At 60.4% G+C, this 57,671-nt stretch carries 47 protein-coding genes and 1 pseudogene (2 of these 48 only partly in view); 24 read left to right on the top strand and 24 right to left on the bottom strand.

The features are described 5' to 3' along the window. Positions 1 to 479: the beginning of an NCS2 family permease gene (locus LSG25_RS15495; protein ID WP_232741803.1), read on the bottom strand. It extends 907 nt beyond the left edge of the window; only the first 479 of its 1,386 coding nucleotides appear in the window; the start codon lies at positions 477 to 479; its stop codon lies off the left edge, out of view. 300 nt (positions 480 to 779) lie between these two features. Beyond that, positions 780 to 1,718 carry a LysR family transcriptional regulator gene (locus LSG25_RS15490; RefSeq protein ID WP_232741802.1) on the bottom strand — a complete coding sequence of 313 codons (939 nt, stop codon included), beginning with the start codon at positions 1,716 to 1,718 and terminating at the stop codon, positions 780 to 782. Between the two features lie 145 nt (positions 1,719 to 1,863). On the opposite strand from LSG25_RS15490, the gene xdhA reads away from it, so the two are divergent. Genes xdhA through guaD form a run of 4 tightly spaced genes read left to right on the top strand, consistent with a single transcriptional unit; the run spans position 1,864 to position 8,123 of the window. Continuing rightward, a complete protein-coding gene (gene xdhA, locus LSG25_RS15485) occupies positions 1,864 to 3,345 on the top strand; it encodes a xanthine dehydrogenase small subunit (RefSeq protein ID WP_232741801.1) in 1,482 nt (493 codons plus the stop codon). 8 nt (positions 3,346 to 3,353) lie between these two features. Beyond that, positions 3,354 to 5,699: a xanthine dehydrogenase molybdopterin binding subunit gene (gene xdhB, locus LSG25_RS15480; RefSeq protein ID WP_232741800.1), complete on the top strand. Its 2,346-nt coding sequence runs from the start codon at positions 3,354 to 3,356 to the stop codon at positions 5,697 to 5,699. After that, positions 5,699 to 6,757 (top strand): xanthine dehydrogenase accessory protein XdhC, encoded by a 1,059-nt coding sequence (gene xdhC, locus LSG25_RS15475; protein WP_232741799.1) that lies wholly within the window; start codon positions 5,699 to 5,701, stop codon positions 6,755 to 6,757. Before xdhB ends, xdhC begins: the two co-directional genes overlap by 1 nt. Before the next feature lie 4 nt (positions 6,758 to 6,761). Beyond that, positions 6,762 to 8,123: a guanine deaminase gene (gene guaD / locus LSG25_RS15470; RefSeq protein WP_232741798.1), complete on the top strand. Its 1,362-nt coding sequence runs from the start codon at positions 6,762 to 6,764 to the stop codon at positions 8,121 to 8,123. A gap of 24 nt (positions 8,124 to 8,147) precedes the next feature. Here the strand turns inward: guaD and alc are convergent, their stop codons facing one another. The 3 genes from alc to LSG25_RS15455 form a co-directional block, all read right to left on the bottom strand. Next, positions 8,148 to 9,161, bottom strand: coding sequence for an allantoicase (alc, locus tag LSG25_RS15465; RefSeq protein WP_232744719.1), 1,014 nt, complete (start codon positions 9,159 to 9,161; stop codon positions 8,148 to 8,150). Positions 9,162 to 9,265: 104 nt separating this feature from the next. Then, the gene (gene puuE / locus LSG25_RS15460; RefSeq protein ID WP_232741797.1) at positions 9,266 to 10,204 is read right to left on the bottom strand and encodes an allantoinase PuuE; all 939 of its coding nucleotides are present in this window, start codon (positions 10,202 to 10,204) and stop codon (positions 9,266 to 9,268) included. Positions 10,205 to 10,221: 17 nt separating this feature from the next. Continuing rightward, on the bottom strand, positions 10,222 to 10,980 hold the full coding sequence (locus tag LSG25_RS15455; RefSeq protein WP_232741796.1) for a GntR family transcriptional regulator: 759 nt from the start codon (positions 10,978 to 10,980) through the stop codon (positions 10,222 to 10,224). 190 nt (positions 10,981 to 11,170) lie between these two features. Between LSG25_RS15455 and uraH the strand changes: the two genes are divergently transcribed. The 6 genes from uraH (at position 11,171) to LSG25_RS15425 (ending at position 15,181) form a co-directional block, all read left to right on the top strand. Continuing rightward, positions 11,171 to 11,521, top strand: a complete 351-nt coding sequence (gene uraH, locus LSG25_RS15450) for a hydroxyisourate hydrolase (protein ID WP_232741795.1) — start codon at positions 11,171 to 11,173, stop codon at positions 11,519 to 11,521. A gap of 48 nt (positions 11,522 to 11,569) precedes the next feature. Then, positions 11,570 to 12,805 (top strand): urate hydroxylase PuuD, encoded by a 1,236-nt coding sequence (locus LSG25_RS15445; protein WP_232741794.1) that lies wholly within the window; start codon positions 11,570 to 11,572, stop codon positions 12,803 to 12,805. Between the two features lie 126 nt (positions 12,806 to 12,931). Beyond that, entirely contained in the window at positions 12,932 to 13,219 is a 288-nt protein-coding gene (locus LSG25_RS15440) for a 4a-hydroxytetrahydrobiopterin dehydratase (RefSeq protein WP_232741793.1), read from the top strand. A gap of 91 nt (positions 13,220 to 13,310) precedes the next feature. Further along, the gene (locus tag LSG25_RS15435) at positions 13,311 to 13,859 is read left to right on the top strand and encodes a fasciclin domain-containing protein (RefSeq protein ID WP_232744718.1); all 549 of its coding nucleotides are present in this window, start codon (positions 13,311 to 13,313) and stop codon (positions 13,857 to 13,859) included. Between the two features lie 69 nt (positions 13,860 to 13,928). Further along, positions 13,929 to 14,483 carry a sigma-70 family RNA polymerase sigma factor gene (locus LSG25_RS15430; protein WP_232741792.1) on the top strand — a complete coding sequence of 185 codons (555 nt, stop codon included), beginning with the start codon at positions 13,929 to 13,931 and terminating at the stop codon, positions 14,481 to 14,483. Beyond that, on the top strand, positions 14,480 to 15,181 hold the full coding sequence (locus LSG25_RS15425) for an anti-sigma factor domain-containing protein (protein WP_232741791.1): 702 nt from the start codon (positions 14,480 to 14,482) through the stop codon (positions 15,179 to 15,181). The genes LSG25_RS15430 and LSG25_RS15425 overlap by 4 nt, the downstream gene beginning before the upstream one ends. Before the next feature lie 42 nt (positions 15,182 to 15,223). Here LSG25_RS15425 and LSG25_RS15420 read toward each other — a convergent pair whose 3' ends face one another. Further along, on the bottom strand, positions 15,224 to 15,559 hold the full coding sequence (locus LSG25_RS15420; protein WP_232741790.1) for a YegP family protein: 336 nt from the start codon (positions 15,557 to 15,559) through the stop codon (positions 15,224 to 15,226). Positions 15,560 to 15,739: 180 nt separating this feature from the next. Continuing rightward, the gene (locus LSG25_RS15415; protein WP_232741789.1) at positions 15,740 to 16,678 is read right to left on the bottom strand and encodes an AEC family transporter; all 939 of its coding nucleotides are present in this window, start codon (positions 16,676 to 16,678) and stop codon (positions 15,740 to 15,742) included. A gap of 246 nt (positions 16,679 to 16,924) precedes the next feature. Between LSG25_RS15415 and LSG25_RS15410 the strand changes: the two genes are divergently transcribed. Continuing rightward, positions 16,925 to 18,424: an AMP nucleosidase gene (locus tag LSG25_RS15410; protein ID WP_232741788.1), complete on the top strand. Its 1,500-nt coding sequence runs from the start codon at positions 16,925 to 16,927 to the stop codon at positions 18,422 to 18,424. 674 nt (positions 18,425 to 19,098) lie between these two features. Here the strand turns inward: LSG25_RS15410 and LSG25_RS15405 are convergent. The 3 genes from LSG25_RS15405 to LSG25_RS15395 form a co-directional block, all read right to left on the bottom strand. Then, positions 19,099 to 19,896, bottom strand: coding sequence for an SDR family NAD(P)-dependent oxidoreductase (locus tag LSG25_RS15405; protein WP_232741787.1), 798 nt, complete (start codon positions 19,894 to 19,896; stop codon positions 19,099 to 19,101). A 71-nt stretch (positions 19,897 to 19,967) separates the two neighbouring features. Further along, positions 19,968 to 21,848, bottom strand: coding sequence for a TRAP transporter large permease subunit (locus LSG25_RS15400; RefSeq protein WP_232741786.1), 1,881 nt, complete (start codon positions 21,846 to 21,848; stop codon positions 19,968 to 19,970). A 9-nt stretch (positions 21,849 to 21,857) separates the two neighbouring features. Next, positions 21,858 to 22,874 carry a TRAP transporter substrate-binding protein gene (locus LSG25_RS15395; RefSeq protein ID WP_232741785.1) on the bottom strand — a complete coding sequence of 339 codons (1,017 nt, stop codon included), beginning with the start codon at positions 22,872 to 22,874 and terminating at the stop codon, positions 21,858 to 21,860. Between the two features lie 247 nt (positions 22,875 to 23,121). Here LSG25_RS15395 and LSG25_RS15390 point away from each other — a divergent pair, with 247 nt between their 5' ends. From LSG25_RS15390 to LSG25_RS20515, 5 genes and pseudogenes are all read left to right on the top strand, one after another. After that, positions 23,122 to 23,934, top strand: a complete 813-nt coding sequence (locus tag LSG25_RS15390; protein ID WP_232741784.1) for an IclR family transcriptional regulator — start codon at positions 23,122 to 23,124, stop codon at positions 23,932 to 23,934. Positions 23,935 to 23,987: 53 nt separating this feature from the next. Next, positions 23,988 to 25,160, top strand: coding sequence for an acetyl-CoA acetyltransferase (locus LSG25_RS15385; protein ID WP_232741783.1), 1,173 nt, complete (start codon positions 23,988 to 23,990; stop codon positions 25,158 to 25,160). Then, positions 25,157 to 26,779, top strand: a complete 1,623-nt coding sequence (locus LSG25_RS15380; RefSeq protein WP_232741782.1) for an acyl-CoA synthetase — start codon at positions 25,157 to 25,159, stop codon at positions 26,777 to 26,779. Before LSG25_RS15385 ends, LSG25_RS15380 begins: the two co-directional genes overlap by 4 nt. A gap of 123 nt (positions 26,780 to 26,902) precedes the next feature. Continuing rightward, positions 26,903 to 26,998, top strand: a pseudogene (locus tag LSG25_RS20520) (3-oxoacyl-ACP reductase); the annotation flags it as partial. 28 nt (positions 26,999 to 27,026) lie between these two features. Further along, entirely contained in the window at positions 27,027 to 27,242 is a 216-nt protein-coding gene (locus LSG25_RS20515; RefSeq protein ID WP_370635885.1) for an SDR family oxidoreductase, read from the top strand. 81 nt (positions 27,243 to 27,323) lie between these two features. Here LSG25_RS20515 and LSG25_RS15370 read toward each other — a convergent pair whose 3' ends face one another. After that, the gene (locus LSG25_RS15370) at positions 27,324 to 27,803 is read right to left on the bottom strand and encodes an SET domain-containing protein (RefSeq protein ID WP_232741780.1); all 480 of its coding nucleotides are present in this window, start codon (positions 27,801 to 27,803) and stop codon (positions 27,324 to 27,326) included. Between the two features lie 75 nt (positions 27,804 to 27,878). Here LSG25_RS15370 and ilvB point away from each other — a divergent pair, with 75 nt between their 5' ends. The 4 genes from ilvB (at position 27,879) to LSG25_RS15350 (ending at position 32,656) form a co-directional block, all read left to right on the top strand. Continuing rightward, on the top strand, positions 27,879 to 29,624 hold the full coding sequence (gene ilvB / locus LSG25_RS15365; RefSeq protein ID WP_232741779.1) for a biosynthetic-type acetolactate synthase large subunit: 1,746 nt from the start codon (positions 27,879 to 27,881) through the stop codon (positions 29,622 to 29,624). A 128-nt stretch (positions 29,625 to 29,752) separates the two neighbouring features. Then, positions 29,753 to 30,736, top strand: coding sequence for a TRAP transporter substrate-binding protein (locus tag LSG25_RS15360; protein ID WP_232741778.1), 984 nt, complete (start codon positions 29,753 to 29,755; stop codon positions 30,734 to 30,736). Positions 30,737 to 30,841: 105 nt separating this feature from the next. Beyond that, positions 30,842 to 31,336 (top strand): TRAP transporter small permease, encoded by a 495-nt coding sequence (locus LSG25_RS15355; protein WP_232741777.1) that lies wholly within the window; start codon positions 30,842 to 30,844, stop codon positions 31,334 to 31,336. 39 nt (positions 31,337 to 31,375) lie between these two features. Next, positions 31,376 to 32,656, top strand: a complete 1,281-nt coding sequence (locus LSG25_RS15350) for a TRAP transporter large permease (RefSeq protein ID WP_232741776.1) — start codon at positions 31,376 to 31,378, stop codon at positions 32,654 to 32,656. Between the two features lie 550 nt (positions 32,657 to 33,206). Here LSG25_RS15350 and LSG25_RS15345 read toward each other — a convergent pair. Next, entirely contained in the window at positions 33,207 to 35,906 is a 2,700-nt protein-coding gene (locus LSG25_RS15345; RefSeq protein ID WP_232741775.1) for a DNA topoisomerase III, read from the bottom strand. Between the two features lie 62 nt (positions 35,907 to 35,968). Here LSG25_RS15345 and LSG25_RS15340 point away from each other — a divergent pair, with 62 nt between their 5' ends. After that, on the top strand, positions 35,969 to 38,266 hold the full coding sequence (locus LSG25_RS15340) for a GDYXXLXY domain-containing protein (RefSeq protein ID WP_232741774.1): 2,298 nt from the start codon (positions 35,969 to 35,971) through the stop codon (positions 38,264 to 38,266). A gap of 107 nt (positions 38,267 to 38,373) precedes the next feature. Here the strand turns inward: LSG25_RS15340 and gluQRS are convergent, their stop codons facing one another. Together gluQRS and LSG25_RS15330 are read right to left on the bottom strand one after the other, a co-directional pair. Further along, positions 38,374 to 39,330, bottom strand: a complete 957-nt coding sequence (gluQRS, locus tag LSG25_RS15335) for a tRNA glutamyl-Q(34) synthetase GluQRS (protein ID WP_232741773.1) — start codon at positions 39,328 to 39,330, stop codon at positions 38,374 to 38,376. Between the two features lie 15 nt (positions 39,331 to 39,345). Beyond that, a complete protein-coding gene (locus tag LSG25_RS15330) occupies positions 39,346 to 39,807 on the bottom strand; it encodes a DUF494 family protein (RefSeq protein ID WP_232741772.1) in 462 nt (153 codons plus the stop codon). A 347-nt stretch (positions 39,808 to 40,154) separates the two neighbouring features. Here LSG25_RS15330 and LSG25_RS15325 point away from each other — a divergent pair, with 347 nt between their 5' ends. Further along, the gene (locus tag LSG25_RS15325; RefSeq protein WP_232741771.1) at positions 40,155 to 41,297 is read left to right on the top strand and encodes a DSD1 family PLP-dependent enzyme; all 1,143 of its coding nucleotides are present in this window, start codon (positions 40,155 to 40,157) and stop codon (positions 41,295 to 41,297) included. Here LSG25_RS15325 and LSG25_RS15320 read toward each other — a convergent pair. The 9 genes from LSG25_RS15320 to LSG25_RS15280 form a co-directional block, all read right to left on the bottom strand. Next, positions 41,272 to 42,813 (bottom strand): PepSY domain-containing protein, encoded by a 1,542-nt coding sequence (locus tag LSG25_RS15320; RefSeq protein ID WP_232741770.1) that lies wholly within the window; start codon positions 42,811 to 42,813, stop codon positions 41,272 to 41,274. The two genes, LSG25_RS15325 and LSG25_RS15320, sit on opposite strands and share 26 nt — an antisense overlap. A 50-nt stretch (positions 42,814 to 42,863) precedes the next feature. Beyond that, complete coding sequence (locus tag LSG25_RS15315) at positions 42,864 to 45,146, bottom strand: TonB-dependent receptor (protein WP_232741769.1); 2,283 nt, start codon at positions 45,144 to 45,146, stop codon at positions 42,864 to 42,866. Positions 45,147 to 45,354: 208 nt separating this feature from the next. Then, positions 45,355 to 45,741, bottom strand: a complete 387-nt coding sequence (locus LSG25_RS15310; protein ID WP_232741768.1) for a DUF2946 domain-containing protein — start codon at positions 45,739 to 45,741, stop codon at positions 45,355 to 45,357. Between the two features lie 975 nt (positions 45,742 to 46,716). Next, positions 46,717 to 48,738: an acetyl/propionyl/methylcrotonyl-CoA carboxylase subunit alpha gene (locus LSG25_RS15305; protein ID WP_232741767.1), complete on the bottom strand. Its 2,022-nt coding sequence runs from the start codon at positions 48,736 to 48,738 to the stop codon at positions 46,717 to 46,719. A gap of 15 nt (positions 48,739 to 48,753) precedes the next feature. Continuing rightward, the gene (locus LSG25_RS15300; RefSeq protein ID WP_232741766.1) at positions 48,754 to 50,361 is read right to left on the bottom strand and encodes a carboxyl transferase domain-containing protein; all 1,608 of its coding nucleotides are present in this window, start codon (positions 50,359 to 50,361) and stop codon (positions 48,754 to 48,756) included. A gap of 53 nt (positions 50,362 to 50,414) precedes the next feature. Then, positions 50,415 to 51,596 carry an acetyl-CoA C-acyltransferase gene (locus LSG25_RS15295; protein ID WP_232741765.1) on the bottom strand — a complete coding sequence of 394 codons (1,182 nt, stop codon included), beginning with the start codon at positions 51,594 to 51,596 and terminating at the stop codon, positions 50,415 to 50,417. Next, complete coding sequence (aceK, locus tag LSG25_RS15290) at positions 51,589 to 53,472, bottom strand: bifunctional isocitrate dehydrogenase kinase/phosphatase (RefSeq protein WP_232741764.1); 1,884 nt, start codon at positions 53,470 to 53,472, stop codon at positions 51,589 to 51,591. The genes LSG25_RS15295 and aceK overlap by 8 nt, the downstream gene beginning before the upstream one ends. A gap of 85 nt (positions 53,473 to 53,557) precedes the next feature. Further along, positions 53,558 to 54,736: an isovaleryl-CoA dehydrogenase gene (locus LSG25_RS15285; RefSeq protein ID WP_232741763.1), complete on the bottom strand. Its 1,179-nt coding sequence runs from the start codon at positions 54,734 to 54,736 to the stop codon at positions 53,558 to 53,560. A 119-nt stretch (positions 54,737 to 54,855) separates the two neighbouring features. Continuing rightward, a complete protein-coding gene (locus LSG25_RS15280) occupies positions 54,856 to 55,266 on the bottom strand; it encodes a MerR family DNA-binding transcriptional regulator (protein WP_232741762.1) in 411 nt (136 codons plus the stop codon). 87 nt (positions 55,267 to 55,353) lie between these two features. Between LSG25_RS15280 and LSG25_RS15275 the strand changes: the two genes are divergently transcribed. After that, positions 55,354 to 56,424 carry an MBL fold metallo-hydrolase gene (locus tag LSG25_RS15275; RefSeq protein WP_232741761.1) on the top strand — a complete coding sequence of 357 codons (1,071 nt, stop codon included), beginning with the start codon at positions 55,354 to 55,356 and terminating at the stop codon, positions 56,422 to 56,424. 89 nt (positions 56,425 to 56,513) lie between these two features. On the opposite strand, the gene LSG25_RS15270 is transcribed toward LSG25_RS15275, so the two are convergent. Beyond that, positions 56,514 to 57,140: a LysE family translocator gene (locus LSG25_RS15270; protein ID WP_232741760.1), complete on the bottom strand. Its 627-nt coding sequence runs from the start codon at positions 57,138 to 57,140 to the stop codon at positions 56,514 to 56,516. Between the two features lie 115 nt (positions 57,141 to 57,255). On the opposite strand from LSG25_RS15270, the gene metC reads away from it, so the two are divergent. Beyond that, positions 57,256 to 57,671: the beginning of a cystathionine beta-lyase gene (metC, locus tag LSG25_RS15265; RefSeq protein WP_232741759.1), read on the top strand. 784 nt of this gene lie beyond the right edge of the window; 416 of the gene's 1,200 nt are visible here — the first part of the coding sequence; the start codon lies at positions 57,256 to 57,258; its stop codon lies beyond the right edge, outside the window.

Below are 57,671 nucleotides of genomic sequence, written 5' to 3'. Positions count from 1 at the left end.
CCCACTCCCGTGCCGTGCGCGACCCCGGCCGGCAAGTTGCGCAGAATCCAGGAACGCACTCCCGTGACTGAAATGGTGGTGAATACGACCCCCATCAGGAATATGGCGCCCAATGCCACCGATGGCGACAGACCTTTGCCGAGCACGAGATCGAAGGCGGTGAAGGCAGTCAGCGAGATGGCGCAGCCGATCGCTATCGGCAGATTGGCCCACAGGCCCATCAAAAGCGAGCCGAAAGCGCTGGTGAGGCATACCGCGACGAATACGGCGCTGGTATCGAAGCCGGCCTTGCCAAACATGCCGGGCACGACAAACACCGAATAAGCCATGGTTAGAAAAGTGGTCAGGCCCGCCAATGTTTCCTGGCGCAGCGAGCTGCCGCGTTCGATAACTCCGAAATAGGCTTCCAGCCTGTCTGTGAGGCTGGGCGCGGCCTGCGCGCGTTCTCCGGGGGTCAGTACATATTCCTGGTCCGTCATGAATCGAGCTCCTTTATCAACCGGTTGAAACGGGCTGTCCGCGCCGTCGTCAGGTGTGCTTTTGCTTATGCGTTCCGGGAACAAAGGAAAAAACCGCGATGTGTCTCCTCACGTTTTCTGGCAGCTGCTTCATGGGCCGCTGCATCTTCCTGTACAAAGGACGCGTTTGGGTCGAGCTTATTTTAGGAGCGGGAATCGCCGTGAAATTTTCATGGGCGTGATGATGATTATCAAAAGTTTCTGATAATCGTCACCGCCCGCGGGCGTGTGTTCCACGCCATGCGCGCGCCGCGCCCGGACTCAAGGCTTGTCCGCAGCGCTGGAGAATCCGGCGGCCACCTGGGCGATGAGCCGCCTGAGCCAGGTGACTTCCGCCGCGGTGTTCGCCCGCTTGTGCCAGAGCTGGTAGAAACGCATGGTTGGGAACTTGAATGGCGAAGGCAGGACCTTGACAGGCAGGTAGCGGGCGTAGTTCTGGGCAAACTGGCGCCCGGTGGTGAATACAAGGTCGGTGGACATCAAGATATAGGGAACCAGCCCGAAATACGGCACGGTCATGTGGATTTTGCGCCGCAAGCCATGTTCGGCAAGGCAGCCGTCGATGAAGCTGGTGCGTTCCGACACATAGGGCGTGGGCGCCAGGTGCCGCAATTCAAGGTAGTGCTGCAACGAAATTCCCCTGGACGCCAAGGGGTGCTGGTTGCCCAGCATGCATATCACTTCGTCGTCGAAGAGGCGCGACATATGCAGTTGCGGAGGCGGTTCCAGCCAGTTTCCGACCACTACGTCCAGGGTGCCGTTTTCGAGCGCATCCTGGTAATTGAAGTCGGCATTGATGGGGTGCACGATCAACTTGGCCTGAGGCGCGACGCGGCACAGCATCTCGGCGATATTGGGCAGGAACATGGCATCGAGATAGTCGGGGGCGCCAAGCCTGAATGTGCGGGTCGATGTTTGCGGGGAAAAACCCGCCGCCGGCTGGGTGATGTGGTCGATCGCCGCCAGCGCCTCGGTGGCGTGCGCCAGAAGTTCCCGGCCGCGTTCGGTGGCCACCATGCCCGATTTGCCGCGCACCAGCAGGGGGTCTGCGGTGATGTCGCGCAAGCGCCGCAAGGAATTGCTGATGGCGGGTTGGGACAGGCCCAGCTTGATTGCCGCGCGCGATACGCTTTGCTCGGTCAGCAAGACATGCAGCACGCGCAGCAAAGAGGTTTCGAGCTGTTCACGATGTCGTTCCATCGGAGTATTATCATAGGCAGATGCGGCGCTTGTCTATTGGCGTCCTCCCGCATGGGGCATGATAGTCATCATCATGCCATGCAAATACCGCCGGCCTGGGCCGATGCTATCGTGAGTACGACTTTTCATAGAACAAGGCAGACTCATGGAGACACAAAACATCCGCTTTTACTATCGTGGCCAGGTGCGTGAAATAGCCGGCCAGGCCACGACGCGGACCCTCCTGCAGTTCCTGCGCGAAGACCTGCATTGCACGGGTACCAAGGAAGGGTGCGCCGAGGGCGACTGCGGCGCCTGCACGGTGGTGGTAGGGGAATTGAATCGCCAGGGCGTGGTCGAGCTGCGGGCGGTCAATGCCTGTATCCAGTTTCTGCCCGCACTCGACGGCAAGGCGCTTTTTACCGTGGAAGATTTGCGCCAGCCAGGCGGCGCGCTGCATCCGGTGCAGCAGGCGCTGGTCGACTGCCATGGCTCGCAGTGCGGTTTCTGCACGCCCGGGTTCGTCATGTCGATGTGGGGCATGTATCTTGATCACGACTGGACCGGCCCCAAGCCCGCGCGCCAGGAAATCAACGACGCGCTATCGGGCAATCTGTGCCGCTGCACGGGCTATCGGCCCATTATCGATGCCTCCCTGGCCATGTTCGACTTGCCTCGCGTCGAGTTCGATCGCCAGGCGCTGGCCGAGTCGCTCAAGAAGCTGCGGCGCACAGAGACCTTCAGCTATCAGTCCGGCGGCCAGGTATTCCATGCGCCGCGCACGCTGGCGCAGCTTGCCGGCTTGCGCATCCAGTACCCGGATGCCCGGATACTGGCCGGCAGCACGGATATCGGTCTGTGGGTAACCAAGCAAATGCGCGATCTTCCGCACTTGATCCATATCGGCCAGGTGGCTGAACTGCGTGAAATTTCCAACGACGGCAAGTACCTGAACATTGGCGCCGGGGCGCTGCTTAATGAAGCTTTCGTGGCACTGACCGAACATTACGGCGAGCTGGATGAAATGCACCGGCGCTTTGCCTCGCTCCCCATCCGCAATGCCGGAACCCTGGGCGGAAACGTCGCCAATGGCTCGCCTATTGGGGACTCCATGCCCGCCCTGATCGTCCTGGGCACACGCATTGTGCTGCGCCGGGGTGAGCGGCTGCGCGAGATGGCGCTGGAAGATTTTTACCTGGCCTACCAGAAGAACGCCCTGGAGCCCGGCGAGTTCGTCCAGGGAATTCGCGTCCCGCTGCCTGCTCCCGAACGGCGCTTTCGCACCTACAAACTGTCGAAGCGATTCGATCAGGACATTTCCGCTGTGTGCGCGGCTTTTGCCCTGTTGCTCGATGGCGATACGGTGCGCAGCGCGCGCATTGCCTTCGGGGGGCTTGCCGCGACCCCGAAGCGTGCCGCGCAGGCCGAACGCGCGCTGGAAGGCAAGCCCTGGAACGAAGCCAGTGCCAGGCTGGCGATGGATGCGCTCAAGAGCGATTACGCGCCCTTGTCCGATATGCGCGCCAGCAGCGTCTATCGGGCGACAGCGGCGCAAAATCTGTTGTACCGTTTCTTTCTTGAAACACGTCCGGAGGCGCCGCTTGATCTGTCGCGGCTCAGCGTGTTCGCCGCCGGCGTCGAGGCATAGGGGGCAGCATGAACACTCAGGTCGAAGCCTTCATGGGCATCCCGGAACAGGCCGTTGCGGGTAAAAAAACCGGCATATCCCCTCCGCATGAGTCGGCCGCCCTGCATGTCAGCGGCGAAGCGACGTATACCGACGATATTCCCGAACTGCAAGGCACCTTGCACTGCGCATTGGGGCTTTCGCAAAAGGCGCATGCGCGCATCGTCTCCATCGATCTGGATCCGGTGCGCAAAGCCCCAGGCGTCGTGGCGATACTGACGGCCGACGATATTCCCGGCGAAAACAACTGCGGCCCGGTGCTTCACGATGATCCGCTGCTGGCCGATCAGTTGGTGCAGTACATAGGCCAGCCCGTATTCGCCGTGGTGGCTGAAAGCCATGATGCCGCCCGGCGTGCGGCGCGCATGGCGGTCATACAGTACGAGGACCGGCCTGCGGTTCTTACACCGCAACAAGCCAAGGCCGAGCAGGCCGCGGTGCTTCCTCCCATGCGCCTGCAGCGCGGCGATCCCGCCGCGGCGATTGCCGCGGCGCCGCACCGGGTAGCCGGGACGTTCGAATGCAATGGCCAGGAACAGTTCTATCTGGAAGGGCAGATCTCTTATGCCGTGCCCAAGGAAGGGCATGGCGTGCATGTCTGGTGCTCGACCCAGCATCCCAGTGAAATGCAGGCGCTTATCGCGCATGCCCTGGGCTGGCATTCGCATCAGGTCCTGGTCGAATGCCGCCGCATGGGTGGCGGCTTTGGCGGCAAGGAGTCACAGTCGGCGCTGTTTGCCTGCGTCTCGGCGATTTGCGCAACGCGCCTGAATCGTCCCGTCAAGCTGCGCCTGGATCGCGATGACGACTTCCTGATCACCGGCAAGCGGCATGGGTTTTATTACGAATATGAAGCCGGTTTTGACGATGCGGGACGGATTCTGGGCGTAAAGCTCGACATGACATTGCGCGCCGGCTTTTCGGCCGATCTGTCCGAGGCCGTGGCGACGCGCGCGGTCTGTCATTTCGACAATGCCTATTATGTGCCGGACGTTGAAATCGCCGCGATGTGCGGCAAAACCAATACCCAGTCGAATACGGCGTTCCGCGGCTTCGGCGGCCCCCAGGGGGCGCTGATGATGGAAGTCCTCATGGATATGATAGGCCGCAAGCTGGGGCGTGATGCGCTCGATATACGGCGAGTCAATTTCTACGGAATCGGCGAGCGCAACACGACTCCCTACGGACAGCTGGTGGTCGACAATATCCTGGACCCGCTGGTCGATGAACTCGAGGCCAGCAGCGACTATCGGGCTCGCCGCAAAGAAGTGCACGCCTTCAACCGGTCCAGTGCAATACTCAAGAAGGGCCTGGCGCTTACGCCGGTCAAATTCGGCATCTCCTTCAATGTGCCGGCCTTCAACCAGGCCGGGGCCCTGGTCCATGTATATCGGGACGGTTCGGTCCTGGTGAATCATGGCGGCACCGAAATGGGGCAGGGGCTCAATACCAAGGTTGCGCAAGTGACAGCCATGGAGTTGGGGATCGATCTTCACCATGTTCGCGTCACGGCCACCGATACCAGCAAAATTGCCAATACCTCGGCGACGGCGGCTTCGACAGGCTCCGACCTGAACGGCAAGGCGGCGCAGGATGCCGCCCTGAAGATTCGCCGGCGCCTGGCGAAGTTTGCGGCCAAGCGTTGGGGCGGGTCGGCCGAATCCATCGTGTTCGCCGACAATGTCGTGTTGGTCAACGGCCATCGGCTTCCTTTTCCGGAGGTCGTGGACGCCGCTTACTGGTCGCAGGTACAGCTGTGGTCGGAAGGCTTTTACGCCACGCCGGGAATACGCTGGGACAAGCAGACGATGTCGGGCAAGCCCTTTTATTACTTCGCCTATGGCGCGGCCGTATCGGAAGTGCTGGTCGACACCCTGACCGGCGAATGGAAATTGCTGCGCGCCGATTTGTTGCACGATGTCGGCCAGTCCATCAATCCGGCCATCGATATCGGCCAGGTCGAAGGGGCGTTCATCCAGGGCATGGGCTGGCTGACGACCGAAGAGCTGTGCTGGAACCAGGACGGCCGGCTGACGACTCATGCTCCGTCCACCTACAAGATTCCAGCCGTCAGCGACTGTCCCGCCGATTTCAGGGTCAAGCTGTTCGACAATCGCAATGTCAAGGACACCATCCACCGCTCCAAGGCGGTGGGCGAACCGCCGCTGCTGCTGCCGTTCAGCGTATTCAATGCCATTCGCGATGCGGTGGCCAGCCTAGGCGATTATCGCGACGAGCCGGTGCTTAATGCACCCGCTACACCGGAGGCCATACTCAACGCGATCATGGAACTGTCCGGACGGGATGCGAGCTGATGCATGACTGGATTACCGAAACCCAGCGCCTCCTGGCGTCCGGCGTGCCGGTCGTACTGGTGACGATTGCCAGGGCGGAAGGCTCTACGCCGCGCGAGGCCGGCGCCAAGCTGCTGGTGACGGATCGGCAGCAGTGGCAAACCATAGGGGGTGGGCATCTGGAGTGGCGGGCTGCCGAAATTGCCCGGGAAATGCTGCGGAGTGAATCGGTCGGCCACGTTCGCCATGTCGAACGACTGTCGCTGGGCCCGAGCCTGGGGCAGTGCTGCGGCGGCGCGGCCACGCTGGTGTTCGAACGGTTGGTGCCCTCCGATCTGGAATGGGTGTCGACTCTGGCGCAACGCGTACAGGCTGGCCAGGCCTGTACGCGCACTGTGATGCTCACCGATGCCGGCCCTGTGGTGCTGGGCGATCCGAAAGCCAATGCAAATGCCATGCCCGGCTCGCCGCGTGAAGCATGCCTTCTATGGCATGAACAGGGGCGCAGCGGCTTCAGCGAGATCATAGCCCCGCCCGATTTTCACATTGTGCTGTTTGGCGCGGGCCATGTAGGGCAGGCGCTGGTGCGAATACTTGCAACGCTGCCGTGCACGGTAAGCTGGGTTGACGAGCGCGACGCGCAATTCCCTTCGGTACTGCCTGCCAATGTCTCGATTGAAGCCACGGATACGCCCGAGGTCCTTATTGCCCAGGCTCCGCCGCGCAGCTATTTCCTGGTCATGACGCATAGCCATGCGCTCGACCAGCATTTGTGTCAGCATATATTCCTGCGTCGCGATTTTGCCTATTTTGGCCTTATCGGTTCGCGCACCAAGCGGCGCAAGTTCGAACGCCGTCTGCAAGAGCGCGGCGTTCCCGCCGAGCGTCTTGCGCAAATGATCTGTCCGATAGGCGTGGAAGGCCTGGCGGACAAGAGGCCCGAGGTGATCGCCATTGCGGTCGCCGCGCAGTTGTTGCGCGTGCATGAACAGCAGGAAACGACGCCGGCAAGTCATCTCGATGCCTTGGTCCGGCAAATTCGAACGATCCCATCCCGACAGGATGCCACCATAGAATGAATTTATGAGCCCGACTCACCAAGCCGGCGATACAGCCATCCCTGAAAAGCCATGCGCCTATCGCGCCCAATTGTTGTATTTCAGGGCTCGGCCCGGCGATACGCCCGAGGACGGCTCGACGGTGTGGCTGTCCGATGGCCTGTTGGTCGTCGAAGGCGGGCGCATTGCGCAAGTCGGCGATTATCGTCAGTTGGCGCCCTCCCTGGGCGCCGACGTGCCGGTGGTGGATTGGCGCGGCAAGCTGATCGTCCCGGGCTTTATCGATACGCACATCCATTATCCGCAGACCGATATGATCGCCTCGCCGGCGCCGGGTTTGCTTCCCTGGCTGGAGAAATACACTTTCCCCACCGAGCGGCGTTTCGAGAACCCCGATTATGCGGCCGAGGTGGCGCGTTTTTTCCTCGATGAGCTGCAGCGCTGCGGTACGACGACCGCGCTGGTGTATTGCACGGTCCATGCTGGGTCGGCTGAGGCCTTTTTCACCGAAAGCCATGCGCGCAATCTGCGCATGGCGGCCGGCAAGGTCATGATGGACCGGAACTGCCCCGAGTTTCTTCGCGATACCGCCGAATCGGGGGCGCGCGACAGCGAGACGCTGATTCAGCGCTGGCATGGCAAGGGCCGCCAGATGTATGCCCTTGCGCCGCGCTTTGCCCCTACCTCCAGCGAAGCGCAACTGGCGGTGTGCGGCGAGCTTGCGCAACGCTACAGCGATGTGTTCATTCAAAGCCATGTGGCGGAAAATCAGGCCGAGGTAAAGTGGGTTGGCGAGCTGTTTCCGGGCCATCGCAGCTATCTTGATGTCTACGATCATTTTGGCTTGCTGCGCCGCCGTTCCGTCTACGGGCATTGCATCTGGCTCGACGATGTAGATCGGCGCCGCATGCATGAAACGGGAGCCCTGGCGGCGCATTGCCCTACATCGAACCAATTCCTGGGCAGCGGCCTGTTTGATTTCGCTGCCGCCCAGGCCACCGGCCAGCCGGTTTCCCTGGCCACCGACGTTGGCGGCGGCTCGTCGTTTTCGATGCTGCAGACCATGAACGAAGCGCACAAGGTGGCGAGGTTGTCGGGCTATCATTTAAGCGCCACGACCATGTTCTACCTCGCCACGGAAGGCGCCGCGCAATCCCTCGATCTGGGCGGGCAGATCGGTACCCTGGCCGCCGGCGCGGAGGCCGACTTCATTGTCCTGGATCCGCAGGCCACGCCATTGCTGGCGCGCCGGACCGCCGCTTCGGAATCACTTGAAGAATTGCTGTTCGCCCTGGCCATGCTGGGCGACGATCGCGCCGTTGCCGCAAGCTATGCGGCCGGCCGCAAACTGCATCAGCGTGAGGACAGGCCGGCCCGAAACTCCTGATAACAGGGGCTCTGGCTGCCTGGCTCAGTTCCCGGCCAGCCGGCCCCAGATGCGTACGCGGCTGATGCCGCCATCGGGAAACATATTGATGCGCACGTGCGTGACCGGGCCAATGCGGCCGATCTGCGCGCCGTCGAAGAAATGTTGCTTGTCCATTTCCATTTTCTGCTCGCCAAGCAGCTCGGGCCAGAACATGGCCTGGGTGACCAGGGATTCATCGGTCGATTCGGCGACGCGAGCGGCCTGGATGGAGACCCGATCCGGGTAGTTGCCCTTGAAATGCGCGGTATCGATTTCGATCTTTTCCACGATGGCGGCATGACCCAATTCGATCAGGCACCAGTCCGAACCCGGTTCGCGCCGGCGGCGGGTTTCCCAGCCGTCTCCCATGTTTATGCCGCGGCCCGGCATGATCAGGCGGAAGGGCGCGCCGAAATGGGCATTGTTGTAGGCGGCAATGCGCCCGCCGTTTTCCAGCGCCGAGACTTCATACAAGGCGCTGGCGTCTTTGGCATTCCAGTCGCAGGCGGCCTGCCCATATACCCGCAGGCGCGCGATGCCGCCGTCGGGCAGCATGTTCAGCCGCAGATGAGTCCAGACGCGGTCGTCGCCGACGATTTCAATGAAATGGTGCGAGTCGCCGGACAATGATCGCGCGGCGACGATTTCGGTCCATTGCGTGCCGGCATCGGGGTCGCCTTTGCTGTGGCAGGCCTGCACGGAAGCGGCCGGGGGAAAGTTGCCGGTAAAGTGGCTGGTGTCGATGTCCAGGCCTTTGACGGCGCCCGGCAGGCCCAGGCGGATAACGGCGGAGTCGTGGCCGCCGTTGCGCCGGCGGCGGGTTTCCCAGCCGTCCATCCACTTTCCGTGATCGTCGAACTTGCCCACGATGAATACCGGCTCGGAGGATTGCAGCATGCGATCGGCAGCCGCGAAAAACTCGTCGGAACACGACAGTGTCTTGGCGCCGAAATCGGCCGAGGCCAGGTTGGCATAACGGGTGGCGAACGCAGGTGGTTCGACAAACGGCGCATTCACGATCGTACCGGCGGGAAGATTGGGCGTAGCCATTTTATTTGCTCCAGATGCGGGGGTGCAAGGTATGCGCGGCAAACAGCCGCGGCTTGCGGGAACAGAGGGTGTCAGGAATGTTCGCTTTCGTTCCAGGGATGGCGTTCGATCCAGTGGCGCGCGATGGCGGCGCGGGTGGGGATCCAGACGCGATCGTGCTGCTGTACATAATCGAGGAAACGTTGCAGGGCGGCAAAGCGGCCAGGCCGGCCCGTCAGCCTGCAATGCAGGCCCACAGACATCATTTTGGGCGCAATGTCTCCTTCGGCATACAGCACGCTGAACGCATCTTTCAGGTAGTTGAAGAACTGTTCGCCGCTGTTGAAGCCCTGGGGCGACGCAAAACGCATGTCGTTGGTGTCCAGCGTGTAAGGCACGATGAGCTGGGGCTTTTTCGTATTGTCTTTCATTTCAACCCGCGTCCAGAAGGGCAGGTCGTCGCCGTAGTAGTCCGAGTCATACAGGAAGCCGCCTTCTTCCATGACGAGGCGGCGCGTATTGGGACTGTCGCGGCCGGTATACCAGCCTTCGGGATGGCGCCCCAGCAGGGTCGAGACGACTTCGACGCAGCGCCGCATGTGTTCCCGTTCGATGCTTTCCTCGACCGACTGATAATGGATCCAGCGATATCCGTGGCAGGCGACCTCGTGGCCCAGCTCGACAAACGCCCGCGCCACTTCGGGGTTGCGTTCAAGCGCCATGCCGACTGCGAAGATGGTCAAGGGCAGGCCGCGCCTTTCGAATTCGCGCAATATGCGCCATACGCCGGCACGCGAGCCGTATTCGTAAATGGATTCCATGGAAAGGTGGCGTGCCGGATAGGCGTCGGCGCCTATGATTTCAGACAGGAACTGCTCCGAAGCCGGATCGCCGTGAAGCACGCAATTCTCTCCCCCCTCTTCATAATTCAGCACGAACTGGACGGCGATGCGTGCCTTGCCGGGCCAGTTGGCCTGAAGCGGATTGCGGCCGTAGCCGATCAGATCGCGAGGGTAGTTTTCTTGCTGCATTGTCGGGATTCCAAAAATCAACGTTTGACGCTGAACGCGGACCAAGGGTCGACCGGCCCTTTTTCAGGTTCGTTCATGCGATGTTCGCAATCTTCAAGGTGATGGTGCATGGCCGCCTTGGCGGCCTCGCCATCGTGGCGGGCAAGCTTGTCGAGTATGTCCTGGTGTTCGAAATACGAGCATGCGCTTTCACCCGGCGTGTCGTAGTAGGCAATGATGAGCGAGGTGCGCGCGCACAGGCTGTGCAGCATTTCGGTCAGCACCTGATTGCCCAGGAGATGCGCCATCTCGACATGGAAGGCATTGGACAAGCGGATCCAGCTGATGCGGTCCCCGCCTTCGAACGCCTTGCGTTCCCGGTCCACCATATCGTAGAGAGGCGCAAGGCGCGCCCGGACGTCGGGTAGCGCCAGCAGCATGTCGATGGTCATGCATTCCAGCGCGCGGCGCATTTCGAATACGTCTTGCGTTTCTTTGGTGCTGGGTTGCCACACAAAGGCGCCGCGGTTGGGCTCGATGACAACGATCTTGTCGTGGGCCAGTTGCGACAGCGCCGTGCGCACCGTGGCGCGCGAGCAGGCGAACACCGTGCATAGCGCCGCTTCTGTCAGCTTGGCGCCGGGCAGCAGGCGGCGGTCCATGACGGCATCGAAAATATCGTCATAGACGCGGTCGATCTCGGATCGCGCGCCGCTGCCTTGCGGCCCGCGCAGGGACGAGGCCGGAGGCGCGGCAAGATCGGTTGAAACATCGCGATGCGGGTTCAGATGGAGCATGAGGAAAATTTCTTGAGTTCACGTATTGACAATTATTGTGGACTGGAAGAGAATCGTCAACATAAATTGTTAACAATTATTGGTGATCGGTCAGAAACACATTCAATCTCACCGTTGCCGCGCAAATCCAGGCCTGTGTTTCAATCGGGAAAAACGGCCAGGCTATTGAAACGATTAATCGGAGACATACATGGGAAAGCTCTCGACCCATGTGCTGGACACCATGCATGGTGTGCCGGCGCAAGGCGTACGCATCGATCTGTACCGCATCCGCGAGGCCGATCGGACGCTGCTCAAGCAAGCCGCCACCGATGCCGATGGCCGTTGCGAATTCCTGCTGCAGGGCGCAAGCCTGCAACAGGGCGTCTATGAATTGGTTTTCCATGCGGGCGATTATTTTGCGGGCAAAGGCACGCCTGTTCCCGAACCTCGCTTTGTGGACCAGGTCGTCCTGCGCTTTGGTGTGGCCAATGCGGCCGAAAACTACCATGTTCCGCTGCTGGTCACTCCCTGGGCCTGGTCCACTTACCGCGGCAGTTGAATCGGCCGCTGTGCCGGCCCCAAGCCCCAATGCATCAAGAGAATACCCATGGAAGCTTTTGCACTTGAATTCGGTAATTTGCTGTTGCGCTGGCTGCATGTTATTGCCGCCATTGCCTGGATCGGCGAATCCATCTATTTCGTCATGCTGGACAACAGCCTGCATGCGCCGCGCGGCGAGCACAGCAAGAAACTGGGCGTATTTGGCGAAATGTGGGCCGTGCATGGCGGCGGCTTCTACCATAACCAGAAATACCTGACCAATCCCGCCGAATTGCCTGAAGACCTGCACTGGTCGTTCTGGAAGGCCTATACCACCTGGTTGTCGGGTTTCGGCCTGTTCACCATCCTGTATTTGCTCAAGCCGGCTTTCTATCTGGTCAATCCGGCCAGTCCCTGGGCCTGGGCGGCTTCCCTAAACGGCTTGCAGGCCAGTCTGCTGGCCATCGCCTTTCTGGTGGTGGGCTATATCATCTACTCCCAGTTGTGCCGCCGCGTGAGCCCGAATATGGAGCGCGACGGGTTGCTTAGCCTGGCGGTGGGCGCGATGATGGTCGCCGTGGCGTACCTGACTACGCAAATCTTTCCCGGCCGCGCCGCTTTCCTGATCACCGGGGCGCTCATGGCGACCTGCATGTCGGCCAATGTCCTGTTCTGGATCATTCCCGGGCAGCGGCGCATGGTCAATGCCCTGAAGGCGGGCCGGGCCCCCGATCCGCTGGATGGAAAACGCGGCAAGCAGCGGTCGGTGCACAACACCTACTTTACGCTGCCGGTCGTGTTCCTGATGCTGAGCAATCATTACTCGTTCACCTTTACCGGCCCGTACGCCTGGGTCGTCATGAGCCTGTTCATTTTTGCCGGAGCCGTGATTCGCCAGTATTTCGTGCTGCGCCACATGGGCAAGAACCAGCTTGCCTATCCGCTTGCGGGAATCGTGCTGTTGCTGGCCGCAGGCTGGCTGGCCGCGCCTGCACCGGCGCTTCCGGTGCAGGAACACGCCACGGCTTCCGTGCAAGGCAAGGCGGCGGCGCCCGAGGGTGCCGGCCTGGAGCAGGTACGGGCCATTGTGCAGGCGCGCTGCGTCGAATGCCACTCGGCCAAGCCAACCCAGGCCGGCTTTCCTTCAGCGCCCGCGGGCATCATGTTCGATACTGCGGAAGAAGTGCAGTTGCACGAGGCGCAGATCAAGCAGGTCGTGGCCAGCAAATATATGCCCCTGGCCAACATGACGAAAATGACGGATGGCGAACGCGCAGCCATCGCGGCCTGGGGCGGAAAATAATCCGCTTGCATGTTCCTGTCATATAGCGCAACTATACTTAAGCTAAAAAGAAGCGCTATTTAAAGTACCATAGACATGGCCGCTGGGTTAGCGAGGCCATGTCTGGTCAGACACAAGGAGTGCATCATGAGAACGCAGCCCCAATTGATAGGCGCACCCGCCGCGTTGATGTTGCTGGACGGATGGTCCGCAGTGGAGTCGCGCGACGCCATACACAAAACTTTTGTGTTCAAGAACTTTAGCGAAGCATTCGGGTTCATGACGCGCATTGCTTTGCAGGCGGAAAAACTCGATCATCACCCTGAATGGTCGAATGTGTACAACCGGGTGGGTATTACTCTCACGACGCACGATGCCAAGGGTGTGACGCAACTCGATGTCTCTATGGCCGCATTCATTGATCAGCTGACCTGAACAATTTTTCGATCTGCTGCATCCGTATCTGCATTTCTTTCGTATATGTGTATGTAGGGCAATCCTGCACATACACTTGAAAGGAATAATGATGAAAACAGCTATTCAATCGGTAATGCTCGCGTCGATCCTTGCGGCCGGTGCGGCGGGCGCGGCAACGGTCGATGTGGGGGGCGCCGCCATGTTCCCGCAAAAGAATATTGTCGAAAATGCCGTCAATTCCAAAGACCACACCACACTGGTTGCGGCGGTGAAAGCGGCGGGCCTCGTGGATACTCTGGAGAGCAAAGGGCCCTTTACTGTATTTGCTCCCACCAATGCCGCTTTCAATGGCTTGCCTGCAGGCACGGTGGAAACCCTGATGAAGCCGGAAAACAAAAATCAGTTGGCAAAGGTGTTGACTTATCACGTGGTTCCGGGCAAATATACAAAGGGTGATCTTGAAAGACTGATCAAGAAAGGCGGTGGCAAGGCCATGCTGAAAACAGCATCGGGTGGTTCGCTGACTTTTATGATGAATGGGCCGCGGAATGTCCAGGTAAAGGACTCGTCCGGCGGTGTCGCCAACATCAGTACCTACGACGTGATGCAAAAGAATGGCGTTATAGATGTCGTCGATAAAGTGCTGCTTCCCAAATAGTGCGTCTGCCGGTTGGCCTTGTCGGGCTTTTCCGGCAAGGCCAGTCGAATCGTAAAGGCAACGTGGCAGATGGCGGGACTCTCCGACGATGAATATCGGAATTTGTTGAATGCGGTATCGCAGGGCGACCGACGGGCCTTTGAGGCGCTTTATAAAGGCCTGTCGCCGCGTCTGTATGCGCTTGCCCTGCGTTTGTTGAAACGCCCCGTGTGGGCCGAAGAAGTTTTGCAAGACAGTTTTATAACGGTATGGAACAAGGCCGCCAGCTACGACGCTTCCAGCAGCTCACCGCTAACCTGGCTGACGCATATTGTGCGCAATCGGGCCATCGATTGGCTGCGCGGCGCGGATAACCGCTGGGACGAACTCGACGATGTGGCGCTGAACCAGCTTCCCGATCCTGGCAAGAATCCGCTGGAACATCTGGAGCAGGCCGACGCCGCTGGTCGTCTGGGCGACTGCCTGGGCCAGCTTTCGGCCGAACAGCGACAAAGTATTGTGTTGGCGTACTACCATGGCTTGTCGCATGACGAGATTTCCAAAAAACTCGAACACCCACTGGGGACCACCAAAAGCTGGATACGTCGCGGTTTGAGACAATTGAAAGGGTGCCTGGGCTTATGAACGAGCGCGCGCGTAACGATAATATATTGGCAGGCGAGTACGTTCTGGGTACCTTGCGAGGTGCTGCCCGGCGCCGCTTCGAGGCTCTGATGGAGCGGGATCCCGCATTGTCAGCCGAAGTGCGTCAATGGCAGGATATCCTGACCGCGCTGGATGCCGGCGATGCGCCGGTCGATCCTCCGGCACGTGTATGGCGCACTATTCAATCGCGCCTGCCTCCGCAGCAGGGCTTGATCCGCGATTTTCGTCATCATGTTCCCGGGCATCGCCGGTGGCAGCTTGTCAGCTTTGCACTGGCGGCCAGCCTGGTTGCGGCGTTGTTATGGCCGCGTTTTCTCGTGCCGAACGGGGCAGACACGGCACCCTTGCCAGTTGCGGTGCTGGCAAGCACCCAGGAAGGTTCTGCAGGGCAAGTGGTTGCCAGTTTCGATGCCCGTACTGGGCAACTCGTTCTGACGCCGCTGAATTTCACGGCGCTGCAAGCCGGGCATAGCTTGCAATTGTGGCTGATTGCCAAAGATCAGAAACCCGCGCCGCTGGGATTGATCGGCGCGCAAGCCAGTACAGTGATTGTCTTGAAGCAGTCCCGCCTCAGCCCCGATGTGACGCTGGCAATCAGTCTGGAGCCGACAGGAGGGTCTCCGACCGGTCAGCCCACGGGAGCGGTACTGTATGCGGGGAAAGTCGGCAAGATCTGATGCCGGGCGCAGGTGCCCGGCATGATCGACCCCGGTATTGGGTCAGGCGGACAGGTCTTTGACTTCCCTGCTGATGCCATTAGCCTGGCACGAGGCGATGCCATTGTCGCGCGATGCTTCATCGGCATACATTTGGCTGTTTCCTATGACCTGGTGGTTGGCGGCCTTCAAGGTGAAATAGAATTTCCCGTTGGTGGCTATGGCTTTGGAGTAGTGCGCGGCGTCGGCGCAGTTTTTTTGCACGGATGCGATGCCGTTTTCGGCAGAAGCCTTGGCGGTATACATTTCGCTGGACAGAATAATCTGGGCATTGCCTGCCTTGAGCGAGAAATAGAATTGGCCATCTTTTGCTTTGTGTAATTCGAACCAGCCGGACATGGTGTCTCCTTTGCGTGATGAAAAAACGAAAGCTGCGGGCATTGCAATGAGCGCCGTCGGTACGATACAGGCCAGGCGTCCAGCTTGAAGTGTGCCGCAATTTGCGGCTGCGCGCCAGTCAAGCTTGGTAAAGATTTTCCGCAAACTGGCTGGCCACGGCCTGCGACCGTGACGCAGGCGTCAACTGCCGGGCGTGAAAACGCCGACCAGCAATGAAATAGTCAAGACCGACAGAATCGTCGAGATCAGGATGGCCTGCGAGGTCACGGCGGGCTCGCGCTCGTAGAGCTTGGCCAGCATAAAGGGGCCGGTACCTATGGGCAAGGCGCTGAGCAGCACGGCGGTGTTCGCCCACAGCGCAGGCATGTCGAACACCCCGTACACCAGCACGGCGGTGACCAGGGGATGCAGGAACATTTTGAGCGTAACAATGCGCCACACGGCACCGCGGTGTTCGGCCGGCTGGGACTGAGCCAGGAACAGCCCTATTGTGACCAGCGCGCAGGGGCTGGCCGCCGCTCCCAGCAAAGTGGTGAATTGCAGCAAGGGGCCGGGCAGGGACAGGTGCGTGGCGGGGAAGAACAGGCCGGCCGCCGGCGCAACCACCAGCGGATTGCGCAGCACGGAGCTTGCAACTTTGCGGCAGGTCCGCTTCAGGCTGCGCGACCCTTGCAGATCGATTTCAATCAGCACAATGGAAAACGCAAACAGGGCGCAGGCGGTCAGTATGGCCGCGATAATGGCGGCGGGCAGGCTGGCCTCGCCAAATACCATCAGGCATAGCGGGATGCCCATGAAGCCGGCATTTGAGTACGAGGCAGCCAGGCCCTCGAGGCTGGCATCGGCCAGGCGCCCGGAACGCTTCTTGTCGAGCAGGTACGAAACCGCAAACACGATGGCGATGCCCAGCGTGAAGCCCCAGAAATAGCCGGGATGATCGAGTTGATCCCAAGTGATTTGCGCCATTGCCTGAAACAGCAGCGCCGGAAGCGCCAGCCAAACCACGAATTTGTTCAGGCTGTCGACGGCGCCCGGCCCCAGCAGGCGCTTGCGGGCGCATAGATAGCCTATTGCGATCAGGCCGAATAGCGGCAGGACCGCGTTCACCACGAGATTCAATTCAATTCCTCAAGCCGGAAGCGGGCGCGGCGCGTGAATGGGTGTGAGTGGTTCCGGATCTGGATGCGATGCAAAGCCGAAAATACGGAAATTGGAAGTGTAGCGATTTTCGGAAGATCCAGAGTCGAAAGGCCGGAAATAGGCCAGCGCATGCCACTTTTGTTTTTCAGTTGGGGTAAAGTGAGTGCATGTCTCGTATGCCTGTCACAGGGCGTTTTTATCATTCAAAATTTTGAGCGGATCTGCATGTTTGATTCTTCGAGTTTCGATAGCCCTCCCATCTTGCCTGAACTGATTCCGTTCACGGGTTTTTCGGATGCCCAGGCCGCGGTCGAACGCCTGGTGGAAATCTACGCCCGCAATACGGCCTTCATACGCGATGCATTCCAGGACTATGCCGCGGGCCGTTTTTCCAAGGCGCAACGAGTGCGGGCCTATTACCCGGCTGTGCGAATCAAGGTGCATACGTATCAGGGCGTTGACAGCCGGCTGTCGTATGGGCATGTGGTGGAGCCCGGCGCCTACATGACCACTATCACGCAGCCGGTCCTGTATTTCGACTACCTGAAAGAACAGTTCGGCCTATTGCTCAAGAATCACGGGGTGCAGCTCGAGATCGGCGAGTCGAACCTGCCGATTCCATTGCATTTCGCTTTTTCGGACGGGCAGTATGTGGAAGGCGTGTATTCCGACACGCTGGGCGATTCGCTGCGCGACCATTTCGATGTGCCCAATCTGGCGGTGACCGACGACGCCATCGTCAACGGAACCTGGCAGGCCAGGCATGGCGAACCCGCGCCTCTGGCCCCGTTCACGGCGCCGCGGATCGATTATTCGCTGCATCGATTGCAGCACTATACGGCTACGGCACCCACGCATTTTCAGAATTTTGTGCTGTTTACCAACTATCAGTTTTACGTGGACGAATTTTGCCAGTGGGCGCGCGAAATACTGGTGCAGGGCGAGGGCGGCTATACCGCTCTGGTCGAACCGGGAAACGTCACGACACGCAGCGGCCCTGACGCCGAACGCAGCGGCCAGGCTCCGGCGCGCCTGCCGCAAATGCCTTCGTATCACCTGGTGCGCGAGAACCATACCGGCATTACCCTGATCAATATCGGGATCGGCCCCTCGAATGCCAAGACCATTACCGACCACGTGGCGGTCTTGCGCCCTTCGGCGTGGCTGATGCTGGGCCACTGCGCCGGCCTGCGTACGACGCAGCGCCTGGGCGATTATGTGCTGGCGCATGGCTATGTGCGCGAAGACCACGTGCTGGATGCCGATTTGCCCAATTGGGTGCCCGTGCCGCCTTTGGCCGAAATCCAGATTGCGCTGGAGCAGGCGGTGGCGGAGGTGGCTGGCTTGTCGGGTTGGGAGCTGAAAAAAATCATGCGTACCGGCACGGTCGCGACCATCGATAATCGCAACTGGGAGTTGCGGGAACACCGCGAACTGGTGCAGCGTTTTTCCATGTCGCGCGCTATTGCGCTGGATATGGAATCCGCCACGATTGCCGCCAACGGTTTCCGGTTTCGCGTGCCCTATGGCACTTTGCTGTGCGTGTCCGACAAACCCCTGCATGGCGAGCTGAAACTGCCTGGCATGGCCAGCGATTTCTATCGGACGCAAGTCGGCCAGCATTTGCACATCGGCATACGGGCGCTCGAGCTGCTGCGGGAAATGCCGCGCGAACGGCTGCATTCGCGCAAGCTGCGCAGTTTTATCGAAACGGCGTTCAAATAGGGCGTTTGCTGGGCCGGACTGTTTTGGCTGGAGCGATTTTATTTCTATAAAGACGCCGCAGGGTGGGCGGTGCTGTGCAGTCCGGCACGTCCAGCGGTCGAGGTGCTACGCACCCCGACTGCCCGGGTCTGCCTCGTCCAGGCGGGCGTCGGGCGAACTCGCCCGGCCTCGCGAGGCCGGGCTCAGACAGCGCCCGCCGAAAGCCCCCGCCTTCCCTTCGTCAGCCCCCGGCGCTGGACTACCGCCGGACTGCACAGCACCGCCCACCCTGCGGCTTGCGTTGAGGAAATGCATAGAAAAAGGCATTGGGGTCGTGCGCCGAGAGAAACGGTGAGGTCATGCATCGAGGTATACATTGATGCCGGCAAGTTCATTCCAGGCGTGCCGCAATGTGAGCCGTCTATCGGGGCTTGGGGTCAGGGCCGGCGTAAGGCGTGCGCCGGATGCTACCGTAGGGAAGGCGGGGGCTTTCGGCGGGCCATGTTTGAGCGTAGCCGCGCCAGCGGCGTAGCGAGTTTGGCCCGACGCCCGCCTGGACGAGGTAGATCCGGATCAAGCACGCCGTGCCGGCCCTGACCCCAAGCCCCGATAGACGGCGTCTTCAAATACCAAACCGTAAATACCAAAGCGACCAAAACATCGAATCCCGCAAAACCACTCGAACCAAAAATACCTTAAGCCGTCGCCATATGCACACCGCCGTCCACAGGCAGGCAAACGCCGGTGATGTAGTTCGCATCGTCCGACGCCAGGAATACGGCTGCCTTGGCGATATCCCAGCCCGTGCCCATGCGTCCCATGGGGCAGAGGGCATTGCGCGCGGCCACCATGGCCTCTTTGCTTTCGTATTGGCCAGAGATGTCTTTGTAGATGAGCGGGGTATCGATATACCCGGGCATGATGGCATTGACACGTATGCCCGCGGCGGCATATTGCAGCGCCAGGCCGACGGTCAGTTGATTCAGGCCTCCTTTGGCCGCGTAATAGGCGGGATAAGGGTAGCCGGTGTATCGAATGGCGGCCAGGCTCGATATATTGATGATGCAGCCGCTTTTTTGCGCAAGCATGGCCGGCAACACGTGCTTGCAGGTCAGGAAAGCGCTTTTCAGGTTCACGGCCAGCGCGAGATCCCAGTCGGATTCGCTCAGGTCGGTGACGCTGCCCATTTTTGCCATGCCGACGTTGTTGTGCAGTATATCGATACGGCCGTGCTTGCTCAGCGTTTCGGCAACAATGTTGGCTATGTGCTCCGAATTCGTGGCGTTGGCGGCGTAGGCGTCGCAGTGCCCCCCTTCCGACAGAATGATGTCGCGAGTTGCGTCGGCCGCCTTTTTGTCGAGGTCGATGGCAATGACTTTTGCGCCTTCGCGTGCATAGGCAACGGCCGCGGCCTTGCCGTTGCCCCAGCCTTCGCCGACCGAGCCCGCGCCAAAGACCAGCGCTACACGGCCCGCCAATCGTTTTTCACTCATGATTCAACCTTTGTTTGCTGGGGCCGGGAGCTTGGCGCTCCCGGCCGGAATCGATACCTGCCTATGCCCGTCTATTTCAGGAAGCCTGTCGACAGCCATGGGACCGCGGCGACGATGATCAGCCCGATGGCGATCGAGCACATGTATCCGATAATGGGCTTGATGCCTTTATCGGGTGCCACGCGTCCGATTGCGCAGGCCGCGTAATAGCCCACCCCGAATGGCGGGGCGAACAGGCCTATGCCCATCGACAGTACGGCCACCATCGCATAATGGACTTCGTTCACGCCGAGTTCTTCCGCAATGGGGAACAGCAAGGGGCCAAGCAGCACAATCGCTGGAATGCCTTCCAGAACGCTGCCGAGAATGACGAAGGTGACGATCGAGACGCACAGGAAGGTAACACCCCCGCCCGGCAGAGAGCCCATGAAATCGGCCAGATCGCTTGAAAAGCCTGATTGGGTCAGCGCCCAGGCCATGCCGGTGGCCGCGCCGATAATCAACAGGATGGCGCCGGACAATGACGCCGTATCGATCAGCATGGGATAAATGCGCCGTATGTCGAAGCGCCTGTAGACCAGCAGGCCGATGATGCACGAATACACAATGCCTATGGTCGACACTTCGGTGGCTGTGGCAACGCCCTCGACGACGGCCGCGCGGATGACGAAGGGCAGAGCCAGGGCCGGCAAGGCAATGATGAAGCCTTTCAGAATGTCGCTTTTGCTCGAGCGCACGACACGACTGAGATCTTCACCGCGGTTGCGGTACCAAACGACCAGGCACAGCATGATGCCGAGCACCGCGCCGGGCAGCAGGCCGCCGGTGAACAGGGCGGTAATGGAGACGCTGGTCACCGAGCCTATGGTGATGAGTACCAGGCTGGGAGGAATGGTTTCCGTCTGTGCTCCCGCCGCCGACAGCAGGGCGACGAGTTCGCCTTCGTCCGCGCCGCGTTTTTTCATTTCGGGAAACAGGACCGGAGCGATGGCGGCCATGTCGGCGGCCTTGGCGCCCGAAATGCCCGAGACCAGGTACATGGCGCCGATCAACACATAAGACAGCCCGCCGCGCACGTGACCCAGCAGGCTGGCCAGGAAACTGACCATTTTCTGGGCCATGCCGGTCATTTCAATGAGCAGGCCCAGGAACACGAACAAGGGCACCGCCAGCAGGATGAGGTGCGACATGCCTTCGTTCATGCGGCTGACCAGCACGGTGACTGGCACCGTGGTGCTGAGGATCAGGTAGCCGAAGGTGGCCAGTCCGAACGAGAAGGCGATCGGAACGCCGGTGAAAACCCCGACCGCCACCAGGCCTACGAAGAATATGAGCAGGTTGTAATTGCCGAGTTCTTCGAATAGCGGGCTAAGAAGGTACAGGCCCGCGCCGATCAGTAGAATCAGGCCCAGGGATTTCGCCACCAGTTGCCAGTTTGAGACTTTATAGAGCCGGATCAGGGCAAAGCAGGCCATGAACAGCAGCCCCGTGGGCAGTGCCGCCGTGCGCCATGCCAGGCTCAGGCCCATGGCCGGAGTGGTGATGACGGCCTGATCGCGAGTGGCCTGGAAGCTGGGCAGCAGCACGAGCAGTACGAAGGCCAGCGAGCATAAAACAGCGAACACTTCCAGGAATGCCCGTGTTTTCGGTGTGGCCTTGTTGACCAGGGCGGTCATGCGCATGTGTTCGCCGTGGCGGAAGGCGACCGCCGCCCCCAGCATGGCCAGCCACAAGAACAGCAGCGAAGCCAGCTCGTCGGACCAGATAAGGGGGGTGTTGAGCACGTAGCGGGCGAAAATCCCCGAGAACAGGATGACAATTTCTGCAAGCACCAGCAGAGCGACGGGAATCTCTACCAGGTGCCCCAGAAAATTGTCCAGCTTTGTCAACCAAAGCGGGCTCTCGCGAAGATTGTCGTCAGCGGCCTGTGATTCGGAAGCTTGCGACAACATGGCGCGCCCTTACGTCAGGGAACCGACCGATTTTTCCAGTGTGGCCCAGGCGGAATCGCCGAACTTCTTTTTCCATTCGGCATAGAAGCCTGCCTGGCGAAGCGTGTCGCGGATGGGCCCCGTCTTGGGCGTATTGAACACCATGTGCTCGCTGGTGAGTTTCTTCTGCAGATCGTCGTTGAGCGCGGCTACATCGGCGCGCTCTTTCACGCCGGCTTCGTTGACGTGCTTGGCGACTATGGCCTGGATGTCTTTGGGCAGGCGGTTCCAGGCATCGTGGTTGCCGAGGAACCAGAAGCCGTCCCACATGTGATTGGTGAGGGAGCAGTATTTCTGCACTTCGAAAAGCTTGGCGGTCTGGATGATGGCCAGGGGGTTTTCCTGGGCGTCGACCACTTTGGTCTGCAGGGCCGAATACACTTCATTGAAATTGATGCTGGTCGGTGCCGATTTCAGGGCCTTGAACATGGAAGTCCAGAGCGGGCTTACCGGCACGCGGATTTTCAGATCCTTGAAATCGTCGGGAGTGACAATAGGCTTGTTGCTGGTCGTGACCTGCCTGAAGCCGTTGTCCCAGATCTTGTCCATGACGACCAGGCCGCTTTTGCCGATTTCGCCGCGTATGTAGGAGCCCAGGTCGCCGTCCATGGCCTTCCAGACGCTGTCATAGCTGGGGAAGGCAAAGCCGATGCCGCTGATGGCGGCCGCGGGCACCAGTGTGGAGAGGATCAGCCCGGACAGGGTGAAGAATTCGACCGCCCCGGCGCGCAGCTGATTCAGGGTTTCGGTGTCGGAACCCAGTTGGCTGCTGGGGAAGATTTGCAGTTTGAATCGCCCTTTGGTTTCTTCTTCTATTTTTTTGGCCATTTCCTTGGCCCGGACATTCATGGGGTGAGTGACGGGCAGGTTGTTGGCGTATTTGTAGCGATAGGTTGTAGCGGCCATGACGCTCTGGAGAGGCGCGGCGATGATGGCGGCGCCGGCACCGGCGGTGGTGAGCATGAAGGAACGACGGCTTAACTTCATTGATTTGTCTCCTTGGCCATTATGTGGCCTATTGATTGACTCGCGCCTACAGTTATAACAGACGCATCCAGGTATTTTCTTGCTTCGGCGTTGGCCGGTACAGTGTGGACTGTCGAAGTATTGTATTCTCGAATTCTACCTTATGGAACAAAAAATAATAATTTTTTTTCAAATTCATTGACAATCATTGGGTGTTACGTAGAATCGCAAATAGGAAATTATCAAATTCAGTTTTTAGGTCCATAATATGGAACAAAAAAAGAGCCCGGCGCCACTGCGCCAGGCTTCTGGCAGTCAGGCCATCCATCGTGCAATCAAGGTGCTGCGCTGCATTGCCCGCAGCCGCAACGAAGGGATAGGCTTGTCCGCCCTGAGCAAGCAGGCCGATCTGATCAAGTCCACCACGCACCGGCTTACGACGGCTTTGATTTCAGAAGGGCTGGTGGAGCAGGACCTGAAAACACGGCGCTATTACCTGGGATCCGGGTGCCACGCCCTGGGCCTGATTGCGTCGAACCGTTTCGGTTTGCACAAGACGGCCGCCAAGCATGTGGCCAGGCTTGCCCAGGAAACAGGGGACACCGCTTTTTTCTCGGTCAGGCAGGATATCAATGCCGTCTGCCTGCTTAGGGAAGAAGGGGACTATCCCTTGAAGTCTCATGCGCTGCTGGCGGGCGATCGTCATCCCCTGGGGGTTGGCGCCGGCAGCCAGGCCATGCTTGCCGCCTTGAGCGACAAGGAGGTCGAGTACTGCATACAGCAGAATATCGACTACATCCTGGCCACGTATCCGAAGTACACACGGGCTCTTGTCGAAAACCTGGTCAAGGAAGGGCGGGCTAAGGGCTATTCCGTCAACCCGGGGCTGATACTGGCCGGTTCGCTGGGCATAGGCATGGCGGTGCGCAACGAGCACGGCGCGGTAGTCGGCGCCCTCAGTATCGCCACGGTCGAAGGAAGGCTGGGGCCGGAACGAGAAATCGAGCTGTACAAATTGCTCAGGCGGGAAGTCGACAAATTGGAAAAACACCTGCAAACGGAAGCCTTGTCTCATGCCTAGCGCGTGAACAGGACGGGCGGCTATTTACGAAATTCATTTCAAGGAAATCAGTCATGGCAAAGAAAGCGGTAATTGTGGGATGGTCGCATATTCCTTTCGGGAAGCTCATCGATCCCGATACCGAAACCCTGATGGCGCGGGTATCGGGTGCGGCGCTGGAACACGCCGGCATCACGGGTAAGGAAGTCGACGGCATTTATGTCGGAGTCATGAACAATGGTTTTCAGAAACAGGATTTCCAGGGCGCCCTGGTTGCACTGGCCGATCCCGACCTGGCTTACGTTCCGGCGACACGCCTGGAGAACGCCTGCGCCACGGGCTCGGCGGCACTGTACACCGCCATGGATTTCATCGAGTCCGGCCGTGGCCGTGTGGCGTTGGTCGTGGGCGCCGAAAAAATGACAAGCCGCCCGACTCCCGAAATCGGCGATATTTTGCTCAACGCCAGCTATCGCAAGGAAGAGGCCGACATCGAAGGCGGCTTTGCCGGAGTGTTCGGCAAAATCGCGCAGGAATACTTCACGCGCTACGGCGACAAGAGTCGCGAGCTTGCCATGATTGCCGCCAAGAATCATCATAACGGCGTCAGCAATCCTTATGCGCAAATCCGCAAGGACCTGGGCTTCGATTTTTGCAACGAGATATCCGAAAAGAATCCGTATGTGGCGCAGCCCCTGCGGCGCACGGATTGCTCGCTGATTTCCGATGGAGCGGCGGCCATTGTCCTGGCCGATGAGGAATTCGCGGCCCAGCTGCAGCGCGCAATCGGCTTCAAGGCAAGGCAGCATGTCAACGATATTCTGCCGCTCAGCCGACGCGATCCGATTGCGTTCGAGGGCGCCACACGGGCCTGGCGGCAGGCGCTGGCTGCGTCGGGCCTGTCTCTTGCCGACCTGGACTTGGTCGAAACCCACGATTGCTTCACGATTGCCGAACTGATCGAATACGAAGCCATGGGCCTGGCGGCTCGAGGCGAAGGCTACAAGGTTGTCCAGGACGGCACGACCCGCAAAGATGGCCGTTTGCCCGTCAATCCGTCGGGCGGGCTTAAATCGAAAGGCCATCCGGTTGGCGCCACTGGCGTCTCCATGCATGTCATGGCGTGCATGCAACTGACCAATACCGCGGGCGATATGCAGATTCCCGATGCCCGTCTGGCCGGCGTCTTCAATATGGGCGGTGCGGCCGTGGCCAATTACGTCAGCATCCTGGAGCGCGTTAAATGATAGCGGTTGACGTTCGCGAGCCCGCGGGAGGGCTGGTACCCATTTCGCGGCGGGTGATGAATCTGGCGACGTTTCTCAGCCAGACTGCGGCCCGGTTTGCAAATCGGCCGGCGCTGGTTTGCGATGAAACGGCCACAAGCTGGGGCGAGCTGGAAAAGCGGGTTCAGGCGCTGGCGCTGGTCTTTGCAAGCAAGGGGCTGGGCAAGGGCGACCGCGTCCTGGTTCATTCATCCAACTGCCGCGAATTGCTTGAATCGATGCTGGCCACGTTCCGGATCGGCGCCGTGTGGGTACCGACCAATTTCCGGATTACGCCCGACGAAGTGCTGTACCTGGCGCAGAGCGCGGGCGTGTCGGCGTTCATATGCCATGCCGATTTTCCCGAGCATGCAAAAATTGTCGATGCGATTGCCGGTTTGAAGCTGTTTGCCCGGATCGGGGCCGCCGACTTCGGCACCGGTTCGATCGACGCGCTGATAGACGCAGCGCTGGGCAGCGGGTCGCACCAGGTCGAGCGTGTCGATTACGACGACCCCTGCTGGTTTTTCTTTACGTCCGGCACGACGGGCAAGCCCAAGGCGGCCGTGCTGACTCACGGGCAAATGGCTTTTGTGCTGACGAATCACCTGTGCGACCTGATGCCGGGGTTGTCTGAAGCCGACGCCAGCCTGGTTGTGGCGCCCTTATCGCACGGGGCGGGAATCCATTTTCTCACGCAGGCGGTGCGCGGCGCCGCCACGGTATTTTCAACCCAGTCCAAGTTCTCGCCGGAAGCGGCGTGGCGTCTGGTGGAAAAATACAGAATCAGCAATTTCTTTACAGTGCCGACGATTCTGAACATGCTGGTCGGGCACGAGAGCGTCGATCGTTACGACCACTCGTCGCTGAGGCACATCATTTATGCCGGCGCCCCGATGTACAGGGCGGATCAGAAGCGCGCGCTCGACAAGCTGGGACCGGTTCTGGTGCAGTACTACGGGCTGGGCGAGGTAACGGGAAACATTACGGTGTTGCCGCCGCATGAGCATTCGTCCGACGACAGCCTGATGACCAGGCCCGGATCCTGCGGCTTTGCGCGCACCGGCATGCAAATATCGATTCAGGATTCCACCGGCCGGGTTCTCGATGCCCGTCAAACCGGCGAGATCTGTGTGTGCGGTCCGGCCGTATTTGCGGGCTACTACAACAACCCGGAGGCCAACCGCAAGGCATTCCGCGACGGCTGGTTCCGCACCGGCGACGTGGGGCATATGGATGAGCAAGGGTACTTGTACATTACCGGCCGCGAATCCGATATGTATATTTCCGGAGGGTCCAATGTGTATCCGCGCGAAATAGAGGAAAAAGTACTCGGCTACGAAGGCATCAAGGAAGTATGCGTGCTGGGAGTGCCGCATCCGAAATGGGGCGAGGCGGGCGTGATGGTGTGTGTGCTGAAGGAACAGGCGCAGTGGAACGATGCCGCTTTCCAGGCCTGGCTCGACGCGAACATCGCGCGCTACAAGCATCCTCAGAAAATAGTGATCTGGCCGGAACTGCCCAAATCGGGATACGGCAAAGTCACCAAGAAAATCATCTACCAGGAACTGCTGGCACAGGGATCGTTGCCGCTGCATTGACATGAGGACTCAACCGACAGGCCGGAGGTGTTCGGCTTGCTTGATGCCCGATCCGTCCGGTTGTCGAAACGCCCCGGCGGGTTCGAGTATTGAAGGTCGATATACATCAGGAGACAAGGGCAGATGGACAGAACTTCGAACGTTATTGTGGTCACCGGCGGCGCTTCCGGAATCGGCCAGGCGCTCAGCCAGGGACTTTTGCACGAGGGCTGGAAGGTGCTGGTGCTGGATCTGCTCGAAGACCGGATTGCCGCGGCCCGTAAAGAGCTTCAAGCGCCGGATGCACAGCGGCGAGGCCCGGGAACTATGGGTTTCGGCCGTGCCCATGCATCGCTACGGCGCGCCCGAAGAACTGTGCGGCACAATCAACTGGCTGCTCGATGGCGGGAAATCAAGCTACGTGACGGGCCAGACCATATCCGTGGACGGCGGTTTCACGACCACCGGCCTGATTAATCATTGAGTGTCCCAGGCCCGGGGGCGGTGCGCTTGCCGCGTGTTGCCTGCGGGCGCCCGCAAGGGGCACCCCTACCCAAACCCATGCCTACGATTTGGCCTTCTTCTTGGGCAGCGCCAGCATGGTTCCGCGGCAAGTCTTGGCACCGCACAGGCAGCGATATTCCCGCCTCAGTTTTTTGGTGATCTTGCCTTCCATGACCAGGCCGTAGTCGTAGAACAGTTCTTCGCCCGCCGCGATATCGCGCAGGGCAACGATATACACACGTTTGCCTTTGGCGCTTTCCTGGGCCTCGCAATTGGGGGCGCAGGAATGATTGATCCAGCGCGCGTCGTTGCCCTGGTTGCCGCCGTCGATCACCTTGCCCGAGCTGATGGCGAAGAAGAATGTATGGAACGGATCGTCTGGATTGACGGGATGCAGGGCATCGGCTTTTTCGGGACTGATGCGTTTGCCTGCGTATTCGATAATGCGTGTTTCGGCAGGGATGTTTTTGGCGGCAAAGACACCGGTTCCGTGCAGTGTCGATTGCCTGACGATATGCCAGGACGAAGTGGGTTCGGTCATAAGTTGGTTTTACGGTGTGGCGGGGTGAGGGATAATATGCGGTAATAGCGTATCTTATGCAAATTCAAGCAAGCCGTGAATACTTCTACCGAAACGAATAGCCGCAATGGCGCCGAAACCCTGCTGCAGACCCTGATCGCCCTTGGTGTCGATACCATTTTCGGGTATCCGGGAGGCGCGGTCCTGCCCTTGTACGACGCGCTTTATTCCGAGCCGCGCATTCATCATGTGCTGGTGCGCCACGAGCAGGCCGCCATGCACGCGGCCGAAGGCTATGCCCGCTCTACCGGCAGGCCGGGAGTGGTGGTGGTGACCTCGGGGCCAGGCATGGCCAACACGACTTCGGGGCTGCTCGACGCCCTGTGCGATTCGATTCCGGTGCTGTGCATCAGCGGGCAGGTCGCTACCGGCGCCATCGGCACCGATGCCTTCCAGGAGTGCGATGCCATCGGCATCTCGCGTCCGGTTACCAAGTGGAACGCGCAAATCCGGCGCGGCGAAGATGTCGCGGCGATCGTCGCCAAGGCGTATCACCTGACTACCCAGGGGCGTCCGGGCCCAGTATTGCTGGATTTTCCCAAAGATATACAAATCGGCCAGGTTCCCGCCGATTTTGCGGTGTTCGACGCCGTCGCCCCCGCCGAAGCGGCTGTCTCCGGCCCTTCCGCCGAGGCGGCCGTCAAGCGCGCCGCGGCCCTGATCGCCAATGCCAAGCGGCCTGTGTTTTACGGCGGCGGCGGCCTGGTGAATTCGGGTATCGATGCGTGCCATGCCTTCACCAGCCTGGTGCAAGACCTGGGCGCTCCCTGCACACTGACGCTCATGGGCCTGGGCGCGTTTCCGGCCGATGACCCCTTGTTTGTCGGCATGCTGGGCATGCACGGCACGCTGGAGGCCAATCTGGCCATGCATCATGCCGATCTGATCGTTTGCGTGGGCGCGCGTTTCGACGACCGGATCACCGGTCGCCTGTCCGATTTCTGCCCGCATGCCAGCAAGATTCATCTGGATATCGATCCGGCCTCCATCAATAAAGTCGTGCGGGCCGATGTCGCGATGGTGGGCGACTGCTACCCCCTGCTGCGCGCCTTGCGCAAAGAACTGGGGCCCATCGATCAGCCCGGTGGCCGCCTCGATGCCTGGTGGCAGCGCATAGGCGTGTGGCGCTCCCAGCAGTGCCTGAAGGTCACTCCTTCGTCCGAACACATTTTGCCGCAGCATCTGATGCAGCGGCTCGATCATGTCCTCACCGGCACCGACGCCATTATTTCCACCGATGTAGGCCAGCATCAGATGTGGGCCGCGCAGTACATCAAGTTCAATCGCCCGAATCGCTGGCTGACCTCCGGCGGCGCGGGTACCATGGGTTACGGCGTGCCGGCCGCGTTCGGAGCGCAAATCGCGCATCCCGGCAAGCCCGTAGTGTGTGTCAGCGGCGACGCGTCGGTCTTGATGAATATCCAGGAATTGGCCAGCGCGATTCAGCATCAGACTCCCATCAAGGTCGTGCTGTGCAATAACGGTCATATGGGCATGGTGCGCCAGTGGCAGGAACTCATCCACGAAGGCCGCTACAGCCACAGCTATAACGCGTCGCTTCCCGATTTTGTGGCCCTGGCCAAGGCTTTTGGCTGGGGCGCGGCGCGGGTCGAAGATCCCGCCGAACTCGATGCGGCCCTGGCGGCCTGCATGGCCTACGACGGCCCCTTCTTTCTCGACGTAGTGGTGCTGGCCCAGGAAAACTGTTTCCCCATGATGCCGGCCGGCTGCGGCCATCAGCAAGTCATGCTTTCGGAAGATACCTGGTACGTTGAAGATTAAGGCAAAGCTTCCGCATATCGACTGCGATATCGATTCGCGGAAAAACGCTAGAAAACCCCAATACCCATATAACTCGACTTCATGTAAAACCGAGCGTTCAAATTTAAAATTTATAGGTATTGGGGAAAATGCGAAAAACTTGGCTTTCTACTAAATGGATGATCGCGGCATCGGTGGCCGGAGCTCTTGCCGCCAGCCCGGTGCTGGCGGCAACGACGCTGAAAATGGCCTATGCCTTGTCGACCAATTCGCATTATGGCGCCGGGGCCAATGCGTTTGCCAAGTCGCTCGAAACCAGCACGAATGGCCAGTTCAAGATCCAGCAGTTTCCCAACAGCGCGCTGGGGGGAGAACGCGAGGTCATCGAAGGCCTGCAACTGGGCACCATCGATGTGGCCATTGTGTCCACGGGTGCAACCCTGAATTTCGTGCCCAAGACCGGGGTGTTCGATATTCCTTTCCTGTTTCGCGATCTGGCGCACGCCCGCAAGGTCATGGACGGCCCGATCGGGCAAAAAATGCTCGAAGAATTTCCCAAGCGCGGCCTGATCGCCCTGGCCTGGGGCGAGCAGGGTTTTCGCCAGCTCACCAACAATATTCGACCGGTAAAGACGCCTGCCGACATCAAGGGCCTGAAAATCCGCACGACTGAAAATCCGATTCATATTGCCGCGTTCCGTCAGTTGGGTGTGCTGGCCACCCCCATGGCATGGCCCGAGGTGGCAACCGCCTTGCAGCAAGGCACGATCGACGGCCAGGAAAATCCCCTGTCGGTCATTGTGTCGGCCAAATTGCCGCAGTTGCAAAAATACTTGTCGCTGACGGCTCATGTGTATGGGCCGGCGCTGGTGCTGATGTCTCCGTCCGTCTATAACGGCCTGTCCGACGCCGACAAGGCCAAATTCAAGACGGCCGCGCATGAATCCGCCGTGGCGATGCGACAGTACGTCGATGCCGTTGAAAAGAGCGGCATCGAAGAGGTCAAGAAGCAGGGCATGCAGGTCAACGAGGTCGACCACGATGCGTTTGTGAAAGCGGTGGAACCCATCTATCCGCAATTCTACAAGCAGTACGGCAAAGACCTGGTCGAAGCCATACGCAATACCCAATAGCCATTTGGTGTAGCAAGGCTGATCAACCCCAAGGGCTGGCGCATGTGCCGGCCCTTGTCGATTACCCGCCGGTGCATCGATCCGGCTTCACTACAGGACATAGCCGTGCCTATCATTCGTTTTCTGGATCGAACTTTGTTCCGCCTGATATCGATCCTGACGCAGTTGCTTATATTGTCGGCCGTCGCGGCCGGTTTTTATCAGGTTATTGCCCGTTTTGTCCTTCAGGCGCCTGCCGACTGGAGCGAGGCGTGGACGCGTGCGTCGCTGATCTGGATGGTGCTGCTTGGCATTGTGCTGGCCTTCCGTGGCGGAGCCATGCTCAGCGTCGAGATGCTGCACAGCGTATTGGCCGGACGAAAGAAACGCTGGCTGGAGCATTTGTTGATGCTGATCAGCGTCGGGTTTCTGGTGTTCATGGCCTGGGTCGGCAGCGAAATGACGTGGCGTGTGCGGTTTCAGAATGTGCCGAGCCTGAATATTTCGATTTCCTGGATCTATCTGGCGATTCCTGTCGGAACGGCGCTGGCCGCCCTGGCCGTGATTGTGCGCTGGGCCGAAGGCCCCAGCGAGGCCGTGTCGGACGAGGCTCCCGTTTAAGGCGCCTCGGCCCGCGCCTGAAAGTATAAGGATGGTTGCATGTCGCAGTTGATGATTGTTTCTATGTTGTTTTTCTTTGCCCTGTCGGTGCCGATTGCGGTGGCGATTGGGCTTGCCAGTTTGATGGGGGTGGCCTTTGACGGCCATATGACCTGGCTGGTCGTGGCCCAGCAAATTTATGCTTCGCTGGATAAATACCCCTTGGTTGCGGTGCCGTTTTTCATACTGGCGGGCAATTTGATGGAGGCCGGCGGTATTTCCGAGCGCATGGTGGATTTTGCCAAAAGCGTGGTCGGCGGCATTCAGGGCGGGCTGGCCTGCAGTTGTGTGCTGACCTGCATGATTTTCGCGGCGGTGGCGGGATCGAGCGTGGCAACCACATTTGCCGTGGGCGCTATCCTGATCCCGGCGATGGTCAAGCATGGCTACCCGACTCCTTTCGCGGCATCGCTGCAGGCGTCCTCGGCCGAGCTGGGGGTGATTATTCCTCCGTCGATTCCCATGATTCTGTTCGCGGTCTCCACCGATACTTCGGTGGGCGAGCTATTTATTGCAGGGATCCTGCCAGGCATTCTCATCGGCGGCGCCCTGATGTTTTATGTGTGGTTCTACGCGCGCCGCAACGGGCTGGGCAAGGCCGATGGCGAGGGGCGTCTGTCCCTGTGGCCGGCGCTCAAGCGCGCCTGGCTGGCCTTGCTGATGCCGGTCATTATTCTGGGCGGTATCTACGGCGGGGTATTCACGCCCACCGAGGCTTCGGTGGTGGCGGTGGTGTATGCACTGGTCGTGGGCATATTCATTTATCGCCGGCTCAGTTTGCCGCTATTGTCGAAGACTTTGCACAAATCGGTGATTTCCACCGCGGTGATCATGTTTGTCATTGCCAATGCGGGGGTGTTCGGTTTTCTGCTGAATCGCGCCGGCGTGCCCGATGCGCTGGGACAATGGCTGAGCCATTTGTTCCATGACAAGTATTTGTTCCTGTTGGGTGTGAATGCGGCGCTGTTTGTGATCGGCATGTTTATTGAAACTTCGGCGTCGATTGTGGTGCTGGCGCCGTTGCTCTTGCCGGTTGCGGTGCAGTTCGGGGTGGACCCGGCGCACTTCGGGATCATTATGGTGGTGAATCTGGCGCTGGGGATGGTGACGCCGCCGTTCGGGGTGAATTTGTTCGCGGCGTGCACGGTGGCGAATATTCCGCTCGAACGTCTGATCAAGCCGCTGCTGCCTTTTGTGGGGGTGGTGCTGGCGTGTCTGATGATTATTACTTATGTGCCCGAGATCAGTTTGTTTTTGAAGCAGATGGTGTATGGGCACTGAGGGGGCTCTTGTGGTCGCCCGTAGGGGCTGTTTATAGGGGCCATTTTCGTTCTTAAGACGCGGGGGTGGCGGCCCAGGCAGGGTGGTGCTCGCCTCGTCCGGTCCTGGCTGCGCCAGGACTGCCCGCGGCCGGCGCCTGGATCGGGCGGTCGCGGAACTCGCGTCGTCCACAGCCCCCCGGGCTGTGGACACCCTTGACGCTCAAACAGCCGCTCCCTTGCATCCCGATCCAGGCGCCGGCCGCGGCGGACTCAAGCTCGCTCACCCTGCCTGGGTCGCCACCCCCGCTTGCATGAGGGCTTTCCGTATGAGGGTTTTTGCGTGAGAGATCTTGTAGGGGGGGCTTTCTTTGCACGGGGGCCTGCTTTTTTTGCAGTTATGAACTATGGCCATAAGTTCACGCGATTATGCGCGGGTTGTTCGGGCGCGTTAAATATGCCTCTATCACTGTTCGCTTGAACTGCCCGTGTACGGGGAGCCATGCCATCCCCCAAAAAGTTGAATCGGCGTCCAACTTTTTGGGGGTAGTCCTTTGTGGCCGCCGTCTGGCTCAGAATGGCGGATCGTCGTCGTCGCCGGCGCTTGAGTGGGCAGCGGTTTTCTTGACGGCTTTTTTCGCGGCGGTCTTTGAAGCCGTTTTGCTGGCCCGCTTGACCGCTGTTTTCGTGGCTTTTTTGGCCGCGGTTTTTTTCACTGCCGTTTTGGCGCTTGCCGCAGTCTTGGCGCTAGTTTCCGCTTCGACCTTGCCGGCGCCGGTTTTGGCCGCGGTCTTGCCGGCTGTTTTGCGGCCTGGTTTTTCGGGGCGGGCTTCGAATTCGAAACCGATCTTGCCGTTGGCCTGCTTGGACAGGAAGGCTTTGAACTTGCGATTGGTGCGGCTCGAGACGAAGCCGTCGAGCAGGTCGGTCTTGCCTTCGGCCAGCAGTTTCCTGATCTGGTCCGGCGAGATTTCTTGCTGCAGAATCATTTTTCCGGAGCGGAAATCGCAGCTTTTTCCCGGTCCTACCGATTTTTCGCACACATAATTCATGCCATGCTCGTAGACGTGGTTGCCGCATTTCGGGCAGGCGCCCAGCGGGCTTTGCGCTGAGAAGTCGATGGGTTCGCCGTCGTCGTCATCGTTCTGGCCAAAGTCGAACTCGAGCTTGTATTCGTCGGTAATGCGCAATAGCGCCGCAAACGGCCGACCCATTTTGCTGATGAAGCCGGGCAGTGGCCCAAGCGTGCGCTTGGAGAGCAATTCTTCCACTTCGGAGATTTCGAAAGTACGTCCGCCCGGGTGCTTGCCGATCGAGAAGTCGCAATTGGTGCAGGCGTAGCGGCGGTAGTTTTCCTTCACGACACTGCCGCATTTCGGGCAGGGCGTAGTCAATGTGGCGTAGTCGCCCGGCACGGTATCGCGTTCGTACTCTTTGGCGCGCTTGACGATGATTTGTGTCATTTGCGCGATTTCGCGCATGAAGGCGTCGCGGTCCAGTTCGCGATGTTCGATTTGCTTGAGGCGGTGTTCCCATTCGCCGGTCAGTTCGGGCGAGGTCAGTTCGTTTACGCCCAGGCCCGAGAGCAGGGTCATGAGCTGGCGCGCTTTGGCGCTGGGGATGAGATCCCGGCCTTCGCGCCGCAGATAGCCTTCGTTGAGCAGGCCTTCGATAATGGCCGCGCGGGTGGCCGGAGTGCCCAGGCCGCGTTCGGACATGGCTTCGCGCAAGGCTTCGTCGTCGACCAGTTTGCCGGCGCCTTCCATGGCGGAAAGCAGCGTGGCTTCGTTGTAGCGGGCCGGGGGCTTGGTAACCAGGCCTTTGGCTTCGATTTCGTCGGTCTTGACCGTTTCGCCCTCGGCCACGGCGATCAGGTTGGTGTCGTCGCCTTGCGCTTCGCGGCCATAGATCGCCAGCCAGCCCGGATTGATGAGCACCTTGCCTTCGGTCTTGAAATGATGCCCCGAGACCTCGGTAATGCGGGTTGTAACGCGGAATTCGGCTGCCGGGAAAAATACCGCCAGGAAACGGCGGGTGATGAGCTCGTAGATTTTTCCTTCGGCTTCGCTGAGGTCGCGCGGGATTTGCAGGGTAGGGATAATGGCGAAGTGATCGGAGACTTTCTTGTTGTCGAAGATCCGCCGGTTGGGCTTGACCCAATCCTGCTTGCATACGGTCGCGGCGAAAGGCCGCACGCTGGCCGCGGCGGACGAGCCCTCGCTGGACAGGGCCTGCATGGTCTGCTTGACGGTTTGCAGGTAGTCTTCGGGCAGGTAGCGCGAATCGGTACGTGGATAGGTCAGTGCCTTGTGCCGCTCGTACAGCGTTTGCGCCAGCGAAAGCGTGGTTTTGGCCGAAAAGCCAAAACGCGAGTTGGCTTCGCGCTGCAACGAGGTCAGGTCGAATAGCGCCGGCGACATCTGGGTGGTCGGCTTGGATTCTTCGTTGACTTGGCCGGCCTGGCCGCGGCAGGCGGTAACAATGGTTTGCGCCGCCGTTTGCGACCAGAGTCGCGAGTCGCGCTGTTCGGGGTCGAGCTCGTTCCTGGCGAATTTCGGATCGAACCAGCGCCCGGTGTAAAAGCCGGCGGCCGCGACGAAGGTGGCGTGCACTTCCCAGTAGTCGCGCGATACGAATTTGCGTATGCGCTCTTCGCGTTCGGCGACGATGGCCAGGGTGGGAGTTTGCACGCGTCCCACCGGGGTTTTGAAGAACCCTCCGTCCTTGCTGTTGAACGCGGTCATGGCCCGGGTGCCATTGATGCCGACCAGCCAGTCGGCCTCGGCCCGGGACCGGGCAGCCGATTCCAGGGGTTTTAAGGCCTCGTCATCGCGTAAATTGGCAAAGGCCTCACGGATGGCTGTCTGCGTCATGGAACGCAGCCACAGGCGCTGTATGGGCTTCTTGATGCCAGAGTATTGCACGATGTAGCGAAAAATCAGCTCGCCCTCGCGCCCGGCGTCGCAGGCGTTGATGACCGCATTGACGTCCTTGCGCTTGAGCAGCTTGACCAGCAGCTTGAGCCGTTCGGCGGATCGCTTGTCGGTGGGACCGAGTTCGAACTGGGGCGGGATGACCGGCAAATGGGCAAAACTCCATTTACCGCGCACCGGATCGTTGGGAGCAACCAGGCTGAGCAAATGGCCTACGCTTGAAGCGAGCACGAATTGCTCGCTTTCGAAATAGTCGCCTTCCCGGGTGAATCCTCCGAGAGCGCGTGAAATGTCTAGGGCTACCGAGGGTTTCTCGGCAATAATCAGCGTTTTGTTCATGAATTTCCAGTGACTGCATTTCGGCAGTGGTAGCGCGGATAATACGAGGTGGGAATCACACAATGCAAGTCGACGGCTCTCGAAAAGTCCATGCATCCCACGGAAATTGGGTGGAATTTTTCCGGAAAACGACGTTTTCGCTCGGTTCGTTATTACTCGCGAGCGCCGCAATATGCTGGATTGCGGCCAATTGGGCGCATGCGACAGCCTTCCAGAAATTGGCCGGCGCACAGGCAGTCATGGCAATCATCATTCTGGTGGCCTGCTTGCTGGAGCGATATCCCCTCACGCATAAAGACCGGAATTTTTCCGTTTCCGCCAATTTGACGGGTCTGGCGGGTGTGGCAATCGGTGCTTTATTGGCGCTTGTGGGTCAAATATATCAGACCGGCGCAGATTCATGGCAGCTGTTCGCCTGGTGGGCGCTGCTTTTGCTGCCCTGGCTGATTGCGGTCCGGACCGTTTTCCTGGGTTTGCTCTGGGTGCTGGTGGTCAATGTCGGAGTAATCCTGTACTTCGGGTTCACCGATGGGTGGATGTGGTTGCCGGCCTACCCTTTTTATCTGGAGATATGCCTGGGCCTGGCGGCTCTTGATAGTGTGCTGCTGTGGTGCTGGGAGTGCCGGATCGGGCAGTTTGGCGATCGCTGGCGCACAGGACCGCGTGTGCTGGGCGCGGTCGTGCCAGCCTTGCTGGTGGGGGCCGTATTGACATGTTTCGGCAGCCCCAGCAGCTACTCCTCGCATTTTGTGGCGTTGCTCGGCCTGGGCGTCACCGGGTTCATGGCCTGGATTTACACCCGCATACGCCCTGATCTGGCCATGGTGTGCCTGGCTGCGGTAGGCGCGTTTACTGTCGTAACCGTCGATCTGCTTAGTTTCATCCAGTCGGAGTTGGCGCTGCTGGGGCTTATCCTGATTTTGATGTTGTTTAGCGGCGTTCTGTTGCGTTGGCTGAGTCGTCGGCCGGGGGTCAGCGCCAAAGCCGGCGCGAGTCCATATCCCCATGTGCGCGGCGATGCGCGCGACCCTTGGTTTTTGAGCGCGTTTCGCTTGCTTGTCATGTGGATCACGGCAAGCCTGATCATTGCCCTGCTGGTATTAAGCCTGGACCTGCAGATCGAGCGGCTCTGGATCGCAGGCCTTGTGCTGTGCGGCGCAGGCTTGCTGGTATGCAGGACCACCTCGGGTGTGGCGATGCGCGAGGCAGGCGCCACGGTGGCGGCCGCGGGGCTGTTCCTGGCGTGCCTGAGCTGGCATGAATCCCTTACCCTGCCGCGCGATACGGGAGTGGCGGCCATGGTGCTCGCCAGTGTTTTGATTTATGCGGCAGGCGCCAATTTCGCGCTCAGGTTCTTCGCGGCCTGTCTGGCCATCTGGGCGTTTCTGGACCTGACATGGACCGATTTTTCATGGTACTGGGTGCTGGACGACTCTCTTTTCGGGAAGACGGCCGCGCCTGTCCAGGCCTTTCTGGATCTTTCCGCGCGCTTGTTGCCGCTATCCCTGGCGGCCCTGGGCGCGTTTTATGCCGGTAGCCGATACGATCGCCGCGAATTCTGGTCGCCGCTTGCCTGGTCGCTGGCAGTCTCGGCGCAGAGCCTGGCCTGGCTGATGCCGTCGACGGGCATTGTGCTTGCCCTGGCCTGGATGGTCCTGGGATTCGCCCTGGGCCGGCGAACGTTGCAGGTGTTCGGTGTGGCAGGCCTGCTGGCTTGCCTGGCGCGCTATTATTATTTGCTCGATACGAGTCTTTTGCACAAAGCGTTTTTGCTGGGTGTGGCCGGCGCTGCGCTCGTGGTCGTGTGGGCCTTGTTGCGCCTGCGCATGCAGGCATCAAAGGCGGCCGCAGGGCGTGATGCACCGCTTTGGCTACGCCGGGCGGGCTTGCTGGGCGGCTTGTTGCTGGTCTTGTGCGTAGTGAATATAAGCACGTACAAATATCGGCAAATTTTACAGACGGGGCAACGCGTGGTGCTGGCACTGTCTCCGGTCGATCCGCGGTCCCTGATCCAGGGCGATTATATGGCCTTGAATTTTGCGTTGGTCCGGCCGCTTCGGCGCATGCTCGCTTCGTCCAAAGAGTATGCATCGCTGCGGCATGGTTATATGATCTTGCAGCCCGACGCGCAGGGGGTGTATCAGTTGCAGTCGATACAGTTTCAGCCTCGCGCGGATCAGGGCGTTGCGCTGGAGTTCCGCTTGCGTGGCCCGGATGTGCGTATAGTCACCAACGGCTATTTTTTTCCCGAAGGCCAGGCTCGGCGCTTCGAGGCGGCCAAATACGGAGAGTTCCGCGTGGCCCGGGACGGCACGGGTTTGCTGACCCGTTTGCTGGATGCAGACATGAAACCCCTGTAGGGGCGGGTCGTTTGCCCGCCCGTGTTTGGGTCGGCAAACGGCGAGCGGCCACAAGGGCCGCTCTATAGCGTCGAGGGCAGCCCGTATATCCGTCGCCGTGGATGCCTCTACATCGTCGATGGCGGCGCGATCCCAAAACGTGCGGCCCATCGCCGTTGGGCGGCTGACCAGAAGGCCTGGGCATCGGCGCAGGCAAGCGCTTCGAAACCCAGGCGCTGCCACGCGAGGTTGAGCGCTTCCAGCGGCCGGCTGCAGTCCAGGGCGGGGGCATGATTCTGCTTGGACAGTTTTCGCCCCGAGGTGTCGCGCACCAGGGGCACATGCATGACGCGCGGAACAGGCATGCCCAGGTGGCGCGCCAGAACTCGCTGCCTGGCGGTCGAGCTGAGCAGATCGGTGCCCCGTACGATATCGCTGACGCCTTGCCGGCCGTCATCGACCACGACAGCCAACTGATAGGCCCATAGTCCATCGGCGCGTTTCAGCACAAAATCGCCTGCTTCGCGGGCTACATCCTGGCTTTGCGGCCCCAGCCAGCGGTCATTGAAGCGCTCCGTGCCTTCAGGCGTGCGAAAGCGCCATGCCCGGGCTGTCTGTCCGGCTTTCAGTCCCGCCCGGCAGGTGCCGGGGTAGGGCCGTTCATGCAGCCCTTCGGCCGCCGCTGCCGCGGAATGCCGCGACGGATCATCCCATGCTGTTTCCTGCGCGGCCAGCGCCATGTCGATATCCTTGCGGGTGCATGCGCAGCCATAGACCAGGTCTTGCGAAGCCAGGGAGTCGAAGGCTTCCTGGTATGCCCCGTAGCGTTGCGTTTGCCAGACCGGGTCGCCATCCCACTGCATGCCCAGCGCCTGCAACTGCTGCATGATGACGAGGTCGGCTCCACGCACCACGCGCGGGACGTCTATGTCTTCAATGCGCAGAAGCCACTGGCCGTGATGACTGCGCGCGTCCAGGTAGCTGGCCATGGCCGCCACCAGCGAACCGGCGTGCAGGGGGCCGCTGGGGCTGGGGGCGAAACGGCCTACATAGCCGCCGGAATTGCGGTCTGGGCAAAACGACATGCGTATTGGAAAAGCTTAATGCGACAGTCGCGACTGATCGTCGGTAAGGAGTTCTTCGAGCACCAGGTGGTCGATTTCGGCCTCCTGGCTCCAAAGCACCATTAGCGCAATGATTTTTATCTTTTCCAGCGAAATCGGCGATTCGTTGGTGGCCTGGGCACGGTCGATGACGATTTCGCGCAGCACAGTAGGCAGCACGTTGGAGTTATCCAGGAAACTGATGAAGCCGATGGCTTCGGTTCCCAGCGTGCGATACTCGTGCTCGGTAAAAATGCGCTTGCTGTCGTCGTGGGGGCTTTGCGCAAACTGAACGCATTGTTCGGTTGTTTGAGCCAAGCCGTACAGCCAGCTGAGCGCTTCGTCGATGTCGTCGTGTTCAAAACCTACCGCGGCCAGCTTGTGCGCCAGTACATCGGCCTCGGGACAGGCCTGGGGCGTGTAGTAGTTTTCGAATAAATAAACCAATATATCGAACATAGGCGATTGGGTTGCCCTTTACAGAGTCAACGAATAATTAAGGGTTAACCGGTAAAGTCAGAATCGACTGTACGCTGATTTGCCATCACGAGCAACTCGGGGGCCGGGAAAGCGCGCAAGCTGTTGGACGCCGGCGTCATTGTGAGGGCATTCAGGTTTTTGGGCGGTTTGTGATGCTACTCTAGTCAATTGTCCAAAAAGATGCTAATTCTTGGTTATCCCGGGGATAATACCGGGGCGCAAGGTAACTCGTGAGCCGGCTCCATGGGGCGCGGCGTCTCGATTGGCAATCCTCCAGGCAGGGATCGGAGCGGGAGCCCTTTCTATAATGCACGGGAGCGGGACTTATGGAAGAGCTGAACCGAATCGACGCGGTGGCCATGGCGCCAGCGGCGCGTGTGGGCGACCCTGTCGGCAGTATCGACACGCCGGCCCTTATCCTGGACCTGGATGCATTTGAAGACAATCTGCGCATTATGCAGGTATTGGCCGAGCGCCATGGCGTGGCGCTCAGGCCTCATGCCAAGGCGCATAAATGCCCCGAGATTGCCTTGCGGCAAATTGCGCTGGGTGCCGAAGGCATATGCTGCCAGAAAGTCAGCGAAGCCGTGCCGTTTCTGGCGGCCGGTGTGCACGATATTCACATCAGCAACGAAGTGGTGGGAGCCTCCAAGCTGGCGTTGCTGGCGCGCCTGGCCAAACAGGCCCGAATAACGGTTTGCGTCGATCATGCGCGGGCAGTGCAGGCCTTGTCGGCCGCCTTGGTCGAGCAGGGAGCCTCGCTGGGCGTGCTGGTCGAGATAGATGTGGGGCAGAAGCGTTGCGGGGTGCAAACGCCCGACGAGGCGCTGGCGCTGGCGCGGCTGGTGCAGAAGCTACCCAATATAGACTTCATTGGTTTGCAGGCGTATCACGGCGGGCTGCAGCACAAGCATTCGCTCGATCAGCGGCAAAAATCGTGCGACAAGGCGGCGCGCCTGGTCCGCGGCTATCTCTCGGCCTTCGAGCAGGCCGGGATTCCCTGCCCGACCGTCACCGGCGGCGGCACCGGATCGGCTGTATTCGACGTAGCCAGCAAGGTCTATACGGAAATCCAGGCCGGCTCCTACCCCTTCATGGATGCGGATTACGCCAGTATCGACTGGGGCGAGGCCCTGTCGTTCAGGCACAGTCTGTTTCTGCTCGGCACGGTCATGAGCACGCCCACGGCCGACAGGGCGGTCGTCGATATCGGCCTGAAATCGACCAGTGCCGAAAGCGGAGTTCCCCGATCGGCCGAAATAGAAGGCTGGAGCTGCGTTGCCATTAACGACGAACACACCATTTTGCACGCGGAACATGCCCGGAACCGCCCTGGCCTGGGCGCCCAGGTCCGCCTGATTCCGGGGCATTGCGACCCAACCTTCAATTTGCATGATTCGGTCGTGGCTGTGCGCGGCCAGCGGGTCGAGGCAATCTGGCCGATCAGCGCCCGGGGCTTGAGCCGCTAAGCGATTGCCGCAAAGCTGCATGGGTGCTCTTGGGAGCGAAAACCCACCAGTCCAGCAGCGCTACCAGTACCAGGCTCAAGCCCATCAGGGGGAAAACCAGCCCCAATACGCTCAGCCCCAGTTTCCATCCCCGGGCAACCTTGGCCGAAGCCGCGCGGACAGGGGCGGCCAAGGCGCCGCGCGGGCGCCGGCTCCACCACATGATCAGTCCGCTTAGGGACAATCCGCCCAGTGCCAGTGCAATGACGGCGCAGATAATCTGGTTGGCGAGTCCCGCCAGTTGACCCATGTGCAGGGCTGTGCCGAATGAAATAGCCCTGGCGATAAGGCCATATTGCGCATAACTGGCTTGGGCAATGAGTTCACCGCTGAATTGATCGAGGTGGAGCGTGCGCTGGCCGCGCGGGTCCTCGGGGTAGTACGAGGCGCTGAACACACCATCGGGCGTTTGCGGTACGGCCAGTTCGTAGCCGCCGGCCAGCCCGGCCTGCCGGATCGAGGCAATGATCTTGTCCAGCGACGCACGGCCCAGGGTCGATGTGTGCTGCGTATGGGAGGAGGACATGCCGGGCATATCCGCCATGTCAGGCATATTGTCCATTGCGGCAGCGGACGGTGTTGCGATCGCATGCCCGGCATGCGAGGATTGCGGCACGGCGGTGTCGCCCGTGGCCCAGGGCGTTTGCGTGAAAGGCTGGTCGGCCAGCCTGGCCTGTCCGGGCTGCGCGCTGTGTATGTGCCCGGCCTGGCGTGCGCCATCGGGATAGCCAAAACTCATCGAGGTGGCGAGGGCCTTGAAATTCGCGCCCCAGACGCCCGACCAGGGCATGCCGCTCAATACGAAAAAGAAGGCTCCCGCGGCAAACCAGATGCCGATGACCGTATGCAGGTCGCGCCACCAGAGGCGTCCCTGGAGTTGCCCGCGAGGCCGCAACCGTCCTTTGGCGTTGAGGCCCGGGTGGGACTTGTCGGGCCACCAGAGCGCGATTCCCGTGGCCAGCATGACCAGTGTCCAGGTTGCCGCCAACTCCATCAGGATGCCGCCCCACGAACCCAGCATCAGATCGCGGTGCAGATTGCGGACCACTTGCATGAAACGCCTGTCGACATCCAGGCGGCCGAGCACCTTGCCGTTATAAGGGTTCAGGTAAACGCTGGTCTTGCGCCCCGAGGGCAGTTTGTAAACCAGCTCGGCACTGCGATCGGCCGTGTCGTCGACATTGACGCGCAACAGGCTTGCCTGAGCCGGCAGGGTGGCTTGCGCGGCCCGGGCCAGTTCGTCGTAGGAGAGCCACGCGGCGTTTTGCGCCGGCGCGGCGACAAACAGGCGGTCCTTGTACAGTACGGCTTCGATTTGGGGTTTGAACACATAAAGAGTGCCCGTGATGGACAACAGCAGCAACAGCGGCATTACGAACAGGCCGGCATAAAAGTGCCAGCGCCAGAGCATGCGGTAACGTTGCTGCGGTGTCGGCCCGGCCGCAATGGCCTGGTCCGTGGATGTATGGGTATTCATATCATTGGGTTCCCGGTATGGGCAAGGGCTTGGCCCCTGCGGGCATAAGGCTAGAGCTTGAATTTGAGTTCGGCAAAGATTGTCCGGCCCGGATAGGGGTGATAGATATAGGCGCGTTTGTCGAACAGATTGTCGACCCCCAGGCTTGCCTCGATGCGGCTTGAAACCTGGTATCGCAGCTTGGCATCGAACACCATGAAGCTGCTGCTTCCCCCGTAGGTGTCCGGGTTGATATCGGTATTGGCCAGCGTGTTGTATTGGCGGCCCGAATACCGTCCCGCCAGCGTGAGGGCGGTTTGTTGAGTGAAGTGATAGGTGGCGACTGCGTTGATGCGCCACAAGGGAACGCGCGGGAAGTTGTTGCCTTCGGTTTCCGGGCTGCGCGAGTTCTCCAGTATTTTCGAGCGGGTGTAGCCTACGCCGGCGCTCAGGTCCAGACCGGCGACCGCGACATTCTCGCCCTGGTAGCTGATCTCGATGCCGCGGTTGCGGATCCGGTCGATATTCTCGATATTGGTGATGTTGGGAATGACGGTGGTGTCGGTCTGCGAATACAGGGTGTCTTTGACATCGTCCTGGAACAGGGCCAGGTGGAACAGGCCGCTATCCGTATACCAGTCGGCCGCCAGTTCTTTGCTGAGCGTGCTTTCGGGTTTCAGATTGGGGTCGTTGTTGACGATGGACAGGCCCGACAGGCTGCCCTGGAACAATTCGCTGACAGTGGGAAAGCGGTAGGCGCGGCCCACCGAGGCGCGCAATGTCAGGTCGTCGGTGGCGGCGTACGCCAGCGAGGCCTTGGGTGAATAATGCGTCTCGTGGCGACTGCCGTATCCCACGCTTGCGTCTCCCGCACTGCGCGCACCGCTGTAGGCCCGCCACGATTCCGCCCGCAGGCCTGTGGTCAGCGTCCATTTCGACGCGAATTTCCAGGCGTCCTGCGCGTAAACGGCCTGGGTGGCGGTGCTGCCCAAAAAGGCGTTCTTGGGCGCCTGCATTCCGCCGGTCTGCCAATCGTCGGTATTGAAGACCTGGTCGTCGAGGTGGTAGCGGTCGAAGTGATAACCCACGGTGATCCAGTGCGCTCCGGGGGCGTCGCTTGCCGGCGTATAGCTCAGCTTGGCGTCCAGGGCGTTCCAGCCGCTGCCGCGGGTCGATTCGATGGTGCCCGGGCCGGCATTGGTGCCGCCCGCGGCGGCTGTTCTTAGCGTGTCGCTCAGGACGTCGAAGCTCGAAAAATCGACCGCAAAATTCCAGCCATGCTGCTGGTGCGATTTGAGCGACAGGCCGTACAGGGCGCTTTCGGTGCGGCCGGCGCTGTTGGCGAACGTGGCCGGATCGATGTTGTAGGCGCTGCCGTCGATATTCACGCGGCCCGCGTAAACTACCTGGCCCTGGGGGTCTCGCAGGAAGCTTTCGTTGTCGTTTCTGTAGCGGCGGTTCCAGTAACTCAGCGAGGCGCCGGCCTGTATGGTGGGTGTAATGTCATAGGCCAGCTTGAACTTGAACTGGTCCTGCACGAGGTGGACCACACCTTCGCTGCTGGTGCCGGCGATGACGCCCGGCTTGCCGTACTGGTCGATGTAGGATTGCGCCCCGCTTACCGGAGTACCGCCGGGCTGGCCGCCGTTGGCGGCTTGGGGCGTGGCAAACTGCAAGGGCTGGCTGGTGTTCTGCAAATGGTCGATGCCGATCAGGAACGAAGCATTGCCGATCTTGTTTCCCAGCGTGGCGCTGGATTGCGATCCATTGAAATTCCTGTCCATGCCGAATTGATCGAAGTGCTGCGAAAAGCCCTGCACGGAGGCGGTGGCCTCGAGTTTTTTCGGCATTTTTGTGGTGATGGCGACTGTGGCCCCCATGGAGTTGCCGGGATACAGGGCCGAGAATGGGCCATAGAATGTGTCGACCCGTTCGATATTGTCCGGAAAGACCATGGACCATTTGGGTGCAAAGCCATAGGAGTTGCCCAGAAAGTTGCTAAGCAGCATGTCGTCGACATACACCAGCCCGCGCGCGCTTTGCGAATTGTTGGTGCCACGCACCGAGATCAGGGAATTCGCGTCGCCGATATAGCGCTTGCGTATGGCAAAATTGGGCAGGTATTTCACTGCGTCTTCGGTGTTGACCACGTTGATTTGCTGTAGATCCCTGGCGGTCACGGACTGGGTGCTGGCCGGTAGCTGGGGGTCCAGTCCCGAGGGGGCGGTGGCTTGGCCGGTAATGGTTATCGGCGCAAGCGTGGTTTCATCTGCGGGTGCGGCGGCGAAAGTGCATGGGTGCTGCAAAAGGCCCAGCAGGGCCCAGGGCGCGAGGCGGCGGGTAGTGCGATTCATGGCTGTTTTCCATAGTCGGCCTTATTTCATTTCGGTCGAATCGCGCTCATGCGTAGCAAGTACGGCCATGGCCGCCGTACGCACGGACCGGTCAGCGTTTTGCTGTCGCGATCACGATTGATTTTGAAATGGAATTATTTGGCCGGTGTCGTGCTCATTACGACAAGCCATACCTGTAAGCTTTTGGGTATGGAACGAAGGCTCGATGTCAGGAAAACAGGGGAGGCGGAGCGCGGGGAAAGGCCGGTGTGTGCGCCAGCGGTAGATCGACAACCAGGCTGGCCGAAGGCGGGAGGGAAACTTGCCGATCGGGGGTATCCACCACCAGGGTGGCGGCATGGGCCAGCGGCATGTGCAGGGCCAGCAGCCCGCAATAGCCGCAAGCCTTCCAGTCGTGGGACTGGTGCGTGTCTTGGTGTGAGTCGGGGGTAGCGAGGTGAATGTCCTGCTTGCCGTCGGGAAAGCAGAATGAAAGTTTCAGGTCCGGGTCGTGGTGCCTTTGCACGCTTTGCGATGCGATAGGCATGAGCAGGCCGAGCCAGATGGCAAGCAGCCCGAGCCAGGCAGTCAGCTTACGGTGCGAACGAAACGACATGAACGAGAATTATTTCTATTTTAATGGTGCGCTATTCTAAAACGTTTTTTGGTTCTAGTGTTGACGGTGCTGGACGTGTTTCTGTGGTTTTTGTTTTGAGCTGTTTTTAGGCTTGGGTTGTGAATTTGGGCTGCCTTTTTACTGGCTTGATCTATTCGCTTTGACTGCGTTGTCTGTGTGGGCGTGATGGTAATTCTATAAAGACGCCGCAGGGTGGGCGGTGCGGTGTAGTCCGGCACGTCCAGCGGTCGTGGTGCTGCGCACCCCGACTGCCCGGGTCTGCCTCGTCCAGGCGGGCGTCGGGCGAACTCGCGTCGCCCCGCGGTGCGGGGCGCCACTCAGACAGCGCCCGCCGAAAGCCCCCGCCTTCCCTTCGTCAGCACCCGGCGCTGGACTACCGCCGGACTACACCGCACCGCCCACCCTGCGGCTTGCGTTACGGGAATGCATCGAGGTATACATTGGGGAAGCTGCGTTGAGCCAATCACAGACTACATTGAAGCGGTGGGTGCTTTTAGTACATCCAGTCGTCAATCGAGGTAGATGTGGCCACGTGATGGAGGCATGAGTGCGGGCACGTTAACGGTTCTAGGGGTGCAGGCCCATTAACGGTAGGTGCAAGCACGTTAATTCCGGACATCCCGTGATGCAGTTCCAGGCATGCCATTACGTGAGCCGTCTATCGGGGCTTGGGGTCAGGACCGGCGTAAGGCGTGCGCCGGATGCTACCGTAGGGAAGGCGGGGGCTTTCGGCGGGCCATGTTTGAGCGTAGCCGCGCCAGCGGCGTAGCGAGTTTGGCCCGACGCCCGCCTGGACGAGGTAGATCCGGATCAAGCACGCCGTGCCGGCCCTGACCCCAAGCCCCGATAGACGGCGTCTTTAAATACCAAAACGTCGAATGCCATAAACACTCAAAACCAAAAATGCGCTAAAGCCTCGCATAAAAAATCACAATGCAGGCGATCAGCCCCTGTCTATGCGGCAGCGATGGCGATCAGCTCCACACCGTCGCCAACCTGATCGCCGACAGCAAAGAACAACTCCTGCACCGTGCCATTGCCAGGCGCATGTATCGTATGCTCCATTTTCATGGCCTCCATGACCATCAGGGCGTCGCCGCTTTTGACGGTATCTCCTGCCTTGACGGCAATCGAGATAATCTTGCCCGGCATCGGCGCGGTCAGGCCGCCCTGGTGCACATTGCCCTCATCCTGGGGATGGGCAACCGCATCGCGGACCTGCAGCACGCGTACGCCGCCGGCAACGAACACATGAGCATGATCGCCATGCAAAACCACGACCCCCGAGGTATCGACGCCATCGAGACGAATGCGCAGCCGATACTGCTTGGGCGCAAGTCCTTCGGCACGCCATTCGAAAGCCTGTGTGCCGGTGGCGTCGCTGCAGGACCAGTGTTCGCCATTGCGGCCGACGCGCAGTTCGTGCACGGCGTCGTTATCGATCAATGTAAAGGGCCGCTGGTAGAGGCTCGCAATGCGCCAGCCATCGGTCTGGGCCCAGGGATCGGCATGCACCACATTCGCATGCAAGGTAGAGGAGCCCAGCCCCTGGTCGGCCAGCAGGGCGGCCGCGGCGAGCGCCAGGGTGCTGAGTGGAGCGTTTTCCGCGGCGGGAAACAGCGAATCGTGCTGACGTTCGATAAGGCCGGTATCGAGATCGGCGGCGGCAAAGGCCGGGTCGCCCATGAGGCGGCGCAGAAAGGCGATATTGGTGTTCACCCCCACGCTTTGAATTTCACCGAGCGCCTGGATCATGCGCGCGCGGGCCTGGTCGCGGTCGGCGCCGCGCACGATGAGTTTGGCGATCATGGGATCGTAAAAGGGGCTGATGGTGTCGCCGGCCCGCACACCGCCATCGACCCGGATATCGCCGTTCTGGAATGCGGCATGCGGCGGAAAATTCAGGGCCGACAGCGTGCCTATGGAGGGCAGGAATCCTTTTTCGGGATTCTCGGCGTAAATGCGCGCTTCGATGGCGTGCCCGTTGATGCTCAACTGGTCCTGGGTGAGCGGCAGCGGCTCGCCGGCGGCCACACGCAATTGCCATTCGACCAGATCGTGCCCGGTAATCATTTCAGTCACGGGGTGTTCGACTTGCAGGCGCGTATTCATTTCCATGAAATAGAAACGGCCATCGGGTTCGGCAATGAATTCGACCGTGCCCGCGCCGACATAATTGACGGCGCGCGCGGCGGCAACGGCCGCCTCGCCCATGGCGCGGCGCCGCGCTTCGCTCATGCCGGGGGCGGGGGCTTCTTCGATGACTTTTTGATGGCGGCGCTGGACCGAGCAGTCGCGTTCGAACAAGTACACACAGTTGCCGTGCGTGTCGGCAAACACCTGGATTTCGATGTGGCGCGGTTTTTGCAGATAGCGCTCGAGCAGCACCTTGTCATCGCCGAAACTGCTGGCGGCTTCGCGCTTGCAGGAGGCAAGCGCGTCGGCAAAGGCGGCGCTGCTTTCCACGATGCGCATGCCTTTGCCCCCGCCTCCCGCACTGGCCTTGATCAGCACCGGATAGCCCATGGCGTCGGCCTCGGACTGCAGAAAGCCTGGGTCCTGCTTATCGCCGTGATAGCCCGGAACCAGCGGCACGCCCGCTTTGCCCATGAGAGTCTTGGCGGCCGATTTGCTGCCCATGGCGGCAATCGCGCCGGTGGGCGGACCGACGAAGATAATGCCCGCCTTGGCGCAGGCCTGGGCAAAGCCTTCATTCTCGGATAGAAAGCCATAGCCGGGGTGGATGGCCTGGGCACCGGTTTGTCGGGCGGCTTCAAGGATGGCATCGGCGCGCAGGTAGCTGGCGCGGGGCTCGGATCCGCCGATATGTACAGCCGCGTCGCAGGCGGCAACGTGGCGCGCATTGGCGTCGGCGTCGGAATAGACCGCCACGGTGCGCAGGCCAAGGCGGTGGGCGGTGGCGGCGACACGGCAGGCGATCTCGCCGCGATTGGCAATCAAGAGGGTGGTAAACACAAGGACTCCTTGGAATTACATTCTGAACACGCCGAAACGTGTGTCTTCGATGGGCGCGTTCAGCGCGGCCGACAGGCCCAGCGCCAGCACACGACGCGTATCGGCGGGCTGGATGATGCCGTCATCCCACAAGCGGGCGGTGGAGTAATAGGGATGCCCTTCTTTTTCGTATTGTTCGCGCAGGGGCGCTTTGAAGTTCTCTTCTTCTTCGGCGCTCCAGGATCCGCCTTTGGCTTCGATGCCGTCGCGCCGCACCGTGGCCAGTACACTGGCTGCCTGCTCGCCGCCCATTACCGAGATGCGCGCGTTGGGCCACATGAACAGCAGCCTGGGGCCGAAAGCCCGGCCGCACATGCCGTAATTGCCGGCCCCGAACGAGCCGCCGATCAGGACGGTGAATTTGGGCACCGCGGCGGTCGACACAGCCGTGACCATTTTCGCGCCATGGCGCGCGATGCCCTCGTTTTCGTATTTTCTTCCCACCATGAAGCCTGTGATGTTCTGCAAGAACACCAGCGGAATCTTGCGCTGGCAGCAGAGCTCGATGAAGTGCGTGCCTTTTTGCGCCGCTTCGGAAAACAGGATGCCGTTATTGGCAATAATGCCCACCGGCATACCGTGTATGTGTGCAAAACCGGTAACCAGCGTCGTGCCGTAGCGCGTCTTGAATTCGTCGAACTCCGAGCCGTCGACGATACGGGCGATGACCTCGCGCACATCGTAAGGCTTGCGGGTGTCCTTGGGGATGATTCCGTTCAGTTCCCGGGGATCGTACAGCGGTTCGCTGAACGGTTTGCGCCGCAACTGCACCGGCTTGTGATGGTTGAGCCGGCCTATGGCGCTGCGCGCCAGTTGGAGCGCATGCAGATCGTTATTGGCCAGGTGATCGGCGACTCCCGACAGCCGGGTATGCACGTCGCCGCCGCCCAGATCCTCGGCTGTGACTTCCTCGCCGGTGGCCGCCTTGACCAGCGGCGGGCCGCCCAGGAAGATCGTGCCCTGGTTCTTGACGATGATGGATTCGTCGCTCATGGCGGGCACGTAGGCGCCGCCGGCCGTGCACGACCCCATGACTACCGCGATCTGCGCGATGCCCTGCGCCGACATGGTGGCCTGGTTGTAGAAGATGCGGCCGAAGTGATCCCGGTCGGGGAAGACCTCGTCCTGGTTGGGCAGGTTGGCGCCGCCCGAGTCGACCAGATAAACGCAGGGCAGCCTGTTTTGCTGGGCGATTTCCTGGGCGCGCAGATGTTTCTTGACGGTCAGGGGGTAGTAGGTGCCGCCTTTGACCGTAGCGTCGTTGCAGACGACGACGCATTCCGTGCCCGATACGCGCCCGATTCCGGTAATGACTCCGGCGCCGGGGGCCGCGTTGTTGTAGACGTTGTGCGCCGCCAGCGGCGAGAGTTCAAGAAAAGGCGTGCCCGGATCGAGCAGCCGTTCAACGCGTTCGCGCGGCAGCAGCTTGCCGCGCGCCACATGTTTGGCGCGGGCGGCTTCGCTGCCGCCCAGCGCCGTATGCGCCAATTGTTTTTGCAGGTCGTCGACCTGCTCTTGCATAGCTTGGGCGTTGTCGGCGAACGCTTGCGATCGCGGATTGATCCGGGACTCAATAACGGGCATTGTCATTCCTAAAAATAGGGCGGATGCCGCTCCAGGCGGCATCCGTCGCAGCACTACAGCATTTCGATGGCCATGGCCACGGCTTCGCCGCCGCCGATACACAGCGAGGCCACGCCGCGCTTGCCTCCGGTCTTGCGCAAAGCGCCGATCAGTGTGGTGACCAGTCGCGCACCGGATGCGCCTATGGGATGGCCCAGGGCTGTGGCGCCGCCGTGGATATTGACCTTGTCGTGAGGCAGCTTGAGCTCGACCATGGCAGCCATGGTGACGACCGCGAAAGCTTCGTTGATTTCGTAGAGATCGACATCGCCCGCGGCCCAGCCGGTCTTGGCGAAGAGTTTTTGCATGGCGCCAACCGGCGCGGTGGTGAACCAGCCGGGTTCCTGCGAGTGCTGGGTATGGGCCACAATGCGCGCCAGCGGTTTGGCGCCCAGTTTTTGGGCTGTCGAGGCGCGCATCAGCACCATGGCGGCGGCGCCGTCGGAAATCGAGGACGAATTCGCCGCGGTGACCGTGCCGTCTTTTTTGAATGCCGGCTTGAGCGTGGGGATTTTCTCGGGCATGGCCTTGGTGGGGGCTTCGTCGGTATCGAAAACGGTATCGCCTTTGCGGCCGGCGATGGTTACGGGTGCGATCTCCCATTTGAAGCTGCCGTCCGCGGTGGCGGCGCGGGCGCGGCGCAGCGATTCGAGCGAGAAGGCGTCTTGCTGTTCGCGCGTGAAAGTGTATTTGGCCGCGCAGTCTTCGGCGAAAACGCCCATGGCCGTGCCGCGCTTGTAGGCGTCTTCGAGGCCGTCCAGGGCCATGTGGTCGTACACCGTGGAGTGGCCATAGCGGTAACCCTGGCGGCCGCGCAGCAGCAAGTAGGGAGCATTGCTCATGCTCTCCTGGCCGCCGGCCACGACGACATCGGCACTGCCGGCCACGAGCAGGTCGTGGCCGAACATGGCGGCCTTGAGTCCGGAGCCGCAGACTTTGTGCACGGTGGTGCAGCCCACGCCCAGCGGCAGGCCGGCGCCGAGCGCGGCCTGGCGGGCCGGCGCCTGGCCCTGTCCGGCTTGCAGCACGTTGCCCATGATGACTTCGTCGACGGCTTCGCCGGAAATGCCGGCGCGTTCGACCGCGGCTTTGATGACAACGGCGCCCAGCTCGTGCCCGGCCAGGCCGGACAGGCTGCCCAACATACCGCCCATGGGGGTACGTGCAACCGAGACTATAACGATGGGATCAGACATGATTAGCTCCTTGAAGCGGCGTGCTTGTGGTTGTAAGTGGAATATTCGAAGCGGCCGCGCGATGCAGCCGACGGTTGTTATCGTAAGGGAAAATATCCTCGATGCGTCCTTGCGTCGCCCGATCGCGGCAAGCCTGCCACCAGCCGGCTTCCAGCAGTTCGGCGTGATACTTCAGGAAAGCGCCGCGCACGCGGGGGTCGCCCAGCAGAAAATAACGGAATTCCTCAGGGAAGACATCGTTGGCGCCGACCGGATACCAGGGTTCGCCCGACAGTTCGGCTTCTTCGTTGGGGGCGGGCGGAATGCGGCGGAAGTTCATTTCCGTCATGCGTTGGATTTCGTCATAGTCGTAGAAGACGATGCGGCCCAGGCGAGTGACGCCGAAGTTCTTGAAGAGCATGTCGCCCGGGAAGATATTGGCGGCCGCCAATTCGCGTATGGCATCGCCATACTGCCTGACGGCGGCGTCCAGCGCGGCATCGGAGGCGCGCGCCAGGTACAGGTTGAGCGGGGTCATGCGCCGTTCGATATAAACGTGGCGCAAGATGATGGTATCGGCGTTTTCTTCGAACAGGCTCGGAACCTGACTGCGCAGTTCGTCGAGCAAGGCCTGCGAGCAGCGCGCGCGCGGCAGCGCGACCTGCGAGTATTCCCAGGTATCGGCCATGCGCCCCACACGGTCGTGTATTTTGACCATCTGGTATTTGCGGCGCACTGTGGCGTGATCCATGCCTTCCTTGTTGATGCGATCGCGGATGAGCTTGAAGACATAAGGGTAGGACGGCAAGGTGAACACGGTCATGACCATGCCCTTGATACCCGGAGCGACATCGAAGGCATCGTGCGAGTGCGACAGATGATGCAGGAAATCGCGATAGAACAGGGTCTTGCCCTGTTTTTGCAAGCCTAGGGTGGTGTAGAGCTCGGCCTTGGGTTTGCGCGGCAGCAGGGTGTTCAGGAAATGCACATAGGCCGCGGGCGTTTCCATATCGACCAGGAAGTATGCCCGGGTAAAACTGAACAGCGTGCTCAGGTCGTCGCTGGAATGCAGCAGGGCATCCAGGCTTATATGCCCTGAAGGGGTGTGCAGCAGGGCGATGGCAAATGGGTAAATCGCGCTCTGATTGATAAGCCGTCCGACAATATAAGCCCCTTTGTTCCTGAAAAACAGCGAGTTCAGGACGTGGATCTGGCAGTCGGGCGAAATGCGCCGCCCGCCGTCTTTGACCAGGGCGCGCCCAAGCTGGCGGATGGCCATGCGTGCCAGCTTGCGCGCGTCGGCGGGCAGATCGGCAAAGGGCGCCGCCAGGCCGAAATCGGCCACCATGCTGATGATCGACTGTTCCAGCCCCTCGGCATTGGGGTAATAGACCCGGTAGGAGGGGACTTTGCTGTCGATGTATTCGGTAGCCACGGCGGGCCGTACGAACAGGAAGTCGTTATGGAAGTAATCGCGGTGCAGAATCCGGCACGATACCGAGTTGAAAAAGGTTTCGGCGCATTCGGGTTGCTTGTGGCCCAGCAGAAGGCCGATGAATTCGGCTTTGACGGCTTGCCAGAAATCAAGCTGCGCGCGGGTCAGGCTTTGCTGCGCCGAGGCTCCCGCCGGGCTGGCATCGCTGCCTTTGAGGGCGGCATACAGGGTGGTCGCGCATTCGTGTACCCGTGTGTCGTAGTATTCGATGCGTTCGCGCGAGAGCTGCTGGATGCTGCGCCAGTTGCCCGATTCGAATAGGGATTTGGCGCGCTGGGCGCTATAGCGGAACAAGGAATAGTGGCGATCGAAGCCGGCCAGCAGGACGCCTGCGACGTCCTGCGGAGACAGGCCCCGCCGGGACACCGGTTCGACGTACTGGTGGTCGCCCACGAAAGTCATGGCCGGGCTCCTGCGGCTAGCGAAAACAGGCGGCTTGGTTTAACCATGACATTGTCTCACCGGATTGGGACGCTTGCTGCGCGAGTCAGCTCGTTTCGTTGAACAGTTCACGTCCGATCAGCATACGCCGGATTTCACTGGTTCCGGCTCCAATTTCGTACAGCTTTGCGTCGCGCCAGAGGCGGCCGGTAGGATACTCGTTGATATATCCGTTGCCTCCCAGAATCTGTATGCCTTCGCCGGCCATCCAGGTGGCTTTCTCGGCGCAATACAGAATGACGGCGGCGCAATCCTTGCGCACTTCGCGGACATGGCCGCTGCCCAGGCGATCCAGATTTTTCCCTACCGCGTAACAGAAGGCGCGGCAGGCTTGCAGAGTCGTGTAGAGATCGGCCACCTTGCCCTGTATCAGCTGGAATTCGCCTATGGCCTGGCCAAACTGCTTGCGGTCGTGAATGTAGGGCACGACGACATCCATGACCGCCTGCATGATGCCCAGCGGCCCTCCGGCCAGAACCGCGCGCTCGTAGTCGAGGCCGCTCATGAGTACCTTGACGCCGCCGTTGAGCTCGCCCAGGATGTTTTCCTGCGGTACTTCGCAATTTTCGAATACCAGCTCGCCGGTATGGCTGCCGCGCATTCCCAGCTTGTCGAGTTTTTGCGCCACTGAAAAACCCTTGAAGCCCTTTTCGACGATAAAGGCAGTGATGCCTCGCTGTTTGGCGGCGGGATCGGTTTTGGCATAAACCACCAGCGTATCGGCGTCCGGCCCATTGGTGATCCACATTTTGGTGCCGTTGAGCACGTAGTGGTCGCCCTTTTTGTCGGCGCGCAGCTTCATGCTGACCACGTCCGAACCGGCGCCCGGCTCGCTCATTGCCAGAGCCCCCACATGTTCGCCCGAGATCAGTTTGGGCAGGTATTTCCGTTTTTGAGCCTCGCTGCCGTTGCGGTGCAGCTGATTGACGCAAAGATTGGAGTGGGCGCCGTAGGACAGGGCGATCGAGGCGCTGGCGCGCGAAATTTCTTCCATGACGATCATGTGCGCCAGATAGCCCATGTTTGTGCCGCCATAGGCCTCGCCGACTGTCATGCCCAGGAGGCCCAGATCGCCGAACTTGCGCCACAGGTCCATGGGGAATTGATCACTGCGATCGGCCTCGGCGGCGCGCGGCGCGATCTCGGCCTGGGCGAAGCTATGCACCGCATCGCGCAGCATGTCCAGGTCTTGCCCCAGGTCGAAATTCAGGCCAGGAAGGTTCATTGTCGTCTCCGGTATCTTGGGTCAGAGGTCAAATTATGCGCGTAACCGCGGCGAGCTTGGCGATCCCGAGCGTAAAAGTCTATTTATATTACGTTTACGTAAACGTAAACTATAAGGGCTTACCCTGATTTGCTTGACTGGGCCGGATTCCGGTCGTGTCTGGCGAGCAGGGTTTCGCAATTTTCCTGTTGCAGTCGAATCTCGGCCAGGGTTTCTTCCAGGTCGAGTTGCTGCTGTTCCAGAATAGTGCGATGGCGTTCGAGCACGGCCATGTAGTGGCGCAACTGGGCAGTGGTGTCGCCCGGGCTGTCGTACATATCGATCAGGCTGCAGATTTCCGCCAGTTGCAGGCCCAGGCGTTTGCCGCGCAATGCCAGTTTGAGGCGGGTGCGGTCGCGCGCATGGTACACGCGATTGCGGCCGTCCCTGCTGGGGCTGACGATACCCTGATCTTCGTAGAACCGAATCGTGCGCGGCGTGATCGAGAATTCGTGGGCGAGTTCGGAGATGGTCCAGGTGGGTGAGGTCATGGTTGTACTGGCCGTTTACGTTAACGTAAATTATGATGCCATAATATGCCGCAGAAGCCTATACAAGCTTAGGTATGGAGGCCGTCGATGAATCCGAACGAACAGAAACTTACTTATCCGTGGGGCGAAGAGCAGCCGGCCCCGGGCGAGGCCCTGGCCCTCGCCGACGGGGTCCGATGGATACGCATGCCGCTGCCTTTCGCGCTCGATCACATCAATCTGTGGCTGTTGCGCGATGAGATCGACGGCCGCCAGGGATGGACGATCGTCGATTGCGGCATATCGCGCGACGAGGTCAAGGTGCTCTGGGAGCGGGTGTTTGAAAATGCGCTGGATGGCCTGCCGGTTTTGCGCGTTGTGGTGACGCACATGCACCCGGATCATGTGGGCCTGGCCTACTGGCTGTGCGAGCGCTGGAATGCGCCATTGTGGATGACCATGACCGATTATGCGATAGCGCGCTTATGGTCGCGGCCGGCTATCGACAACTCGGCGGCCGGTGGCCCGGGAGGGCAGGCGGCGGTCGAGCATTTCATCCGGCACGGTCTGGCCGACCCGCAGGCCCAGGAGAAAATTCGCCAGCGCGCCAATTATTATCCGGGAATGGTGCCCGCGGTCCCGGCGCGTTTCCGCCGGATCATGGATGGCAATCGCATTTCGATAGGCGGGCGCGACTGGCGCGTGATTACCGGTTACGGGCATGCGCCGGAACATGCGTCCTTGTATTGCGATACGCTGAAAATTCTGATTTCGGGCGATATGGTACTGCCGCGCATTTCAACCAATATCAGTGTGTTCGATTACGAACCCGATGCCAATCCACTGCCTATGTATCTGAATTCGCTGCGCAAGTACGATGCGCTGCCCGAGGATACTCTGGTCCTGCCGTCGCATGGCCGGCCTTTCAAAGGCTTGCATGAACGGGTGGCGCAGCAGCTGGCGCATCATGCCGAGCGGCTCGACGAGGTGCTGGATGCCTGTGCCACGCCGCTCAGCACGGCCGACGTGGTGCCTCTGATGTTCAAGCGCAAGCTGGATTCGCATCAGCTTACGTTTGCGATGGGAGAGGCGCTGGCTCATTTGCATGCGCTGTTTTTCGAGGGCAAGCTTCGGCGTGAAACGGGTGCCGATGGCGTGATTCGGTTTACGCGAATGTAGGAGTATCCATCGCGGCGCGGGTTCGTAGGGGTCGTCCTTGGTGACCACCGCAGACAAATTCGAGCGTGCCCATCACTTCGGCGGCGGTTTCAGCGGCTGGAGAAGGCCAGTTTCAGCGCCAGTCCCAGGAATACCACGCCGGCGAATCGATTCAGCAGGCGCTGGGCTTTGGGCGAATTTTGCACGCGGTCGCCAAAGACGCCAGAAAAGAATGCGATACAGCCGAATACGATCAGGGCGGCCAGCATGAACAGCGCGCCCAGCTGCAGTGTCTGGAGCGCGACCGAGCCGCGCTCCGGCGATGTGAACTGGGGCAGAAAGGCCAGGAAAAACAGTGATACCTTGGGATTGGTCAGGTTCATGATGATGCCGCGGCGGTAAAGTTTTCCATTGGATAGCCGCGGGATTTTTGCGTGCGAGGAAAGATGCCCTCGAGCCCTGAATGCACCCCAGGCCAGATAAACCAGATAGGCGGCGCCGGCCAGTTTCAAGGCGGTGAAGGCGGCGGCCGAGGCGGCAAAGATTGCCGCCAGGCCGATGGCCACGGCCACGGTATGGCCCACCAGCCCGGTACATAAGCCCAGCACCACCAGCATGCCCGAGGCGCGGCCCCACATGGCCGACTGCATCAGTACGAACAGATTGTCGGGGCCCGGGGCCAGGGCCAGCAAAAGGGCGATGCCAAAAAAAGACAGTGCGATTTGGTAGGTCAGCATGATTGAACTTGGCGGGTTGGGTTAAGAAAGAGCGGGCTGCCGGCTCTGGCAGCTTGAATATATGTTAGCTTTAGCGAATCGAATTTCACTGTTTCGACAACACCCACAAAATATCATGGCCAATACTTCGACCCCCGCACACCTGGATACCTTGCTGCAACACTCGGGCATTGCCGAGTTTAATCCCAAAACCGGGGCGGCTCCGGTTGCCCTGCCTTCGATGCGCACCAGCACGGTACGGTTTTCTTCGCTCGCCGCGCTTGAGCAGGCGCAGGCCAGCAAGGCCAAAGGCGAACGTACCGTCACGTACGGAAGAGTGGGCATGGACACTCACGCTGCGCTTGAACAGGTTTTTTGCGAGCTGGAGGGAGCGAGCCGAAGTTTCCTGGCGCCTTCAGGCCTGTCGGCCATTACCCTGGCCCTGTTTGCCTTGCTCAACAGCGGCGAGCATGTGCTGGCGGCCGATTGCGTGTATGGCCCGGTGCGCCATCTGGACAAGACCGTGTTGCAGCGCATGGACATACAGGTCAG

Source organism: Paralcaligenes sp. KSB-10, from assembly GCF_021266465.1.
In the GTDB taxonomy this organism is placed as follows: domain Bacteria; phylum Pseudomonadota; class Gammaproteobacteria; order Burkholderiales; family Burkholderiaceae_B.
Note: the sequence above shows the minus strand (reverse complement) of the source record. Positions and strands in the feature narration are given on the sequence as shown.

What these genes read in the sequence shown, in the direction of transcription:
- LSG25_RS15390 (WP_232741784.1), top strand. Translation starts at nt 23,122, where the DNA reads ATGGAACAAAAAAAGAGCCCGGCGCCACTGCGCCAGGCTTCTGGCAGT.
- LSG25_RS15270 (WP_232741760.1), bottom strand. Translation starts at nt 57,140, where the DNA reads ATGCTGACCTACCAAATCGCACTGTCTTTTTTTGGCATCGCCCTTTTG.
- xdhA (WP_232741801.1), top strand. Translation starts at nt 1,864, where the DNA reads ATGGAGACACAAAACATCCGCTTTTACTATCGTGGCCAGGTGCGTGAA.
- LSG25_RS15420 (WP_232741790.1), bottom strand. Translation starts at nt 15,559, where the DNA reads ATGTCCGGCTGGTTCGAATTACACAAAGCAAAAGATGGCCAATTCTAT.
- LSG25_RS15440 (WP_232741793.1), top strand. Translation starts at nt 12,932, where the DNA reads ATGAGAACGCAGCCCCAATTGATAGGCGCACCCGCCGCGTTGATGTTG.
- LSG25_RS15425 (WP_232741791.1), top strand. Translation starts at nt 14,480, where the DNA reads ATGAACGAGCGCGCGCGTAACGATAATATATTGGCAGGCGAGTACGTT.
- puuE (WP_232741797.1), bottom strand. Translation starts at nt 10,204, where the DNA reads ATGCAGCAAGAAAACTACCCTCGCGATCTGATCGGCTACGGCCGCAAT.
- xdhC (WP_232741799.1), top strand. Translation starts at nt 5,699, where the DNA reads ATGCATGACTGGATTACCGAAACCCAGCGCCTCCTGGCGTCCGGCGTG.
- LSG25_RS15330 (WP_232741772.1), bottom strand. Translation starts at nt 39,807, where the DNA reads ATGTTCGATATATTGGTTTATTTATTCGAAAACTACTACACGCCCCAG.
- gluQRS (WP_232741773.1), bottom strand. Translation starts at nt 39,330, where the DNA reads ATGTCGTTTTGCCCAGACCGCAATTCCGGCGGCTATGTAGGCCGTTTC.
- LSG25_RS15370 (WP_232741780.1), bottom strand. Translation starts at nt 27,803, where the DNA reads ATGACCGAACCCACTTCGTCCTGGCATATCGTCAGGCAATCGACACTG.
- LSG25_RS15300 (WP_232741766.1), bottom strand. Translation starts at nt 50,361, where the DNA reads ATGCCCGTTATTGAGTCCCGGATCAATCCGCGATCGCAAGCGTTCGCC.
- uraH (WP_232741795.1), top strand. Translation starts at nt 11,171, where the DNA reads ATGGGAAAGCTCTCGACCCATGTGCTGGACACCATGCATGGTGTGCCG.
- LSG25_RS15285 (WP_232741763.1), bottom strand. Translation starts at nt 54,736, where the DNA reads ATGAACCTTCCTGGCCTGAATTTCGACCTGGGGCAAGACCTGGACATG.
- LSG25_RS15430 (WP_232741792.1), top strand. Translation starts at nt 13,929, where the DNA reads ATGGCGGGACTCTCCGACGATGAATATCGGAATTTGTTGAATGCGGTA.
- LSG25_RS15435 (WP_232744718.1), top strand. Translation starts at nt 13,311, where the DNA reads ATGAAAACAGCTATTCAATCGGTAATGCTCGCGTCGATCCTTGCGGCC.
- LSG25_RS15325 (WP_232741771.1), top strand. Translation starts at nt 40,155, where the DNA reads ATGGAAGAGCTGAACCGAATCGACGCGGTGGCCATGGCGCCAGCGGCG.
- LSG25_RS15345 (WP_232741775.1), bottom strand. Translation starts at nt 35,906, where the DNA reads ATGAACAAAACGCTGATTATTGCCGAGAAACCCTCGGTAGCCCTAGAC.
- LSG25_RS15400 (WP_232741786.1), bottom strand. Translation starts at nt 21,848, where the DNA reads ATGTTGTCGCAAGCTTCCGAATCACAGGCCGCTGACGACAATCTTCGC.
- LSG25_RS15385 (WP_232741783.1), top strand. Translation starts at nt 23,988, where the DNA reads ATGGCAAAGAAAGCGGTAATTGTGGGATGGTCGCATATTCCTTTCGGG.
- LSG25_RS15350 (WP_232741776.1), top strand. Translation starts at nt 31,376, where the DNA reads ATGTCGCAGTTGATGATTGTTTCTATGTTGTTTTTCTTTGCCCTGTCG.
- guaD (WP_232741798.1), top strand. Translation starts at nt 6,762, where the DNA reads ATGAGCCCGACTCACCAAGCCGGCGATACAGCCATCCCTGAAAAGCCA.
- LSG25_RS15490 (WP_232741802.1), bottom strand. Translation starts at nt 1,718, where the DNA reads ATGGAACGACATCGTGAACAGCTCGAAACCTCTTTGCTGCGCGTGCTG.
- LSG25_RS15405 (WP_232741787.1), bottom strand. Translation starts at nt 19,896, where the DNA reads ATGAGTGAAAAACGATTGGCGGGCCGTGTAGCGCTGGTCTTTGGCGCG.
- LSG25_RS15395 (WP_232741785.1), bottom strand. Translation starts at nt 22,874, where the DNA reads ATGAAGTTAAGCCGTCGTTCCTTCATGCTCACCACCGCCGGTGCCGGC.
- LSG25_RS15315 (WP_232741769.1), bottom strand. Translation starts at nt 45,146, where the DNA reads ATGAATCGCACTACCCGCCGCCTCGCGCCCTGGGCCCTGCTGGGCCTT.
- LSG25_RS15320 (WP_232741770.1), bottom strand. Translation starts at nt 42,813, where the DNA reads ATGAATACCCATACATCCACGGACCAGGCCATTGCGGCCGGGCCGACA.
- LSG25_RS15380 (WP_232741782.1), top strand. Translation starts at nt 25,157, where the DNA reads ATGATAGCGGTTGACGTTCGCGAGCCCGCGGGAGGGCTGGTACCCATT.
- LSG25_RS15310 (WP_232741768.1), bottom strand. Translation starts at nt 45,741, where the DNA reads ATGTCGTTTCGTTCGCACCGTAAGCTGACTGCCTGGCTCGGGCTGCTT.
- LSG25_RS15280 (WP_232741762.1), bottom strand. Translation starts at nt 55,266, where the DNA reads ATGACCTCACCCACCTGGACCATCTCCGAACTCGCCCACGAATTCTCG.
- LSG25_RS15275 (WP_232741761.1), top strand. Translation starts at nt 55,354, where the DNA reads ATGAATCCGAACGAACAGAAACTTACTTATCCGTGGGGCGAAGAGCAG.
- LSG25_RS15295 (WP_232741765.1), bottom strand. Translation starts at nt 51,596, where the DNA reads ATGTCTGATCCCATCGTTATAGTCTCGGTTGCACGTACCCCCATGGGC.
- LSG25_RS15410 (WP_232741788.1), top strand. Translation starts at nt 16,925, where the DNA reads ATGTTTGATTCTTCGAGTTTCGATAGCCCTCCCATCTTGCCTGAACTG.
- aceK (WP_232741764.1), bottom strand. Translation starts at nt 53,472, where the DNA reads ATGACTTTCGTGGGCGACCACCAGTACGTCGAACCGGTGTCCCGGCGG.
- LSG25_RS15455 (WP_232741796.1), bottom strand. Translation starts at nt 10,980, where the DNA reads ATGCTCCATCTGAACCCGCATCGCGATGTTTCAACCGATCTTGCCGCG.
- LSG25_RS15360 (WP_232741778.1), top strand. Translation starts at nt 29,753, where the DNA reads ATGCGAAAAACTTGGCTTTCTACTAAATGGATGATCGCGGCATCGGTG.
- LSG25_RS15340 (WP_232741774.1), top strand. Translation starts at nt 35,969, where the DNA reads ATGCAAGTCGACGGCTCTCGAAAAGTCCATGCATCCCACGGAAATTGG.
- LSG25_RS15445 (WP_232741794.1), top strand. Translation starts at nt 11,570, where the DNA reads ATGGAAGCTTTTGCACTTGAATTCGGTAATTTGCTGTTGCGCTGGCTG.
- xdhB (WP_232741800.1), top strand. Translation starts at nt 3,354, where the DNA reads ATGAACACTCAGGTCGAAGCCTTCATGGGCATCCCGGAACAGGCCGTT.